Origin of the sequence: Photobacterium sp. GB-50 (genome assembly GCF_003026755.1) — a bacterium.
Taxonomy (GTDB): domain Bacteria; phylum Pseudomonadota; class Gammaproteobacteria; order Enterobacterales; family Vibrionaceae; genus Photobacterium.
Genome location: NZ_PYNX01000009.1, coordinates 1 through 57,671, shown reverse-complemented (window position 1 = coordinate 57,671; position 57,671 = coordinate 1). Strand labels below are relative to the sequence as shown.

General features: G+C 42.9%; 56 protein-coding genes. 41 read left to right on the top strand and 15 right to left on the bottom strand.

Annotation, left to right across the window (positions count from 1 at the left end; translation table 11 throughout):
- The first annotated feature begins 60 nt into the window (after nucleotides 1-60).
- Nucleotides 61-273 (top strand): 50S ribosomal protein L31, encoded by a 213-nt coding sequence (gene rpmE / locus C9J41_RS12915; protein WP_105061118.1) that lies wholly within the window; start codon nucleotides 61-63, stop codon nucleotides 271-273.
- A gap of 198 nt (nucleotides 274-471) precedes the next feature.
- Complete coding sequence (locus C9J41_RS12910; RefSeq protein ID WP_107247094.1) at nucleotides 472-1,719, top strand: malic enzyme-like NAD(P)-binding protein; 1,248 nt, start codon at nucleotides 472-474, stop codon at nucleotides 1,717-1,719.
- Between the two features lie 78 nt (nucleotides 1,720-1,797).
- Here C9J41_RS12910 and metJ read toward each other — a convergent pair whose 3' ends face one another.
- Nucleotides 1,798-2,115, bottom strand: coding sequence for a met regulon transcriptional regulator MetJ (gene metJ, locus C9J41_RS12905; RefSeq protein ID WP_005371859.1), 318 nt, complete (start codon nucleotides 2,113-2,115; stop codon nucleotides 1,798-1,800).
- 303 nt (nucleotides 2,116-2,418) lie between these two features.
- On the opposite strand from metJ, the gene C9J41_RS12900 reads away from it, so the two are divergent.
- Both C9J41_RS12900 and C9J41_RS12895 read left to right on the top strand, forming a co-directional pair.
- A complete protein-coding gene (locus C9J41_RS12900; RefSeq protein ID WP_107294671.1) occupies nucleotides 2,419-3,585 on the top strand; it encodes an O-succinylhomoserine (thiol)-lyase in 1,167 nt (388 codons plus the stop codon).
- Nucleotides 3,585-5,999 carry a bifunctional aspartate kinase/homoserine dehydrogenase II gene (locus C9J41_RS12895; protein ID WP_107207484.1) on the top strand — a complete coding sequence of 805 codons (2,415 nt, stop codon included), beginning with the start codon at nucleotides 3,585-3,587 and terminating at the stop codon, nucleotides 5,997-5,999. Before C9J41_RS12900 ends, C9J41_RS12895 begins: the two co-directional genes overlap by 1 nt.
- A gap of 137 nt (nucleotides 6,000-6,136) precedes the next feature.
- Here C9J41_RS12895 and C9J41_RS12890 read toward each other — a convergent pair whose 3' ends face one another.
- Entirely contained in the window at nucleotides 6,137-6,700 is a 564-nt protein-coding gene (locus C9J41_RS12890; protein ID WP_107207485.1) for a PadR family transcriptional regulator, read from the bottom strand.
- Between the two features lie 409 nt (nucleotides 6,701-7,109).
- Nucleotides 7,110-9,740 (bottom strand): phosphoenolpyruvate carboxylase, encoded by a 2,631-nt coding sequence (ppc, locus tag C9J41_RS12885; protein ID WP_107294670.1) that lies wholly within the window; start codon nucleotides 9,738-9,740, stop codon nucleotides 7,110-7,112.
- 625 nt (nucleotides 9,741-10,365) lie between these two features.
- On the opposite strand from ppc, the gene argC reads away from it, so the two are divergent.
- The 4 genes from argC (at nucleotide 10,366) to argH (ending at nucleotide 15,421) form a co-directional block, all read left to right on the top strand.
- A complete protein-coding gene (gene argC / locus C9J41_RS12880; protein WP_107260635.1) occupies nucleotides 10,366-11,379 on the top strand; it encodes an N-acetyl-gamma-glutamyl-phosphate reductase in 1,014 nt (337 codons plus the stop codon).
- A 10-nt stretch (nucleotides 11,380-11,389) separates the two neighbouring features.
- The gene (gene argB, locus C9J41_RS12875; RefSeq protein ID WP_107294669.1) at nucleotides 11,390-12,169 is read left to right on the top strand and encodes an acetylglutamate kinase; all 780 of its coding nucleotides are present in this window, start codon (nucleotides 11,390-11,392) and stop codon (nucleotides 12,167-12,169) included.
- Between the two features lie 73 nt (nucleotides 12,170-12,242).
- Complete coding sequence (locus C9J41_RS12870) at nucleotides 12,243-13,451, top strand: argininosuccinate synthase (RefSeq protein WP_045083862.1); 1,209 nt, start codon at nucleotides 12,243-12,245, stop codon at nucleotides 13,449-13,451.
- Between the two features lie 92 nt (nucleotides 13,452-13,543).
- On the top strand, nucleotides 13,544-15,421 hold the full coding sequence (argH, locus tag C9J41_RS12865) for an argininosuccinate lyase (RefSeq protein ID WP_107247102.1): 1,878 nt from the start codon (nucleotides 13,544-13,546) through the stop codon (nucleotides 15,419-15,421).
- Nucleotides 15,422-15,574: 153 nt separating this feature from the next.
- Here argH and C9J41_RS12860 read toward each other — a convergent pair whose 3' ends face one another.
- Complete coding sequence (locus tag C9J41_RS12860) at nucleotides 15,575-16,303, bottom strand: glutathione peroxidase (protein WP_107207490.1); 729 nt, start codon at nucleotides 16,301-16,303, stop codon at nucleotides 15,575-15,577.
- 155 nt (nucleotides 16,304-16,458) lie between these two features.
- Between C9J41_RS12860 and oxyR the strand changes: the two genes are divergently transcribed.
- Complete coding sequence (gene oxyR / locus C9J41_RS12855; RefSeq protein ID WP_005371846.1) at nucleotides 16,459-17,370, top strand: DNA-binding transcriptional regulator OxyR; 912 nt, start codon at nucleotides 16,459-16,461, stop codon at nucleotides 17,368-17,370.
- Between the two features lie 64 nt (nucleotides 17,371-17,434).
- Here the strand turns inward: oxyR and C9J41_RS12850 are convergent, their stop codons facing one another.
- Entirely contained in the window at nucleotides 17,435-20,083 is a 2,649-nt protein-coding gene (locus tag C9J41_RS12850; protein WP_107294668.1) for a penicillin-binding protein 1A, read from the bottom strand.
- Between the two features lie 148 nt (nucleotides 20,084-20,231).
- On the opposite strand from C9J41_RS12850, the gene pilM reads away from it, so the two are divergent.
- The 9 genes from pilM (at nucleotide 20,232) to dam (ending at nucleotide 29,322) form a co-directional block, all read left to right on the top strand.
- A complete protein-coding gene (gene pilM, locus C9J41_RS12845; RefSeq protein ID WP_107294667.1) occupies nucleotides 20,232-21,215 on the top strand; it encodes a type IV pilus biogenesis protein PilM in 984 nt (327 codons plus the stop codon).
- Nucleotides 21,212-21,817 carry a PilN domain-containing protein gene (locus C9J41_RS12840; RefSeq protein ID WP_107207493.1) on the top strand — a complete coding sequence of 202 codons (606 nt, stop codon included), beginning with the start codon at nucleotides 21,212-21,214 and terminating at the stop codon, nucleotides 21,815-21,817. The genes pilM and C9J41_RS12840 overlap by 4 nt, the downstream gene beginning before the upstream one ends.
- Nucleotide 21,818: 1 nt before the next feature.
- Nucleotides 21,819-22,433: a type 4a pilus biogenesis protein PilO gene (locus C9J41_RS12835; protein WP_107247105.1), complete on the top strand. Its 615-nt coding sequence runs from the start codon at nucleotides 21,819-21,821 to the stop codon at nucleotides 22,431-22,433.
- Between the two features lie 3 nt (nucleotides 22,434-22,436).
- Nucleotides 22,437-22,952, top strand: a complete 516-nt coding sequence (locus C9J41_RS12830; protein ID WP_107294666.1) for a pilus assembly protein PilP — start codon at nucleotides 22,437-22,439, stop codon at nucleotides 22,950-22,952.
- 13 nt (nucleotides 22,953-22,965) lie between these two features.
- Nucleotides 22,966-24,690 (top strand): type IV pilus secretin PilQ, encoded by a 1,725-nt coding sequence (locus tag C9J41_RS12825; RefSeq protein WP_233219089.1) that lies wholly within the window; start codon nucleotides 22,966-22,968, stop codon nucleotides 24,688-24,690.
- 386 nt (nucleotides 24,691-25,076) lie between these two features.
- Nucleotides 25,077-25,595: a shikimate kinase AroK gene (gene aroK / locus C9J41_RS12820; RefSeq protein WP_105061105.1), complete on the top strand. Its 519-nt coding sequence runs from the start codon at nucleotides 25,077-25,079 to the stop codon at nucleotides 25,593-25,595.
- 24 nt (nucleotides 25,596-25,619) lie between these two features.
- Complete coding sequence (aroB, locus tag C9J41_RS12815; RefSeq protein WP_005371828.1) at nucleotides 25,620-26,699, top strand: 3-dehydroquinate synthase; 1,080 nt, start codon at nucleotides 25,620-25,622, stop codon at nucleotides 26,697-26,699.
- Between the two features lie 13 nt (nucleotides 26,700-26,712).
- Nucleotides 26,713-28,350 (top strand): AAA family ATPase, encoded by a 1,638-nt coding sequence (locus tag C9J41_RS12810; RefSeq protein ID WP_107287702.1) that lies wholly within the window; start codon nucleotides 26,713-26,715, stop codon nucleotides 28,348-28,350.
- Between the two features lie 114 nt (nucleotides 28,351-28,464).
- A complete protein-coding gene (dam, locus tag C9J41_RS12805) occupies nucleotides 28,465-29,322 on the top strand; it encodes an adenine-specific DNA-methyltransferase (RefSeq protein WP_107207497.1) in 858 nt (285 codons plus the stop codon).
- On the opposite strand, the gene C9J41_RS12800 is transcribed toward dam, so the two are convergent.
- Entirely contained in the window at nucleotides 29,323-29,529 is a 207-nt protein-coding gene (locus tag C9J41_RS12800) for a DUF2970 domain-containing protein (protein ID WP_107260651.1), read from the bottom strand.
- Between the two features lie 178 nt (nucleotides 29,530-29,707).
- On the opposite strand from C9J41_RS12800, the gene rpe reads away from it, so the two are divergent.
- The 8 genes from rpe to C9J41_RS12760 all read left to right on the top strand — a co-directional run bounded on the left by rpe (nucleotide 29,708) and on the right by C9J41_RS12760 (nucleotide 37,872).
- On the top strand, nucleotides 29,708-30,382 hold the full coding sequence (gene rpe, locus C9J41_RS12795; protein ID WP_005371819.1) for a ribulose-phosphate 3-epimerase: 675 nt from the start codon (nucleotides 29,708-29,710) through the stop codon (nucleotides 30,380-30,382).
- Complete coding sequence (locus C9J41_RS12790; protein WP_369917542.1) at nucleotides 30,382-31,068, top strand: phosphoglycolate phosphatase; 687 nt, start codon at nucleotides 30,382-30,384, stop codon at nucleotides 31,066-31,068. The genes rpe and C9J41_RS12790 overlap by 1 nt, the downstream gene beginning before the upstream one ends.
- A 91-nt stretch (nucleotides 31,069-31,159) precedes the next feature.
- Nucleotides 31,160-32,182 carry a tryptophan--tRNA ligase gene (gene trpS, locus C9J41_RS12785; RefSeq protein ID WP_107247110.1) on the top strand — a complete coding sequence of 341 codons (1,023 nt, stop codon included), beginning with the start codon at nucleotides 31,160-31,162 and terminating at the stop codon, nucleotides 32,180-32,182.
- 113 nt (nucleotides 32,183-32,295) lie between these two features.
- Nucleotides 32,296-32,871: an aminodeoxychorismate/anthranilate synthase component II gene (locus C9J41_RS12780; protein ID WP_107207501.1), complete on the top strand. Its 576-nt coding sequence runs from the start codon at nucleotides 32,296-32,298 to the stop codon at nucleotides 32,869-32,871.
- A gap of 328 nt (nucleotides 32,872-33,199) precedes the next feature.
- Nucleotides 33,200-34,420: an aspartate aminotransferase family protein gene (locus C9J41_RS12775; protein ID WP_107294665.1), complete on the top strand. Its 1,221-nt coding sequence runs from the start codon at nucleotides 33,200-33,202 to the stop codon at nucleotides 34,418-34,420.
- A 115-nt stretch (nucleotides 34,421-34,535) separates the two neighbouring features.
- On the top strand, nucleotides 34,536-35,552 hold the full coding sequence (gene astA / locus C9J41_RS12770; protein WP_107207503.1) for an arginine N-succinyltransferase: 1,017 nt from the start codon (nucleotides 34,536-34,538) through the stop codon (nucleotides 35,550-35,552).
- A gap of 29 nt (nucleotides 35,553-35,581) precedes the next feature.
- Nucleotides 35,582-37,039 carry a succinylglutamate-semialdehyde dehydrogenase gene (gene astD / locus C9J41_RS12765; RefSeq protein WP_107292499.1) on the top strand — a complete coding sequence of 486 codons (1,458 nt, stop codon included), beginning with the start codon at nucleotides 35,582-35,584 and terminating at the stop codon, nucleotides 37,037-37,039.
- Between the two features lie 44 nt (nucleotides 37,040-37,083).
- A complete protein-coding gene (locus C9J41_RS12760) occupies nucleotides 37,084-37,872 on the top strand; it encodes a DUF1338 domain-containing protein (protein WP_107294664.1) in 789 nt (262 codons plus the stop codon).
- A 55-nt stretch (nucleotides 37,873-37,927) separates the two neighbouring features.
- Here the strand turns inward: C9J41_RS12760 and C9J41_RS12755 are convergent, their stop codons facing one another.
- Nucleotides 37,928-38,110 carry a hypothetical protein gene (locus tag C9J41_RS12755; RefSeq protein ID WP_008988108.1) on the bottom strand — a complete coding sequence of 61 codons (183 nt, stop codon included), beginning with the start codon at nucleotides 38,108-38,110 and terminating at the stop codon, nucleotides 37,928-37,930.
- A gap of 188 nt (nucleotides 38,111-38,298) precedes the next feature.
- Nucleotides 38,299-38,931, bottom strand: a complete 633-nt coding sequence (gene crp / locus C9J41_RS12750) for a cAMP-activated global transcriptional regulator CRP (protein ID WP_005371802.1) — start codon at nucleotides 38,929-38,931, stop codon at nucleotides 38,299-38,301.
- 379 nt (nucleotides 38,932-39,310) lie between these two features.
- On the opposite strand from crp, the gene C9J41_RS12745 reads away from it, so the two are divergent.
- Nucleotides 39,311-39,715, top strand: coding sequence for an OsmC family protein (locus tag C9J41_RS12745; RefSeq protein WP_107294663.1), 405 nt, complete (start codon nucleotides 39,311-39,313; stop codon nucleotides 39,713-39,715).
- Nucleotides 39,716-39,784: 69 nt separating this feature from the next.
- On the opposite strand, the gene C9J41_RS12740 is transcribed toward C9J41_RS12745, so the two are convergent.
- From C9J41_RS12740 to C9J41_RS12725, 4 genes are all read right to left on the bottom strand, one after another.
- The gene (locus C9J41_RS12740; RefSeq protein WP_005371800.1) at nucleotides 39,785-40,654 is read right to left on the bottom strand and encodes a phosphoribulokinase; all 870 of its coding nucleotides are present in this window, start codon (nucleotides 40,652-40,654) and stop codon (nucleotides 39,785-39,787) included.
- Nucleotides 40,655-40,835: 181 nt separating this feature from the next.
- Entirely contained in the window at nucleotides 40,836-41,051 is a 216-nt protein-coding gene (locus tag C9J41_RS12735) for a YheU family protein (protein WP_005371799.1), read from the bottom strand.
- A gap of 60 nt (nucleotides 41,052-41,111) precedes the next feature.
- A complete protein-coding gene (locus C9J41_RS12730; RefSeq protein WP_107290821.1) occupies nucleotides 41,112-42,083 on the bottom strand; it encodes a hydrolase in 972 nt (323 codons plus the stop codon).
- Nucleotides 42,084-42,095: 12 nt separating this feature from the next.
- Entirely contained in the window at nucleotides 42,096-43,499 is a 1,404-nt protein-coding gene (locus tag C9J41_RS12725; protein ID WP_107207508.1) for a PLP-dependent aminotransferase family protein, read from the bottom strand.
- 178 nt (nucleotides 43,500-43,677) lie between these two features.
- On the opposite strand from C9J41_RS12725, the gene C9J41_RS12720 reads away from it, so the two are divergent.
- Entirely contained in the window at nucleotides 43,678-44,277 is a 600-nt protein-coding gene (locus C9J41_RS12720; RefSeq protein WP_107294662.1) for a LysE family translocator, read from the top strand.
- 78 nt (nucleotides 44,278-44,355) lie between these two features.
- On the opposite strand, the gene C9J41_RS12715 is transcribed toward C9J41_RS12720, so the two are convergent.
- Complete coding sequence (locus C9J41_RS12715; RefSeq protein WP_107207510.1) at nucleotides 44,356-46,278, bottom strand: ABC transporter ATP-binding protein; 1,923 nt, start codon at nucleotides 46,276-46,278, stop codon at nucleotides 44,356-44,358.
- Between the two features lie 229 nt (nucleotides 46,279-46,507).
- Between C9J41_RS12715 and kefG the strand changes: the two genes are divergently transcribed.
- The 4 genes from kefG to slyD all read left to right on the top strand — a co-directional run bounded on the left by kefG (nucleotide 46,508) and on the right by slyD (nucleotide 49,784).
- Nucleotides 46,508-47,098 carry a glutathione-regulated potassium-efflux system ancillary protein KefG gene (gene kefG, locus C9J41_RS12710; protein ID WP_107207511.1) on the top strand — a complete coding sequence of 197 codons (591 nt, stop codon included), beginning with the start codon at nucleotides 46,508-46,510 and terminating at the stop codon, nucleotides 47,096-47,098.
- Nucleotides 47,088-48,893 carry a glutathione-regulated potassium-efflux system protein KefB gene (gene kefB, locus C9J41_RS12705; protein ID WP_107247120.1) on the top strand — a complete coding sequence of 602 codons (1,806 nt, stop codon included), beginning with the start codon at nucleotides 47,088-47,090 and terminating at the stop codon, nucleotides 48,891-48,893. Before kefG ends, kefB begins: the two co-directional genes overlap by 11 nt.
- 35 nt (nucleotides 48,894-48,928) lie before the next feature.
- Nucleotides 48,929-49,138 carry a YheV family putative zinc ribbon protein gene (locus C9J41_RS12700; RefSeq protein WP_107207513.1) on the top strand — a complete coding sequence of 70 codons (210 nt, stop codon included), beginning with the start codon at nucleotides 48,929-48,931 and terminating at the stop codon, nucleotides 49,136-49,138.
- An 82-nt stretch (nucleotides 49,139-49,220) separates the two neighbouring features.
- Nucleotides 49,221-49,784: a peptidylprolyl isomerase gene (slyD, locus tag C9J41_RS12695; RefSeq protein ID WP_107207514.1), complete on the top strand. Its 564-nt coding sequence runs from the start codon at nucleotides 49,221-49,223 to the stop codon at nucleotides 49,782-49,784.
- Between the two features lie 73 nt (nucleotides 49,785-49,857).
- Here slyD and C9J41_RS12690 read toward each other — a convergent pair whose 3' ends face one another.
- Complete coding sequence (locus C9J41_RS12690; RefSeq protein ID WP_005371779.1) at nucleotides 49,858-50,079, bottom strand: SlyX family protein; 222 nt, start codon at nucleotides 50,077-50,079, stop codon at nucleotides 49,858-49,860.
- Nucleotides 50,080-50,087: 8 nt separating this feature from the next.
- Nucleotides 50,088-51,065, bottom strand: coding sequence for a WD40 repeat domain-containing protein (locus tag C9J41_RS12685; RefSeq protein WP_107247122.1), 978 nt, complete (start codon nucleotides 51,063-51,065; stop codon nucleotides 50,088-50,090).
- Between the two features lie 191 nt (nucleotides 51,066-51,256).
- Here C9J41_RS12685 and fkpA point away from each other — a divergent pair, with 191 nt between their 5' ends.
- From fkpA to C9J41_RS12640, 9 genes are all read left to right on the top strand, one after another.
- A complete protein-coding gene (gene fkpA, locus C9J41_RS12680; protein WP_107207516.1) occupies nucleotides 51,257-52,111 on the top strand; it encodes an FKBP-type peptidyl-prolyl cis-trans isomerase in 855 nt (284 codons plus the stop codon).
- A gap of 184 nt (nucleotides 52,112-52,295) precedes the next feature.
- Nucleotides 52,296-53,018 carry a transcriptional regulator gene (locus C9J41_RS12675; protein ID WP_005371773.1) on the top strand — a complete coding sequence of 241 codons (723 nt, stop codon included), beginning with the start codon at nucleotides 52,296-52,298 and terminating at the stop codon, nucleotides 53,016-53,018.
- Nucleotides 53,015-53,407, top strand: coding sequence for a sulfurtransferase complex subunit TusD (tusD, locus tag C9J41_RS12670; RefSeq protein ID WP_107292503.1), 393 nt, complete (start codon nucleotides 53,015-53,017; stop codon nucleotides 53,405-53,407). The genes C9J41_RS12675 and tusD overlap by 4 nt, the downstream gene beginning before the upstream one ends.
- A gap of 10 nt (nucleotides 53,408-53,417) precedes the next feature.
- A complete protein-coding gene (gene tusC, locus C9J41_RS12665; protein WP_005371769.1) occupies nucleotides 53,418-53,774 on the top strand; it encodes a sulfurtransferase complex subunit TusC in 357 nt (118 codons plus the stop codon).
- A 7-nt stretch (nucleotides 53,775-53,781) separates the two neighbouring features.
- Nucleotides 53,782-54,075, top strand: a complete 294-nt coding sequence (tusB, locus tag C9J41_RS12660) for a sulfurtransferase complex subunit TusB (protein WP_107207518.1) — start codon at nucleotides 53,782-53,784, stop codon at nucleotides 54,073-54,075.
- Nucleotides 54,076-54,251: 176 nt separating this feature from the next.
- Nucleotides 54,252-54,626, top strand: coding sequence for a 30S ribosomal protein S12 (rpsL, locus tag C9J41_RS12655; RefSeq protein ID WP_004399892.1), 375 nt, complete (start codon nucleotides 54,252-54,254; stop codon nucleotides 54,624-54,626).
- Between the two features lie 95 nt (nucleotides 54,627-54,721).
- Nucleotides 54,722-55,192: a 30S ribosomal protein S7 gene (gene rpsG / locus C9J41_RS12650; protein ID WP_005371760.1), complete on the top strand. Its 471-nt coding sequence runs from the start codon at nucleotides 54,722-54,724 to the stop codon at nucleotides 55,190-55,192.
- 89 nt (nucleotides 55,193-55,281) lie between these two features.
- On the top strand, nucleotides 55,282-57,387 hold the full coding sequence (fusA, locus tag C9J41_RS12645) for an elongation factor G (protein ID WP_107207519.1): 2,106 nt from the start codon (nucleotides 55,282-55,284) through the stop codon (nucleotides 57,385-57,387).
- A 100-nt stretch (nucleotides 57,388-57,487) separates the two neighbouring features.
- Nucleotides 57,488-57,671 (top strand): GTP-binding protein (locus C9J41_RS12640; protein ID WP_233217677.1); only part of this gene is annotated, 184 nt, incomplete at its 3' end.

Below are 57,671 nucleotides of genomic sequence, written 5' to 3'. Positions count from 1 at the left end.
ACGTGTGGTGCCCGGCTTTGGATCGGGAGAGCGACACGGCCTTTATTTTGAGGTTATCCCATGAAACAAGGTATTCATCCTGAGTACAAAGCAGTAAACGCACGTTGTTCTTGTGGCAACACTTTCGTATTTAACTCTACTATGGGTAAAGACATCAACCTTGATGTATGCGACAAGTGCCACCCATTCTACACTGGTAAACAACGTCAAGTTAGCTCTGGCGGCCGTGTTGACAAATTCAACAAGCGTTTCGGTGCGCTTACTAGCAAGTAATTACTTGCCAGATGAATTTAGAAAAAAGGGATGCGAAAGCATCCTTTTTTTTATGTCTCAATAAAATATGTGAAGAATAACTGTTAGCTATCAGCTGGGAAATTAATACTTAATGGCATATGATTTAATAACAAATACGAATTACACATAGATGTAATTTGCCATTATAAATGTCAGCGTTGAGGCTCAAATATCACTATGACCGAAGATTTTCGTCAACAAGCTCTAGATTACCATTCCCTTCCTACTCCTGGAAAAATAGCCGTTGCACTGACAAAGCCAGCAAATACGGTTGAAGATCTTGCTTTAGCGTATAGCCCAGGTGTTGCTGAGCCCGTAAGGGAAATCGCTCAAGATCCTGATAACGTTTACAAATATACCGCAAAAGGGAATATAGTTGCGGTGATCACCAATGGCACCGCTATTTTAGGTCTTGGTAATTTAGGCCCGTTAGCTTCTAAGCCTGTTATGGAAGGGAAATCATTACTTTTTAAGCGCTTTGCAGGTATTGATTCGATTGATATTGAAGTCAAACATCGCACTATTGATGAGTTCGTTGATACTGTCGCAAATATTGCCGATACTTTTGGTGGTATTAATTTAGAAGATATTAAAGCGCCAGATTGTTTTGAGATCGAACAGCGCTTAATTGAGCGTTGTAATGTTCCGGTGTTTCACGATGATCAGCATGGTACGGCGATTGTCACAGCTGCAGGTATGATCAATGCCTTAGAGCTACAAGGTAAAGAAATTAGTGAAGCGGTGATTGTTTGTTTGGGAGCGGGAGCTGCTGCTGTTGCGTGTATGGAGCTCTTGATCAAATGTGGCGCGCAACGTGAAAAAATTTACATGCTCGATCGTAAAGGCGTTATTCATACTCGCCGTGATGATATAAATGAATATAAGCAGCTATTTGCTAACAATACCGATAAGCGCACATTAGAAGATGTGATTGCGGGAGCCGATATTTTCGTTGGTGTATCAGGCCCTGATTTATTACCACCTGAAGCGCTAGCACTAATGGCTGAAAACCCTATTGTATTTGCTTGCTCTAACCCTGATCCTGAAATAAAGCCTGAATTAGCTCATCAAGTTAGAGATGATTTAATTATGGGAACGGGACGATCTGATTATCCTAACCAAGTAAATAACGTTCTATGTTTCCCGTTTATTTTCCGCGGTGCATTGGATGTGCGTGCAAGTCAAATTAATGATGAAATGAAATTAGCAGCCGTTCATGCAATTAGAGAGTTAGCGAAAGAGCCAGTACCACAAAGTGTGCTTGAGGCTGCGGGTGTATCACAGCTTGAATTTGGCCGAGAATATATTATTCCAAAACCGATGGATCCACGTTTATTACCGCGTGTCGCAAAAGCAGTTGCACAAGCAGCCATTGATTCAGGTGTCGCGCGTATTGAGATGCCAATGGGATATATGGAAGTGTAATCGCGCTATTCTATTGATGACAAAAAAATAAAAACCAGCTGTTAGGCTGGTTTTTTTGTAGACATAGTACTGCAATAATTATTCATTAATGTCTTCGTAGCTAATGCCCATTGCGTCCATTAATGCTTTTGCTTCTGCAGGTAGATCGTCTGGGCGATCTTTACGAATGTCATCATCAGTGGGAAGCGGTTGACCTGTGTAGGCATGCAGAAAGGCTTCACAAAGTAATTCACTATTTGTTGCGTGGCGAAGGTTATTCACCTGACGACGAGTACGTTCATCAGTCAGAATCTTAAGCACCTTTAATGGAATCGAAACAGTAATTTTTTTTACTTGTTCGTTTTTCTTACCGTGTTCCGCGTAAGGGCTAATATATTCGCCATTCCACTTTGCCATGTTTTACCTTCTCAGCGATATTGGGTTAATAATGGTGGTAACAGGAATCAACATTTTCTGTTAGCAACGGGGATTGTAGGGCGGCGATATTACGTGAACATCGCGGTTTTGTCCCGTATTGAACAGAAAAATTACAGTAAGGTTGTTACCATTATTTTGTTATGGCTGAATTTTAGCGGGATTTACTGCCATAAGCAAAGACATATAGACGTCCAGATGTGTTGACGTCTTGTTTTGTAGTGGTTAAAGTTGTTATAAATTTATTATCTTGGGTTAAATCCTGCCCCGACAAGGAATGTTTGTATGAGTGATAAGCGACTGGCGACAATTGCAGTAAGAACCGGTATTGATGTTGACTCTCAATATAATGCTGTTGTTCCTCCTATTTATTTAACGTCGACCTATAGCTTTCCAGCTTTTGGCGAAGTACCGCAATATGATTATTCTCGTTCAGGTAACCCAACTAGAAATACGTTAGCTGACGCGCTTAGTGAGATGGAAGGCGGTGCAGGTGGTGTTGTTACCAGTTGTGGTACGGCTGCGATGAATTTATTAGTTACGGCATTATTAGGCCCTGATGATTTGATTGTTGCGCCGCATGATTGTTATGGCGGTACTCACCGATTATTTAATACTCGCGCCAATAAAGGTGACTTTAAGGTTGAGTTTGTTGACCAATCGGATCAAGAAGCACTTACAGCGGCTTTAGCGAAAAAACCTAAACTAATCTGGGTTGAAACGCCGTCTAACCCATTAGTGCGTGTGATTGATATTGCGGCGCTGTGTCAGCAAGCAAAAGCCGTGGGTTGTCTTGTTGCTGTAGATAACACTTTCTTATCGCCACTATTACAACAACCAATTGAATTAGGTGCCGACTTTGTTGTTCACTCAACAACCAAGTACCTCAATGGTCACTCGGATGTGGTTGGTGGGGTACTGATTTCAAAAGATGCCGAAATGGCAGAAAATATTGCTTGGTGGGCGAATTGCATTGGTGCAACTGGCGCACCATTTGATGCTTACCTAACTCTGCGAGGTCTACGTACATTATCACCGCGTATGAGAATGCATGAAGAGAATGGTACCGCGGTATTAAGTTACCTTCAGCAACAAGCGATGGTGGGTACTATTTATCATCCAAGCCTTCCATCCCATCCTGGTCATGAGATTGCCAAACGTCAGCAAAAAGGTTTTGGCTCTATGATGAGTTTTGAGTTTGCGGGTGATCAAGCCCAACTAGAAGTGTTTGTGAAAGAGTTAAAGCTGTTTTCACTGGCAGAATCATTAGGTGGTACTGAGAGCTTAATTGCGCATCCATCAAGTATGACTCACCGTGCAATGTCTGATGAAGCACAGGCAGAAGCGGGGATCACCACCTCATTATTACGTCTTTCGGTTGGTCTTGAAGACCCTAGTGATTTAATAGAAGATCTTGATCAAGCCTTTAAACTCGCGGCGGAGGCTCACTAATGACAAAAGCATTACGCCAATTACATAAATTTGGCGGTAGTAGCTTAGCTGATCCTGAGTGCTATCGCCGAGTAGCGGATATTCTGGCGGAGTATTCAAACAATGAAGATTTAATTGTTGTGTCAGCCGCGGGAAAGACAACAAACCAACTTATATTATGGTTAGCGCAATTAGAAAAAGATGGTCGTCAAGCCCATGAAACCTTGTTATCTGTCCGCAGTTATCAGCAACAATTAATTGAGTCTTTGCTTTATTCGCCGACAGCAGAACGTTTGATTGAATTACTACATGATGATTTATCAACCATTGCTCGTTATGGTGAAAGCCCTATTAGCCCTGCACTTCGAGGCACCATTCAAGGGTATGGTGAAGTATGGTCTGCGCGATTATTAGCGGCATTACTGTGCCAGCGTGACTTACCCGCCACAGATTTGGATTCTCGGTTATTTTTACGTGCCGAACATGCCGCACAGCCAGAAGTCGATAGCCGATCGTCGAAGCCATTATTACAACAGCAGTTTGCACAACATAGCCATCACCGCTTAGTGATCACAGGCTTTATGGCTCAAAATGAGCAAGGGGAAACTGTCTTACTTGGTCGTAATGGTTCAGATTACTCTGCGACAATCATTGGTGCATTAGCAGATGTTTCTCGAGTCACGATTTGGAGTGATGTGGCTGGAGTCTATAGTGCTGATCCACGTAAAGTTAGCGATGCCTGCCTATTACCGTTATTACGATTAGATGAAGCTAATGAGCTTGCTCGTCTTGCTGCCCCTGTTTTGCATAGCCGTACATTACAACCTGTGGCACAAAGTGCGATAGATTTAACATTGCGTTGTAGTCATCAACCTGAATCAGGCTCTACGCGAGTAGAGCGTGTTCTGGCATCGGGTCGAGGGGCAAAAATTGTCTCTTCGCTTGATGATGTGTGTTTGATTGAAGTTGATGTACCACGAGGTATGGATGTTCAACATGTACGCGAAGATGTTGAGCGTTTATTGTCGCGCCATCAATTAGCGCCTTTAGCGCAAAGCCTAGAGCAGAGTAAAGGCCGTATTATGCTGGCTTATACTCGAGAGGTGGTGAATGACGTATTAAATTTACTGCAAGATAGCGGAACACCTGCCGAATTACGGTTGCGAGAAGGCTTCTCAATGGTTGCTGCTGTGGGCGCTGGGGTGATCAATAACCCTATCCACTGTCATGGCTTTTATCAGCAGTTAAAAGGCTTACCGGTTGAGTTTATGACAGAAGCGGATTCGGGATTAAGTTTGGTTGCTGTATTGCGCCATGTCGAAACTGAAAGCTTGGTTAGTGATATTCACCAAGCGCTCTTTCAAGCTCAAAAACGAGTAGGGCTAGTACTTTGTGGTAAAGGCAATATTGGCACCCGTTGGCTTGAATTATTCGACCGAGAGAAATCAGCGTTAGAAAAACGTCATGGTTTAAGTTTTACTTTAATAGGGGTACTCGATAGTCGTCGTTGTTGGATGAACTTTACAGGTATCGATCCTTCGCTAGCACTGACACAATTTGAACAAGAAGCCATAGAGTATCAAGAGGGTGCGCTTTTCTCTCATCTTGCGAGTGCTGATTATGACGATGTGATTGTGCTTGATGTCACTGCAAGTTCCGAGCTGTCAAAGCGTTATGCAGAAATAGCAGAACACGGTTTGCACTTAATTTCAGCCAATAAAGTGGCGGGTTCCGCGAGCAGTAAAGATTATCATGCGGTGATTGATGCGTTTGCGAAAAGTAGCCGTCATTGGTTGTATAACGCGACGGTTGGTGCTGGGCTTCCGGTGAATCATACTGTCCGTGATTTACGAGAGAGTGGCGATCAGATCATCGCTGTTTCTGGTATTTTCTCAGGCACCTTGTCTTGGTTGTTCCAACAGTATGATGGCAGCGTGCCATTTTCTGAGTTAGTAGAACAAGCGTGGCAACAAGGACTCACTGAACCAGATCCTCGCCATGATTTAGATGGCAGTGATGTGATGCGTAAGCTCGTGATATTAGCCCGTGAATCAGGCCTAGAAATTGAGCCTGAACAGGTTAAAGTTGAAAGCTTAGTCCCAAGCGAACTGGCAGCATTATCTGTTGAGCAGTTTTTTGAACAAACTCAAGTGCTCGATGAGATTTTAGCCGAGCGATTAGAAAGTGCGCGTGAGGAAGACAAAGTGCTGCGTTATGTAGCTCGTTTAGATCGCCATGGCAACGCTTATGTTGGTGTTGAAGCCTTACCCCAAGAGCACGCGCTAGCTAATTTGCTTCCGTGCGATAATATCTTTGCCATTGAAAGCCATTGGTACCGTGATAATCCGTTAGTGATTCGAGGACCAGGAGCGGGGCGTGATGTAACTGCTGGTGCATTATTATCAGATATAAATCGTCTGGCCTGTTTACTGTAACGGTTTGATAAAATTTTAAAGCCCGCTTATTGTTAGCGGGCTTTTTATATTTAAAAGCAGCGTTGCGATTGGTTTGTGTCGTAAAAAATAAACCGCAGTAAACTGCGGTTTATTTATTTTATGAGAGAGATAAAGAACTACAGCGCAACAGGGCTGCCGTTACTGTCCATATCTTTTAGCTCAATAAGCACTTCTTCAGCCCAGTCAATCCAAGCTTGGCGGTTATGTAAACCACGACGAAGTGTTAAACGATCTAAGCGTTGTTGGCGGTCCATTGACTTATAATCGCTGAAATGAATTTTTTCTAGCTCTTTGTAATGGCCGATCAGTGTTTGAGATTCATCGATCAATGCAGCAAGTTGCTTTTGCATTGGCTCTGAATTGTGAACACCACAAACTAACAGCTTTGCTGAGAACTCATCGCGAGTTGTGGGATTACGTGCAGGTTCTTCAAACCAATTAAAGAGTGCTTGGCGACCGGCATCTGTAATGGCATAGACTTTACGATCAGGTTTACCCTCTTGAGGCTCAAGTCGACATGTTACTTGATCATTAGTCGCCATCTTATTCAGTTCACGATACACCTGTTGGTGACTCGCTTTCCAAAAATAGCCAATACTATGAGAAAACTCTTTAGTTATATCATAACCCGTTGCTTCTCTGTTGCTCAGCACGGTTAAAATTACGTGTGGTAGTGACATCTCTTCTATCCGTTAAATACGTCAAATAAAAATAACAACTGAACTAGATTACATACGCTTCGTAATGGCGTTTTTTATTTATAATCTTAATATCTTATAGTTCGGTTGAGACCGCATACAATATCATTAATTTGCTTAATATCGATACATCAAGATGAAATATCTGATGTACGGGCTTGCAAATTTATTATCTTGTGACCTTACTTCGATAGCGAAAAATCACTCGCACCATTAAAGGCTTAAACAATCTTATACATCATTGCTCATATCGAAGTTATAACTATCATAGCTCTGTTAAGAAACTTTATGCTGTATCAATATTGAGACAAAAAAGATTTTTCTTAACATATCGATAAATAACGGGAAAAAAAAGGGCCATCAAATGACCCTTATTAATTATTGCAATTTGCTATCCAGTATTTCGCATACCTGTTGCAATACCAGCAATAGTAACCATTAAGGCTTCTTCAAGTGCAGGAGGCAACTCTTCCTGCTGTCGAGTTCGATATAACAGTTCTGCTTGTAGCATATTAAGAGGCTCAACATAAATGTTGCGTAATCGAATTGATTCTGCGCCCCAAGGGTCTTGTTCCATTAAGTGATCGCTATTTTCAACCGTTAATACGGCCTTAATATCTTTACCTAATTGATCACGAAGCTTTTGACCTAATGGCCATAGAGATTCATCTGTTAGACGCTCGTCATAGTATTTAGCAATACCTATATTGGTTTTGGTGTAAACCATTTCAAGCATACCTAGACGTGTCGAGAAGAAAGGCCATTCTCGGCACATCTCTTCTAACAATTTCGTGTGGCCGTTGTTGATTGAATACTGAATAGCTTCACCAGCACCCAGCCATGCGGGTAGCAATAGGCGGTTTTGACTCCATGCAAAAATCCATGGGATCGCACGTAAGCTCTCTACACCACCTTGCGGGTTACGTTTCGCTGGACGAGAACCAAGAGGCAGTTTACCTAATTCAAGTTCAGGCGTCGCAGCACGGAAGTAAGGAACAAATTCAGGATCAACACGTACAACATTACGATAAGCTTCACAAGAGACTTCAGACAACACATCCATCAGTTCACGCCATTCTTGTTTAGGCGCTGGAGGCGGAAGTAGATTAGCTTCCAGTGTTGCACTCGCGTAAAGGCTTAAACTATTGATAGCGACTTCTGGTAAACCTAACTTAAAGCGGATCATTTCGCCCTGTTCGGTTACACGTAAGCCACCTTTTAAGCTGCGTGGTGGTTGGGATAACAGTGCAGCGTGAGCTGGTGCACCACCACGACCAATACTACCGCCACGGCCATGGAATAGGGTGATTTCAACACCAGCTTGTTCGCAAACATCAACCAGTTTTTCCATTGCGCTATATTGCGCCCAACCTGCCGACATTACACCCGCATCTTTAGCTGAATCTGAGTAGCCGATCATGACCATTTGGTGGTTTTGAATAAAGCCACGATACCAGTCAATATTCAGTAGTTGTTCAATCACATCTGCACCATTATTCAAATCATCAAGGGTTTCGAATAATGGACAGACATCCATTCTAAATGGACAGCCCGCTTCTTGCAGTAGTAAGTGAACAGCAAGTACATCAGAGGCCGTTCGCGCCATTGAAATGACGTATGAACCTAATGCTTCACGGGATTGATCAGCAATAGTTTTACAGGTTTCAATGACTTCTTTAACTTCTGCCGATGGCTCCCAATCACGAGGAAGGAGTGGGCGTTTTGATGATAGTTCACGAACAAGGAAAGCAATTTTATCTTGCTCGCTCCATTGGTCGTAATCACCCAGTCCAAGGTAACGAGTAAGCTCTGAAATTACATCTGAATGACGAGTACTTTCTTGACGAATATCTAAACGGACTAAGTGTACGCCAAAACATTTAACGCGACGTAATGTGTCAAGCAGTAGACCATCAGCAATGATAGCCATGCCACACTCATGCAATGATTGGTAACACGCATACAGTGGATCCCACAGCTCTGCAATATCTTCAATAATAATATCGGAGGCGGGTTTTTGACCATGAATCTTCGTATCAAGATTGTCACGAGTGTGAAGCAGCTTATTACGTAGTTGCTTTAGAATCGCGCGGTAAGGTTCATGCTCTTCGCCTGCAAGCTCACGCACCGTCTCGTTACACTGAGTCATGGATAATTCGTTGATTAACTCTTGAATATCATTGAGGTAAAGATCTGCCGCTTTCCAGCGTGATAAAGCGAGCACTTCACGTGTCACTTTCGAGGTAACAAATGGGTTACCATCTCGGTCTCCACCCATCCAAGAAGAGAAGGTGACAGGTGATGCGTCAAGAGGTAGGGCTTCGCCAAGATGTTGCTGTAATTTTTCATCAAATAGGCGAAGAAATTCTGGTACAGCTTGCCATAGTGAATTTTCAATAACGGCATAGCCCCATTTGGCTTCATCAATCGGGGTTGGGCGTTGCTGACGAATAACATCGGAGTGCCATGCTTGGGCAATAAGCTGTTCCAGGCGCTGTTCGATACGCGCGCGTTCAGAGGTTGATAGCTCGCTAAGTTCTAATTGAGATAAACATTTATTAATCTGTACCAATTTGTGAATCATGGTACGTCGGGCGATTTCTGTTGGGTGTGCTGTTAGCACCAAATCAATATTTAGTTCACGAACCGCTTCAATAGAATCAAGCTGATTGACGTCATTATCGGTCAGCTTATTAAATAGCTCATCGAGTGCATTAGGGCTGCATAGTGTGGTTTCACATTGACGAGAGATAGTATGGTATTGCTCTGCAATATTCGTGAGATTTAGGAATTGGCTAAAGGCGCGAGCAACTGGAAGTAATTGATCATCGGGTAAGTTCTGTAGCTCATCGATAAGCTTTGCACGATCTTCTTCACTACCAGAATGTGCTGATTTAGATAGTTTACGAATAGTTTCGACTTTATCTAACAGTTCGTCACCATGTGCCGTTTTAATGGTATTACCAAGCAGGTGGCCTAGCATACTTACGTTACTTTTTAACGTGCTGTATTTCTCATTCATATCGCATCCATCTCGTAATTTAGTTACATCCAATTTAAACTTCTAACAGACAATCTAGCCGTGATCTCACTTTGAGGTCAACTATCATTACATTTATAAGTGTTAAAACCACTCTACTTTGATTTTGGTCATAAATGCGATTGAAGTCTGTAATTTTGTTTCATTATTGCTCGTTTGCTAACAAATAACAGTTAGTAATAATATTGTCTCAAACTGATGTCAAATCGATGAATGATGAAAATGTTACAAAAAGATGAATAAAAAGTTTTAAAAAGGATGGCGAAAGTGAGGTTTTTAAGGCTTTTCTGTTGACAGTACGTTAATTAATCAGTAAACATATAAATGCAACGCAAACGAATAATTTATTGCTTTATTTAGCCGTAACCTGAGCAAGGAATGCCGGGTCTCCATTGTTAATTTAGGATGTTTTAACATGAACCAAGCGAAGCTTTTTACTCATACCTTCCGACGACGCTAAGTCATATTCGCTTGGTGCATATGCGCCCCTCATATTTGCTGTTTTCAGCACTCCTTGTTACACGTTACTGCTGCGAAAAATAAAGATTCAAGCCAGTTTTGCGCCTAAACGGTAACAACAATCATTAGACTAAAAATGGAATTTGTAATGTTAAAGACTTTAATTATCGGTGCAAGTGGCTATACCGGTGCAGAACTTGCGAAAATGGTGGTTAAGCATCCTCATTTAGAACTTGCGGGTTTATTTGTTTCTGAAAATAGCCTTGATGCGGGTAAACCGTTAAGTGATTTGCATGGTCAATTGAAAGGCATTGTTGATTTACCGTTACAACCGTTAATCAGTCCAAGTGATATTGCTAAAAATGCTGATGTTGTCTTACTTGCCACAGCCCACCAAGTCAGCCATGACCTTGCTGCTAGTTTCCTTAACGAAGGGTGTCAGGTTTTTGATTTATCCGGTGCGTTTCGTGTCAAAGGTGATGATTTCTATACCCAGTATTATGGTTTTGAACACCAGTACTCAAATTGGCTTGAACAAGCGGTTTATGGGTTAGCTGAATGGAATCATGATGCCATTGCTAAAGCTCAATTAATTGCCGTTCCGGGCTGTTATCCAACCGCATCACAATTAGCGCTTAAACCATTAATTGAAGCCGGTTTACTTGATACCGAGCAGTGGCCAGTGATCAATGCGGTCAGTGGGGTATCTGGTGCTGGTAGAAAAGCGACCATGACAAATAGCTTCTGTGAAGTAAGTCTCCAAGCTTACGGTTTATTTTCCCACCGTCATCAACCTGAAATCAGTACTCATCTAGGTCGCGACGTTATTTTTACCCCCCATCTTGGCAATTTTAAACGTGGCATTCTTGCAACGATTACAGCGAAGCTAGCACAAGGCGTTACGCTAGAGCAGGTAACGGAAGCATTGAACCTAGCATATGCATCTACAGCAGATAAACATGCGGTACGTCTTTTAGGAACACAAGCGGCACGTTTGCAAAATGTAGTGGGTACTTGTTTTTGTGATATTGGGTGGCACGTGGATGGTCAACATATCATTTTAACATCAGCGATTGATAACCTTTTAAAAGGGGCTTCTTCGCAAGCGATGCAGTGCATAAATATTCGAAATGGTTTCCCACAATTAACCGCTTTAGTGTAGGAGTTCGATGATGAGTCAGGTTCCATTGGTCATTAAATTAGGTGGTGCAGTACTTTCATGTACAGAAACCTTAGAAAAGTTATTTTCGGCGATTGATCATTATCAAGCTAATTCGCAGCGTCCATTAATGTTAGTGCACGGTGGCGGTTATTTGGTTGATGACTTAATGACAAAACTGCAACTACCGACAGTAAAAAAACAAGGTTTACGCGTAACGCCTAGTGATCAAATTGCTGTTATTGCTGGTGCATTAGCAGGAACTGCGAACAAATTACTTCAAGGACAGGCGATTAAGTCTGGCGTAAAAGCAGTCGGGCTCAGTCTGGCCGATGGGGGTTTATGCCAAGTGACGCAATTAGATCCTGAATTAGGTTCAGTGGGTAACGCTAAGCCGGGTAATGGCGCATTGATCACACAAATCATGGCTTCGGGTTATATGCCGATCATTAGCTCAATTGGTTTAGATGGGCAGGGCGAGCTGATGAATGTTAATGCCGACCAAGCCGCCGTTGCCGTTGCCGCCGCCGTTGATGGTGAATTGGTATTACTCTCTGATGTGAGTGGTGTATTAGATGGTGAAGGGCAGTTAATTGAAGCGTTAACAGAAGCTGAGGCTGAATCGTTAATTGAACAAGCGGTGATCACCGATGGCATGATTGTCAAAGTACGCGCCGCATTTGATGCTGCAAAAGCGCTAGGCCGTCCTATTGAAGTGGCGAGTTGGCGTTCCCCTGAAAAATTAACAGCACTATTTACTGGCGAGAGCATCGGTACCAAATTTACGTTGTAATTGAAATTAAGTTAACAATATTTAGCACATCGCCTAAACGGAATAACCGCAAGGCTGATAAGGAGAACAGCACATGAGCAAGATTAATAAAGTTGTATTAGCCTATTCTGGCGGTTTAGATACATCGGCTATCATTCCATGGTTGAAAGAAAACTATGACTGTGAAGTTGTCGCATTCGTGGCCGATGTGGGTCAAGGCGAAGAAGAGTTGGTCGGTATTGAAGAAAAAGCATTGGCTTCAGGAGCTTCATCTTGTTATATCGCCGATCTTAAAGAAGAGATGGTGAAAGATTATATCTATCCATCACTAAAAACTGGTGCGGTGTACGAAGGTAAATACCTACTGGGTACTTCAATGGCGCGTCCAATTATTGCTAAAGCACAAGTTGAATGTGCATTAGAAGTGGGTGCTGATGCGTTATGTCACGGTTGTACTGGTAAAGGTAACGATCAGGTACGTTTTGAAGGTGCATTTGCCGCACTAGCACCACAGCTTAAAGTGATTGCTCCTTGGCGTGAATGGGATCTACGTAGTCGTGAAGCACTGTTAGATTACCTTGCTGAGCGTGATATTCCATGTACCGCATCGCTTGAAAAAATTTACTCTCGTGATGCGAATGCTTGGCACGTATCAACAGAAGGTGGGGTGCTAGAAGATACGTGGAATGCACCAAACGATTTGTGTTGGGTTTGGACAAAAGATCCAGAGCAAGCACCAGATCAAGCTGAAACGGTAACACTTAAGATTGAACAAGGTGAAGTGGTTGCGGTTGATGGTGAAGCAATGACGCCATACAACGTGCTAACGTACCTCAATGAAAAAGGTATCGAGCATGGTGTTGGTCGTATCGATATCGTCGAAAACCGCTTAGTAGGTATGAAGTCTCGTGGTTGTTATGAAACACCAGGGGGCACAATTATGATGGAAGCGCTACGTGCGGTTGAGCAGCTCGTACTGGATAAAGAATCGTTCGATTTCCGTCAAACGCTAGGTCTTAAAGCGTCGCACCTTATTTATGATGGTCGTTGGTTTACGCCATTATGCCAGTCATTAATTGCAGCAGCTGATGAGCTAGCAAAAGATGTGAGTGGTGAAGTGGTTGTTAAACTGTACAAAGGTCAAGCAACCGTGATTCAGAAACGCTCAACTAACAGCTTATATTCGGAAGAGTTTGCGACCTTTGGTGAAGATGATGTTTATGATCACAGCCATGCTGGCGGTTTCATTCGTCTTTACTCACTAGCAAGTCGTATTCGTGCTTTAAATAGCCAAAAGAAATAACCAAAACAATCACGGGGCTCCCTACTTAAGCCCCGTTTGATCACGCCATAACAAGATAAGCAAGTCGATACGTAGAGCAAAGGAGAGGTACCATGGCATTATGGGGCGGACGTTTTAGTCAGGCAGCTGACACACGGTTTAAACAATTCAATGATTCACTGCGTTTTGACTATCGTCTAGCAGAACAAGATATTGTTGGCTCAATCGCATGGTCTAAAGCCCTACGTCAGGTCGATGTATTAACTGAGCAAGAGCAGCAAAAGCTTGAGTTAGCATTGAATGAACTAAAGCTCGCTGTGATGGAAGATCCGGAGCAAATTTTATGCTCAGATGCGGAAGATATTCATAGTTGGGTCGAGCAACAGCTGATTGCCAAAGTCGGTGATCTTGGTAAAAAGCTTCATACCGGACGTTCACGTAATGATCAGGTGGCGACAGATTTAAAATTATGGTGTCGTCAGCAAGGTCAGCAATTGCTATTAATGCTAGACCGCTTACAGCAGCAGTTAGTGACAGTCGCCCGTGCTCATCAAGCTACGGTTCTACCGGGCTACACTCACTTGCAACGTGCTCAGCCTGTGACATTTGCCCATTGGTGCTTAGCCTATGTTGAGATGTTTGAGCGTGATTATTCTCGTTTAACTGATGCGCTCGAACGTTTAGACACCTGTCCGTTAGGCTCTGGCGCATTGGCAGGTACAGCCTATCCGATTGATCGTGAAGTGCTGGCGCATAGCTTAGGCTTCCACCGTGCAACACGTAATAGCTTGGATTCAGTATCTGATCGCGATCATGTGATGGAGCTGCTTTCTACCGCTTCTATTTCTATGCTGCATCTATCACGTATGGCAGAAGATTTGATCTTCTACAACTCAGGTGAATCTAACTTTATTGAGCTGGCAGATACGGTGACATCAGGATCATCTTTGATGCCACAGAAGAAAAACCCAGATGCATTAGAGCTTATTCGTGGTAAATGTGGTCGTGTTTATGGCGCGATGACTGGCATGATGATGACAGTGAAGGCGTTACCGCTTGCGTATAACAAAGATATGCAAGAAGACAAAGAAGGCTTGTTTGATGCCCTCGATAGTTGGCATGACTGTATGGAAATGGCGGCGTTGTGTTTTGATGGCATCAAGGTTAACAAAGACCGTACTTTAGAAGCGGCTATGCAAGGTTACTCGAATGCGACAGAGCTTGCAGATTACTTAGTGGCGAAAGGCATTCCATTCCGTGAAGCACACCATATTGTTGGTGTTGCTGTAGTTGCTGCCATTGCTAAAGGTTGCGCACTAGAAGAGTTATCACTTGAGGAGATGAAGCAATTCTCTGAAGTAATTGATGACGATGTATATCCAATTCTGACTATTGAATCGTGTTTAGATAAGCGTTGTGCACTGGGTGGTGTGGCACCCAATCAAGTGGATTACGCCATTGGTCAGGCTGAAAAAAGGTTAGAGAAACGTTATTCGCCAAGTGTGAAAGTGCGTGGTGCTCGTTTAACGGATCTTGATGCGATTGAAGGTATGGTGGTGTACTGGGCGGGGCTGGGTGAGAACCTACCACGTAACCGAAACGAATTAGTCCGAGATATTGGCTCATTTGCGGTTGCGGAGCATCATGGTGTCGTCACAGGTTGTGCGTCGTTATATGTCTATGATTCAGGGCTTGCGGAAATTCGTTCGCTAGGTGTTGAAGCGGGTTGGCAGCAACAAGGGCAAGGTAAAGCAATTGTTGAGCACTTGCTTGAAAAAGCCGAACAAATGGCAATTAAGAAAGTCTTTGTACTAACACGTGTTCCTGAGTTCTTTATGAAACGTGGCTTTACCCCGACATCAAAATCATTACTGCCAGAAAAGGTAATGAAAGATTGCGATCGTTGTCCGCGTCAACATGCCTGTGATGAAGTCGCGCTTGAAGTGCGATTGGATCAAGAGCAGCGAATTCCGACGGTTAATGTTGCTTGACGATGACTATGCCAATTATCTAGATCAAAAAAAGCCCTCATCAGAGGGCTTTTTATTTGGAGAGTTGTTGCGGTTTTGTTTTGGCTCACCAATTAAACTGCAGGTTTTAATTGATGAACAATCTGGACCACAATCCAGACAATACTTGAAAACTTAGCCTAGGTAAGTTTCTAGCTCTTCGCTACCACCGATGTGTTTACCACCGATGAATACCTGAGGAACAGTACTACGACCCGTAATTGCACGTAAAGAAACGGTTGTCGCATCTTTGCCTAGAATAATTTCTTCATACTGTAGACCTTTGTCGATCAAGTTCTGTTTTGCTTTCACACAGAAAGGGCAACCAGGTTTAGAGAATACGGTAATTGATTCTTGTAGCTTTTGTTCTGGTGCGATGTACTTCAGCATAGTGTCTGCGTCAGACACTTTGAATGGGTCGCCTGGCTCTTCGTTTTCAACGAACATTTTTTCAACAACACCATTTTTAACTAGCATGCTGTAACGCCATGAACGCGCACCAAAACCTAGGTCATCTTTCTCAACAAGCATGCCCATGCCTTTCGTGAACTCACCATTACCATCGGGAATGAAAGTGATGTTTTCAGCGTGTTGATCGGCTTTCCATGCATTCATTACGAACGTATCGTTTACCGATACACATAGGATGTCATCCACACCATTCTCAGCAAATACTGGGGCTAACTCGTTGTAACGAGGTAAGTGGCTTGAAGAACATGTTGGTGTAAATGCGCCAGGTAGACTAAATACGACAACGGTCTTATTAGCGAATAAATCTTCAGTTGTTACGTCAACCCACTGATCACCTTTGCGTGTGTGGAAAGTAACTTGTGGTACAGCCTGACCTTCTTTAGATGCGAACATAATGTAATCCCTTAAAAATATAAATGAGTCTGATGTAATCGGAGTGCTTAATCACTTGCTCCGTTTACTGTAGTTATTATGTAACTTTACTCTTGATAGCTCCAATCGTTTACTGCTATGGTTTCAATAGTCAAATCCTATTATAAGACATGCTAATGAATATTCGTGATCTGGAATATCTTGTTGCTCTTTCTGAGCACAAACATTTTCGTAAAGCAGCCGAAGCCTGTTACGTCAGCCAGCCCACATTAAGTGGACAAATTAGAAAACTAGAAGATGAGCTAGGTGTTTCATTATTAGAAAGAACTAGCCGTCGAGTATTGTTCACTGACGCAGGTCTGAGTTTAGTCGCTCAAGCGCAGAAAGTGTTGCTTGAAGTCAAAATACTTACAGAACTTGCTAGTGTGCAAGGAGAAAGTATGTCGGGACCGCTGCATATTGGTTTTATTCCAACGGTTGGCCCGTACCTTCTACCGCAAATTATCCCAAGTTTGAAAGAAGCATTTCCTGAGTTAGAACTTTTTTTACATGAAGCGCAAACTCATCAATTGGTACAGCAGTTAGAAGAAGGCAAATTAGATTGCATTATTTTAGCTGCGGTAAAAGAAAGTGAACCGTTCATTGAGTTGCCGCTCTATGATGAGCCGATGATGTTAGCTGTGCCTGAAACACATAAATGGGCGAGTGAAAAAGATATTGATATGTCTTTGTTGCACGGCGAAAGTTTATTGATGCTAGAAGACGGACACTGTTTACGTAATCAAGCTCTTGGTTTTTGTTTTGCAGCAGGCGCGCGTGATGACGGTCGCTTTAAAGCCACCAGTTTAGAAACGTTACGTAACATGGTTGCAGCGGGCAGTGGCATTACGTTACTACCACAATTGGCAAGCCCGAAAGAGCATTGCCGTGATGGGGTGTGTTATATCGCAGCGAAACATCCTCAGCCAACGCGTTTGATCACATTAGCCTATCGTCCAGGCTCGCCACTTAAAGCGCGATATGAAAAGCTAGCTGAAGTGATCAAAGAAAAAATGCCAGAAGTTTTTGCCAAACATACTCAGCCATAATCTCTGTTTACTGAAATAAAAAAAGAGCGCTCAATGAGCGCTCTTTTTATATATGTAACAGCGTTTAGAACAACTCTTCAGCCGTTTCTGTATCAAATTTTTGCTCTGATACCGCTTGCTGTACAGAGCGTGTCGGCTCAGTACCTTTAATGAAATACTCATACATTGAGCTTGCATCATTACGGTTTGAAAGCTGACCTGTTGCACGGTCAATACGCACTTTTACAATATCACTTGGAATTTGCTTTTCTTGTTCAGGGGTATTTTTCAACGCCTGACGCATAAAGTTAATCCATGCAGGTTGTGCAGCATTACCACCGAACTCACCACCGATTGTTTGGTTCTTACCCAGGTTATTATTCCAGCTAGTGCGACCTAATTCACGGCGATGATCATCAAAGCCAACCCAAGTCGTTGCCACAATATTTGGGCCATAACCTGTGTACCATGCATCCTTCGCGTTATTGGTTGTACCTGTTTTACCACCAATATCATGACGTTTTAGTACTCTTGCACGCCAGCCTGTCCCATATAGATGCCCTGGCTCACCCCAAATGTTACTGTTGAGCATTTCACGTACAAGGAACGCATTTTGCTCGCTGATCACCTCTGGTGCGTAGCGAACGGGTGGCATAGATATTACTTTTTCAAGATCTGCTGGCGTTGGTTTTTCAGTTTCAGTCGGCGCTGTGGTAGTTACTGTTTTAGTTGCCGTAGTAGTTGCCGTAGTAGATGCTGTGGTATCTGTTGATTGATCGAATTTATGATCTTCAACAGCAGTTGCCATTGCCACTTGCATCTTCGCTTGTGGATTTTTAGCTTGGCATGCATCGTTACAAACAATGGCAGGATCAGCGTAGTAAATTAACTGGTCATCATTGTTATCAACCTTGTTAATTAAGAACGGTTCAACAGCATAACCACCATTAGCAAATACAGAGTAACCTTGTACAAGTTCCAGTGGCGTTAAACTACCAGCACCAAGCGCAATAGGCTCTGCGCGAGGTAAATCTGCACGTTTAAAACCAAAACGAGTAAGATAATCAATGGTGAAATCCAGCCCAGCAATACGTAGTGCACGAATTGCCATTACGTTAATTGAGCGAGCCAAGCCGATACGAGCACGGGTAGGACCACCGTATTTACCATCAGCATTCTTAGGACGCCATGCCGTACCTTGCCACTTATCCCACTTAGTAATTGGCGCATCATTAATGAGAGTTGCAAGGGTTAAGCCTTTCTCTATGGCTGCAGAGTAAATAAATGGCTTAATACCAGAGCCGACCTGACGAATAGATTGCGTTGCACGGTTGAACTTACTTCGGGTGTAGTTAAAACCACCGACCATTGCTAACACGGCACCATTTTCGGGTGACATTGCAACAAAAGACGTATTTGCTGCAGGAACTTGGCTAAGTAGCCATTGATTCGTCGTGACTGTAGCACCGCCTGTTTTATCACTCACAACATTTTGGTTATGTTGAACCCAAATTTGTTGACCTGCAGTAAGAATGTCGCTGGCTTTTTGGGGAGCGGGACCCTGACTTGAGTCAGAAAGGAATTTGCGAGCCCATTTCATACCATTCCAATCGATAGTGGCAATATCACCATTTTTAGTCACGATAGCTGCGGTTTTACCATCAACTTTCGTTACGACAGCAGGGATAAGTTTGCCATAGATAGGCTGATCTTGAAGTTTATTTACAATTTGATTGGCATTTAATGCCGGCTGTCCTGGCTTCCAAAGAACCGCTGTAGGACCACGGTAACCATGGCGTTGGTCATAACTTAGCAGGTTGTTTACTGCGGCTTGCTGGGCATCAAGCTGAAGTTTGCTATTGATGGTCGTATATACCTTCATGCCTTTTTCATACGCAGCCGGACCATAGCGATCCACCATCCATGCACGAGCACGCTCTGCAACATAAGGTGCGTAAAGTTGAATTTCTGCGCCATGATAGTGAGAGACTATAGGTTCAGCGCGCGCAGCATCCATTTGTGCTTTGGTGATGTAGCCCTCTTCAAGCATACGTCCTAAAACAACATTACGACGAGTTGTTGCTCGGTCAATGGAATAAATTGGGTTCATTGTGGATGGCGCTTTTGGCAGGCCCGCAATAACTGCAATTTCAGATAACGTTAGTTGATCAACGGTTTTACCGAAATAGACTTGCGCTGCTGCACCTACACCATAAGCGCGATAGCCGAGGTAAATTTTGTTTAAATAGAGATCAAGAATTTGATCTTTAGTCAGTAGCTTTTCAATATGAATAGCAATGAAAGCTTCTTTGATTTTACGCATGATTGTCTTCTGATTGGATAAGAAGAAATTTCGTGCGAGCTGTTGAGTAATAGTACTGGCCCCTTGACGAGCAGAGCCTGATGTCAAGACGACAAAAGCTGCACGGGCAATACCGATAGGATCGACGCCTGGGTGCTCATAAAAACGACTGTCTTCTGTCGCAATAAAAGCTTCCTGCATAAGAAGAGGAATTTGATCTAATTTAAGAGGTATACGTCGCTTTTCACCAAACTGTGAGATCAGTTTACCATCTTCGCTATACACCTGCATCGGTGTTTGCAGCTCGACATTTTTTAACGTTGCTACATCTGGAAGGTCAGGCTTTACATACAGGTAAAAGCCAAAAATAGTACCAACTCCAAGAATTATGCAAATTAATGCAAGTATTAGTAATCGCTTTATGAACTTCACTTGAGATTTCCCGTTACGCCATCGTGCTAATTGTCATTATCCATTATCTTTTAATTACTAGTATAAAGATAACAAAAAGAAAATTAATGCCGTTGATGGTGTTTATTCGAAATAGTTTGTTTTTTCGCCACATGGGAGCATAACACGGATGTTTCGGAACCCATTAAGTATTGGGGTAGATATTGGTAGCCATAGCATAAAAGCTGTGGCGCTACAGCAGAAAAAAGATCAGTTTGAATTGGCTGCATACGCTGAAGTTGAATTAACCAAATCGGTAATCAATGAACAGCATAATGTAAATGCGACAGCGCTGTTGTCAGCAATACGTCAATTAAAGAAACAACTGCCGTGGCAAGCCAAAAACGTTACTTTAGCCTTACCTGATAGTGCTGTTATCAGCAAAGTTGTTCAACTCGATACCAGTCTCAATGAAGATGAGGCTGAGTTTGCTATCGTCCAAGCATTGGGCGCTGCGTCCCCTTTTCCTGTCGAAGAGTTGTGGTTTGATTACTTCCCCATGGTGAGTGAACGTTTCTCAGAAGCTGCCACTACAGCACCATATCAAGTCTTTGCTTCTCGTAAAGAAACCATCGATAGCCGCGTTACTGTTTTAAAGAAAGTTGGCTTTAAACCAAAAGTCGTTGAATTACAGACCAACGCATTGTTATGGCTAACCGAATATTTAGCTGAGATAGGCAGCCAGTATACGCAGTGGGGACTGGTTGATGTCGGTAAATGCCACACAGAATTTTGCATGAAACCGGAAGGTAGCAATGCTTACCACCGTGAAATTCGCTTTGGTACTAGTCAATTTGAGGATTCACCATATCAACAAGAGGCTGAAGAAGAGAATACTGTTGAGCGTTTTACCGAGCAATTTGCTGAACAATTAAAACGCCAAATCCAGCTTTATAACTCAACACATCCTCGCTGTAGCATTAAAGGATTATGGCTTGCTGGTGGTTGTCAGTCCTTGATTTCAGATGCGCTATTAAAGCAGTTAGTGGGACTAGAGGTTGTTTGGATCAAACCGTTTGAACATTTTAGCCAGCCGAAGAAAGTGACATTACCGATTGATATGTCGAGTCAATATGCTGTCGCGACAGGATTAGCGTTACGGGGGATGGCATGATCGATAAATTAAACCTTCTGCCATGGCGTGAGGAACGTCGTAAGCAACATAAACAGCGTTTTATTGGGCTTATGGCTTCTGCGGTGTTGGTTGCGTTTTTAGCGAATTATGGGGTAGTTCAATACCTAGATTTGCAGCAACAACAGCAACAAGCCCGTAATGACCAATTTCAACAGGAAATTGATTTACTCGAAAAACGATTAGCCTTTCTACCTAAGTTAGAAGAGCAGCGTAAAGCGATTCAGCTGAGGCTAAACGTGATTGCTGATATTCAACAATCACGTAATCGCGCAACGCAGTTATTGAATCAATTACCGAATGTTGTACCTGGCGGTGTCTATCTTGAATCATTAAATTTGAACTCACAACGAGTCGGCATTAAAGGGGTGGGGGATTCTAACGGTCACTTAGCCGCATTACTGGGTGGGGCAGAGCAATCTAAATGGTTCATTAATGTTGATATGCATTCATTGGTGACAACCAAAGGTAGTCAGTCTGAACAGCTTTCTCAGTTCAATGCTTCTTTTGATTTAACTGTGCCTTCTTTTGCGCAACCAAAAGTAAATAAAGTCGCAAAAAAAGACATTAATAAGGGGAAGTGATATGGCTGATTGGCAAGAACTTGAATTAGATGAAATCACTGAATGGCCTTTGCTGCCTCAATGTATTGTGGCAACGGTCTTGGCTGTGGCGTTAAGCGCGTTTGGTTATTGGTATTGGGTTAGCCCTAAAAATGATCAGCTTGAACAAATGAAACAAAAAGAGCAGACCCTTAAGTCCCAGCTAGTCAGTCGAGCTTCACAAGTCGCTGCACTGCCTCGGGTTAAAGAGCAAGTTGCAGAATTAAACCGCCGTTACAATGAAATGATTGAGCAGTTGCCGGAAGAGCAAGAACTAGCGAGTTTGCTCGCGGGAATTAATGATATCGGTGTCAACAATGGTTTGGTGTTTCAATCAATCAAATGGGCACCCAGAGTTGAGCACGAGTTATATTACGAATTACCTATCAATATGCAGTTGACGGGGAATTACGAGCAAATTGGTAAGTTTGCGGAAGCTATTGCGCGCTTGCCTCGTATTGTGAACTTAAACAATGCTGAGCTAAGTCGCGTTAAGCCGTTAGGTCAGCCTGATGAAACCTTGTCTTTGAAAGTCTCTGCAACGACCTATCGTTTCAAGACACCAAGCCAAGAAAAGAACAATAGTGATGAGGGCTAAGCTATGAAAAAAGTAGTGTGGTTATTACCTATTGTTATTGGTTTAGTGGGGTGTCAGGCCAATGATGATTCTGTCGCAGAGTTTATCGCAACGACCCATAACGAAGCAAAAGCGCGAGTTAAGCCTTTGCCTGAGCCTTTTGTCTTTGAGGCTGAAAAGTTTGTAATGACCAGCAAACGAGTACCGTTTGTTAAACCAATTCCAGAGCAGTTGCTGGCCAAGAAAGAGACGGGCGAGTGTTGGCAACCACAACTTGATCGTCAACTCAGTAAACTTGAAAACTTTGCGTTAGCAAAACTCTCAATGAAAGGGGCAATTGGAAACAAAAAGCAACTTTGGGGACTAGTTTTTACACCTGAAGGCGACTTGATGAAAATTAAGCCCGGTCAATATATTGGTCTTAATCGCGGCAAGGTACTTACAGTTAGCGACAAAGTAATTGAAATCGAAGAAACATTACCAGATGGCAAAGGATGTTGGCTTAAACGACCGACTAAACTGGCGCTAGTTCAGCAGTAATCAAGGATAAGTTATGAAAGGGAATGTGTGGATGTTAAGCCGCCAGTATCTAGCAACACTTTGGCTGTTATGCTGTGGGGTATTAGCTTTTCCGAGTGTTGCTGCTATACCTGCAGCTGGAATGATTGATAATCAGATTCAAGCTATTGATTTTCGTCGTGATGGAAAAGGACGAGGGGTATTAACCGTTCGTTTAGATAAGCCGCAGTCGTTAGTTGATTTACGTCGTAATGGTAACAAACTGCAGTTAGATATTTTTGATACTGTACTTAAAGATGACATGATTTATACGCTTGATGTCGTTGATTTTGCAACGGTTGTTAATAGTATAGAAACTATGCGTGTATCGAACGGTGCGCGCTTAATTTTCACTATGAAAGGCAGTTACGATTATGATTACAATCTTCGTGGTAAGCGTCTTGAAGTGATCATTGAAAAGCGTGTGAAAAAAGCGGTAAAAGGCACCAGCTCTAACGCCAAGATCAATTACAAAGGCAAGCCGATTTCAATTAACTTCCAAGATATCCCTGTGCGTAATGTTCTGCAGCTAATTGCTGATTATAACGACTTTAACTTGGTTGTCTCGGATTCGGTTAGTGGTAATGTCACGCTACGTCTTGATGATGTACCTTGGCCGCAAGTGTTAGATATTATTCTGCAATCAAAAGACTTAGATAAGCGAGTGCGTGGTTCTGTGTTATTGGTTGCCCCTAAAGCGGAACTCACAGCAAGCGAACATCAGGTAATGGAAGCGAAGCGTAAGCAACAAGAGTTGTTGAGCCTGCGTTCTGATTTGATTCAAGTGAACTATGCGAAAGCAACGGACATTGCAGAGCTTTTAAGCGGCAGTACTGATGGTGTTGGGATGCTCTCTGAACGTGGTTCATTGCATGTTGATGAGCGTACCAATGCACTTATCATCAAAGATACCCCTGATAATATTCGTAGTATCAAAGATATTGTGTCATCACTTGATATTCCGGTTAAGCAGGTACAAATCGAAGCGCGTATTGTCACCATTAATGAAGGTGATATTGATGAGCTTGGTGTGCGTTGGGGGGTCTCGAAAGTGAATGGCGATACCACTGTTGGCGGTTCAATTGAAGGTAACTTAGCAAGCTCTGGCTTATTGGGTGAAGGTGCAAGCGTTGATGATTTTCTTAACGTTAATCTAGGTGCTGGCGCAGGTGCCGCTTCAATAGCGTTCCAGGTTGCAAAGTTAGGTAATATCTTACTTGATTTAGAGCTTTCGGCATTACAGACTGAAAATAAAGCAGAAATTATCTCTAGTCCTCGTTTGATGACCACTAATAAGAAGACGGCGTATATCGAGCAAGGTACAGAAATTCCGTATTTAGAAGCGTCATCCAGTGGTGCAACATCGGTATCGTTTAAAAAAGCAGTACTGAGCTTAATGGTTACACCACAAATTACACCGGATGATAAACTCGTGTTAGATCTTGAAGTGACTCAAGATAACAAGGGTGAAGATGTCCCTACCGGTACGGGCACTGCGATTTCTATTGATACTCAGCGTATTGGCACTCAAGTACTGGTAAATAATGGCGAGACAGTGGTTTTAGGCGGTATTTACCAACACAGTATGACCAACGTGACACGTAAAGTACCGTTATTGGGTGATATTCCAGTATTAGGTGCATTATTCCGTCATAAAATGGAACAAATGGGTAAGCGTGAATTACTTATCTTTGTGACACCTAAAATTGTTATTCAGTAGTCTTTACTGGTAATCAACAAACCTTAAAAATTTAGCTACACTGTTATAGCAGCGGATGGATCCTTATTAAATTAGTTCCATCCGTTGTTTTTTTGGACTATATAATTATTATTTTGCCATATTCATGCTCAGCAATAGCGGAATTACAAGGTTATTACGATTGACCTTAGACCGCTGCTGAGCCATTATGGCGACCTCTTTGGGTAGGACAGGCATAATAAAATACTGATTAGGAGTGACTAGCGCTTGCAATGTAGCTATCAGTCCTGAGATAATTTTCTGTCTTATCACGAATTATATGTGAGGAACTTGGCGCCTCGGGCTTATTAATTAAATAGAGCCTGCGGGTGGTGTCGTTTTATTAACCGCGCGTAAAATTGCTAAAAATGGCTGAAAAACGAAATATTTTCTTGGTCGGCCCAATGGGTGCCGGCAAAAGCACTATTGGTAGACACCTTGCACAGCAGCTGCATATGGAATTCTTTGACTCAGATACAGTTATTGAAGAACGTACAGGTGCTGATATTAGTTGGGTCTTTGATGTGGAAGGTGAGGACGGGTTCCGTGTTCGCGAAGAAGCCGTTATCGACGATCTAACACAAGAGCAAGGCATTGTTCTGGCAACAGGTGGTGGTTCTGTTAAAACTAAAGAGAACCGTAATCGCCTTTCTGCACGTGGTATCGTAGTTTATCTAGAGACGACTATCGAGAAGCAACTTGCTCGAACTCAACGCGATAAAAAGCGTCCTCTACTTCAAACTGATACGCCTCGTGAAGTGCTGGAAGCACTTGCAGAAGAGCGCAATCCATTATATGAAGAAGTCGCTGACTACGTTGTTCGCACTGATGATCAAAGTGCGAAGGTAGTGGCGAACCAAATCATCAAAATGCTAGAAGAGCGTTAATCAACAAAAAGAGAGAAGCTGACCATGGAACGGATCAATGTCAATTTAGATGACAGAAGCTACCCTATTTCAATTGGCGCCGAGTTGTTTTGCAACTCGGCGTTGTTTGCATCTGCGATTCCTGCGGGAAAGCGGGTGGTAGTGGTCAGTAACGAAACTGTTGCCCCGCTGTATGCACAGCAGGTAATGGAAACCATCAGTTCATTAGAGTGCCAAGTGGCATTACTTTCTCTCCCTGATGGTGAACAATACAAAACGTTAGAGACTTTTAATCAAATCATGACTTTCTTACTTGATGGTAATTATGGTCGTGATGTTGTGATTGTAGCGCTCGGTGGCGGTGTCATTGGTGATGTCGTGGGCTTTGCTGCTGCAAGTTATCAACGTGGCGTAGATTTTATTCAAGTACCTACAACATTACTTTCTCAAGTGGACTCATCTGTTGGCGGCAAAACCGCAGTGAATCATCCATTGGGTAAAAATATGATAGGCGCTTTTTATCAGCCCAAAGCGGTAGTGATTGATAATCACTGTTTACAAACCCTACCTGAACGTGAGTTTGCAGCGGGAATGGCTGAAGTGATCAAGTATGGCATTATTGCCGATCACGACTTTTTTGTCTGGTTAGAAGACAACATTGAACGCTTACAAGCACTCGATAACGATGCATTGTGTTATGCCATTGCACGTTGTTGTCAAATTAAGGCAGATGTTGTTGCGGCTGATGAAAAAGAATCAGGTGTACGAGCTTTACTTAATCTCGGTCATACATTTGGTCATGCGATTGAAGCAGAGATGGGCTATGGTAACTGGCTGCACGGCGAAGCGGTGTCGGCAGGCACAGTACTAGCGGCTAAAACTGCGGCAATACAAGGCCTTATTAGTGATGACGATGTAGTGCGAATTATTCGACTGCATGAGCGAGCAAAGCTACCGGTAATCGCACCTGAAACAATGGGCTTCGATGATTTTATTAAGCACATGATGCGCGATAAAAAGGTATTATCAGGCCAGCTACGATTGGTTCTACCGACATCCATTGGCAGTGCTGAAGTCGTGTCTAACGTGACACATGAAGTATTGCGGGATGTGATTAATCACTAAGTCGTGGTTATTCATGCGTAGCACACTAGAGGCAAAAAACTTGGATCTGGATAGCCAGATCCAGTTGCTCTCTCGAGTACAATTTATTACTCGATTTAGCTCTCATCTTATTTTATTGAATGGTACGCAGGGCTCAGGAAAAACATGGCTTGCACATCAATACCTCGAAAACTATGCCCAACATGCTGAACAAGCATTACTGACGTGCACAGATGATCAAACACTGCTGCAACAACGAACACTGCTACTGCAACAATTTCATTCAACCCCAATGTTTAACGAGCAAGATTCGTTAAGTCAAAGTGCTGAGCATTTACTGCCTGAAAAGATCAACTTCGTTATTATTATTGATAATGCACACTTTTTAGCGCCTGAATTACTTGCTGAATTATGGGCACTGGTTCGTCAAACAGAAATGCATTCTGGTTGGCAAATTAATGTATTGCTCTTTGCTGATCCTAATGCCATCACTCAGCCATTCGGCGATATTGTTCGTACAATAGGGCCGGCTTTACTTGAGTTAGAAATTAGTGAATTAAGCCCGCATGAAATTAGTCAGTTTAGCGAGATGTTACTCAATGATGAGCTGCTTGGAAGTCAGCACCGACGAGATATTAAGTCACGATTAGCGAGAGTTGAGCCTCGCCCTGGTGCATTACAACAATTACCACAACAGGACGTGACTGCGATGAGTCAAGGATCACGACGTTTACCCCCGGCGCAACTGTTAATAGGGTTGATTGCCATAGTGTGTATCAGCATTGTGGGGTGGTTTGGATTTAAGGCATTACAAGGCACAAAGACAACGAAAGTTACGTCTGGTGAGACTTTTCTTGCATCTAAGGCTGAGCCTATTGTGGCCGATACCATCGAGAGTACAGGTAGTGGTATTGTTATTGATGAAACGCCATTACCAACAGAGATCCATAGTGAAGGGCTGACGGTGGGACGTGCTGAAAATGAAGCGCAACGGGTAGTTGTACCATCACCACTGATTGATGCGATACTTGATGAGCAACGTGTTGGTGGTACAGGCGAAAGTGCTGCCAAAGAATTTACCCAAGAGGTGCTAGACGTACCTGCTCAAAGTGAGCCTGTTATATCTGATGGTGTAGCGACACAGACTCGTCAGCAAGCTACTACAGACAATGCAGTAACACTCAAAGATGAGACTGACGTAAAAGTCCAAAGCACGTCAGCGACTAGTATTAAGTCACATGATTCAAGCGCTTTACCTGCATCTGCTGTTAAGATGACAGAGCCCGAAGTAAAGCTCTCTGCAACGGCAATGACTGCAAAGCCAGATAGTAAACTGCGACTGCCGAAAAAGGAGGTAGTTGTTCAAACGCCGATTAAGCTTGCTAATACGGCCTCGATACTAGCGATAAATAAAAGGCATTATGCTATTCAATTGTCAGCTTCAATGAGTTGGAATGAAACCAAAGCCTTTATTGAAAAGAATAAGATCCAGTCTTCTGCTCGTATTTATAAAACACGTCGAGACGGCAAAATATGGTTTATTGTTATTTCGGGTGATTACACAACAGCGACTCGGGCACGCTCGGCAATAAAAGCCTTACCGAAGCAATTAAAAGCGTTAAGCCCGTGGCCTAAATCATATCGAAAAATTCAACAAGAAATAGAACGTTGAAAATAAAGCCATGAGGGCAGTTATTTACGTGAATTGGTATCGGTAGAGGGTAGAAATGAGGTACAATCCGCGACCTTTCGTGACAATATTGCTAGTGTTGGTGGGTTTAGCTTAATGAAAAAGCATCGTGCATTCCTAAAATGGGCTGGGGGTAAATACTCTCTCGTTGAGGATATTAAACGACATCTACCGCCTGCGCGTAAATTGGTTGAGCCTTTTGTTGGGGCGGGGTCGGTTTTTCTTAATACCGATTACGACCATTACTTATTGGCCGATATCAACCCTGATCTGATCAATCTTTATAACATCCTCAAGCATGAGCCTGAACGCTATATTGAAGATGCACGTAAACTTTTCACGCCTGAATACAATAATAAAGAAGCGTATTTGAAAATTCGTGAAGAATTTAATGCGAGTGATGATCCGTATTTACGCTCATTGTATTTCTTATACATGAACCGCCATGGTTTTAACGGCTTATGTCGTTATAACAAAAAAGGTGGCTTCAATGTGCCGTTCGGCTCGTATAAAAAACCTTATTTCCCTGAAGCTGAAATGTATTATTTCTCGGAAAAAGCAAAACGAGCTACGTTTGTCTGTGAAGGTTATCTCCAAACATTTTCACGCGCGAGAAAAGGGTGTGTGGTGTACTGCGATCCGCCTTATGCCCCATTATCTAGCACGGCTAACTTTACCTCTTATTCTGGTAATGGCTTTAGCTTAGATGATCAGGCCACCCTTGCTGACGTTGCAGAAAAAGCGGCAGCAGAGCGAGATATAGCGGTGTTGATTTCTAACCACGATACAGCACTAACGCGTCGTTTATACACAGGAGCAGATCTTTCTGTGGTTAAAGTAAAACGTACCATTAGCCGCAATGGTAGTGGGCGCAATAAGGTCGATGAGCTGTTAGCTTTATTCTCTGTTTCAAGCACAGAGCAGGCGCCCGCGTTTGCTTCTGAAGAAGAATAATTAGATCGCCGTTGCCCATTGCGCAACGGCAATGATTGCCATAATCATTGCGCCAATAACCACAATCCCCACAACAATAAATGACCATGGGCTTGATTGCTTAAAATCATGCTGCCGATTATTATCTGATTGAACGCCAAATAACGCCGCTAACACACTCACAATAACTTGTAATGGTGTGCTTTTCTTTGACTTAGCTATATTCATCTAGCCTCTTCTTCTTCCCCTTTTTACTGAGTGTAGTGGCTTGTCTCATCATTTTGATCAACTGAAGTAATAAATAAATCCATTGGGACAATATTTCACGGTTCGGGTAGAATTATGGCAATTTATTGAGCTTGGTTTTCCAAGTATCAGGTTTTGTGTATCGAAGAGAGGCAAGTACATGAAGGACTTCTTGATTGCTCCATCTATCTTATCGGCTGATTTTGCACGTTTGGGTGAAGACGTTGACAAGGTGTTAGCTGCGGGTGCAGACGTTATTCACTTTGATGTTATGGATAATCATTACGTGCCTAATTTAACGTTTGGTGCGCCTATCTGTAAGGCTCTTCGTGACTACGGTATTACCGCACCGATTGATGTGCATTTAATGGTAAAACCGGTGGATCGCATTATTCCTGATTTTGCTAAAGCTGGCGCAACGATGATCACGTTTCATGTTGAAGCGTCAGATCATGTTGACCGTACTTTACAACTGATCAAAGAGCATGGTTGTAAAGCGGGTGTGGTTTTTAATCCGGCAACGCCACTTCACCACCTTGATTACATTATGGATAAAGTCGATATGATTTTATTGATGTCAGTGAATCCTGGCTTTGGCGGTCAATCTTTTATTCCATCAACACTTGATAAACTACGTGAAGTTCGTAAACGTATTGATGCATCTGGCCGTGATATTCGTCTTGAAATTGATGGTGGCGTCAAAGTTGATAATATTCGAGAAATTGCAGCTGCTGGCGCAGATATGTTTGTCGCGGGCTCTGCCATTTTTAATGAACCTGATTATAAAGTCGCGATAGACAAAATGCGCGCAGAATTAGCTGAGGCTAAATGCTAATGGTATTTGAAAACATCAAGTTTATAGCGTTTGATTTAGATGGCACATTACTCGATAGCGTACCTGATTTAGCAGATGCTGCTGATAAAACGATGCGTCACCTTGGACGAGAAGGCGTGACCGTAGAGCAAGTTACCACTTGGATCGGTAATGGTGCTGATATTTTAATTGGTCGCGCATTAAGCCGAAGTGTTGATGTCGATCCAACGATTGATCCAGAGCTACAAAAAGAAGCTCGCCAATTATTTGATCACTACTACGAGCTTGGCGGTCATGTAAAAAGTGCATTGTATGCAGATGTAAAAGCGACACTCGCTGCATTTCATCAAGCGGGTATGTCAATGGCGATTGTAACCAATAAACCGTCGCAATTTGTCCCGCATTTACTTGAAGAGCATGGCATCAGCGAGTATTTTGTTGATGTGATTGGTGGTGATACTTTCCCACTGAAAAAACCAGATCCTTATGCACTGCATTGGTTAATGGAAAAACACAATATTGCCGCGTCTGAGATGTTAATGGTGGGTGATTCTCGCAATGATATCTTGGCAGCAAAGGCTGCAACATGTCATTCGTTGGGTTTAACCTACGGCTATAACTACGGTCAGCCTATTGCAGATAGTGCACCTGATGTTGTGTGCGATCACTTCAAGCAATTAGCAAATGTGGTTAAACTAGGCGACTAGTACGTTCCAGTGTACACTGGCTAACAAAGTAAAAAGCGGGAGTATGCCTCTCGCTTTTCTATGAATAAGAAACTAACAGGATTGTCTGATCATGAGTAAACCCATTGTATTAAGTGGCGTACAGCCTTCTGGTGAATTAAGTATTGGTAACTACCTAGGTGCGCTGCGTCAGTGGGAACAGATGCAAGACGATTACGATTGCCAATACTGTGTGGTTGATTTGCATGCCATCACAGTACGTCAAGATCCTAAAGCGCTGCATGAAGCAACATTAGATGCATTAGCGATTTGTTTAGCGGTGGGTGTTGATCCACAAAAGAGCACGTTATTTGTTCAGTCACATGTGCCGGAGCATGCTCAACTAGGCTGGTTATTAAACTGTTACACCCAAATGGGTGAGCTAAGTCGTATGACGCAGTTTAAAGACAAATCAGCGCGTCATGCGAATGATGTAAACGTGGGCTTATTCGGTTACCCAGTATTGATGGCAGCTGATATTTTATTATATGGCGCACATCAAGTACCTGTAGGTAGCGATCAGAAGCAGCACTTAGAGTTAGCTCGTGATATTGCTACACGTTTTAATAATTTGTATGGCACAGAAGAAAGTCCAATTTTCCAAATTCCTGAGCCGTACATTCCATCGGTTGGTGCGCGTGTCATGAGCCTACAAGACGCGACTAAGAAAATGTCGAAGTCTGATGATAACCGTAAGAACGTGATCACTTTGTTGGAAGATCCAAAATCGATTCTTAAGAAGGTTAACAAAGCACAAACTGATGCAGAAACACCACCACGCATTGCATTTGATACCGAGAACAAAGCAGGGATCTCAAACCTAATGGGTCTGTATTCAGGCGCAACAGGTAAGACGTATGCTGAAATTGAAGCACAATATGCAGGCGTTGAAATGTATGGCCCATTTAAGAAAGATGTTGGTGAAGCATTAGTTGCTATGCTTGAGCCAGTACAAGCAGAATACCATCGTATTCGTGCTGATCGTGCTTACCTTGATAGCGTAATGAAGCAAGGTGCTGAAAAAGCCTCTGCACGTGCGGCTGAAGTACTGAAAAAAGCATACCAAGCGGTAGGCTTTGTTGCTCGCCCTTACTAACGAGTAACGATAGATAGATTAAGCAGGGCATTTGCTCTGCTTTTTTTATGGTTTGCGTTTCTAGTGATGTGTTGCACAATAGGGCGCAGAATAGAAAAGGTCGCTGTAGATATATGCTGTTAATTATTGATAACTATGATTCATTTACTTATAACCTGTATCAATACTTTTGTGAGTTAGGCGCTGAGGTTAAGGTTGTCCGTAATGATGAGATTGATCTCGCAGGTATTGAGTCGCTAGCACCCACCCATTTAGTCATCTCTCCTGGACCTTGTACCCCAAATGAAGCGGGTATATCACTACAAGCCATTGAATACTTCGCAGGTAAATTGCCTATTTTAGGTGTGTGCTTAGGTCATCAATCGTTAGCACAAGCTTTTGGTGGGGATGTGGTACGAGCAAGGCAAGTGATGCATGGTAAAACCTCTCCGATCAAGCATAATAATACCAGTGTGTTTGAAGGGTTAAATAATCCATTAACAGTGACTCGTTATCATTCCTTAGTCGTTAAACAAGATACGCTGCCAGATTGCTTTAACATTACAGCATGGACTGAGCGTGAAGGGGAACTTGATGAAATTATGGGGATCGCTCATAAAACATTGCCGTTAGAAGGGGTGCAATTTCATCCCGAGAGTATTCTAACGGAGCAAGGGCACGCCTTATTAGCCAACTTTCTTAAGCGCTAGATTTCGAATTAAATCGCGATTTTTATTATATTCCTGTCTTAAAATCGCGATATCAACCACACATCTTCTATTTTTATATTTCCAACTCTCATTTGTTGAAATTGCAAAGCTATTCACTAGCATATTTCTCTGTGCTATTCATTTCCTGATAGGAAACACACCTTTTTGTCTTTGTTGGTTAATAAACTTGCCGAGATAACGCATAACTATGTCAGTTTTATTAAAAAAAGCATCGTTGCCAAAGAGCAAAAAAAATATTCTGCTATTGGCAAAGGTTAATAAAATGTAAATACTATGATTATAGCGTTATACACAGAAGGATAATGTGATGACTACAGAGCAAAGAGTAGAACGTAATTTATTTGATGAGGTAATGGTACCTTGTTATTCACCTATGGCTGAGATCCCAGTACGTGGCAGTGGTGCGCGAGTATGGGATCAACATGATCGTGAATATGTCGATTTTGCCGGTGGAATTGCGGTGAGTTGTCTGGGTCATTGCCATCCAATTATGGTTAATGCATTAAAAGATCAAGCCGATAAGTTATGGCATTTAAGTAATGTGTTAACTAATGAACCTGCATTGCGTTTAGCGAAAAAACTCACTGAGTTATGTTTTGCTGACAAAGTCTTTTTTGCTAACTCGGGAGCTGAAGCTAACGAAGCGGCACTGAAATTGGCTCGCCGTTATGCGGTCGATAAGTTTAGTGCTGAAAAAGATCAAATTATTGCCTTTCATCAAGGCTTTCACGGTCGTACTTTTTTCACCGTTACTGTTGGTGGGCAAGAAGCTTACTCAGATGGTTTTGGCCCTAAACCTCAAGCGGTAACGCATATTCCTTACAATGACTTATCAGCTTTAGCTGAGATTATGTCTGAGCGAACTTGTGCGGTGATGATGGAGCCATTGCAAGGTGAAGGTGGTTTGGTTAGCCCGAGCGTTGAGTTTGTTCAGGGCGTGCGTGAGTTATGTGATAAGCACCAAGCCCTATTGATATTTGATGAAGTCCAAACTGGCAATGGTCGTACCGGTGATTTTTATGCCTATCAAGGTTTAGGTGTAACACCTGATATTTTAACGACGGCTAAGTCACTGGGTGGTGGTTTCCCAATTGGCGCAATGCTTACTACAACAGCATTAGCAGAACATTTAAAAGTCGGTACTCATGGTTCAACGTATGGCGGTAATCCGTTAGCGTGCGCTGTCGCAGAAGCGGTAATTAATGAAGTGAGTAAACCCGATGTTCTAGCTGGCGTGAAAGAGCGTGAACAGTGGTTCCGTGAAGGGCTCACAGCGATTAATGCTAAATACCCAATTTTTGCTGAGATCCGCGGTAAAGGTTTATTGCTGGGAGCGTCTCTCACAGAAGAGTGGCAAGGTCGTGCACGTGACATTCTTGTTCAAGCTGGCAAAGAAGGCTTAATGATGCTAGTTGCTGGTACGAGTGTTGTGCGCTTTACGCCATCGCTAGTGATTGAAAAAGCCGATGTGGATAAAGGTATGGCTCGTCTAGAACGCGCTATCGCAACACTCTATAACGCCGAGTAATTCTACTTTGCATTGCTGCTGGCAGTTGAGGAACGACTGCCAGTTATCTTATAAGACTTATTGTTATCCATCTAGTTAGTGGCAATAGTCACTACCTGCATCAGGAGGGAAGTCGATGCTGGTTATTCGTCCTATCATCGCTGATGATTATTCTGCACTCATGCAGTGCGCTGAAGAATCAGGTCATGGTTTTACTTCATTACCTGTTAACGAAGAAATGCTTCGTAACCGCATTGCTCATTCAGAGCGCAGCTTTGCCAAACATGTCGTTCGCCCAGAGGATGAAGGCTACCTGATGGTCGCTGAAGATACAGATACCGGCGAGATAGCAGGCACCACAGCCATTGAAGCGGCGATTGGCTTAGAAGCCCCTTTTTATAACTATCATCTAAGTACTGTGGTTCATGCCTCGCGTCGATTAGGGGTCCACAATACCGTACAGTTACTGACATTAGGTAATCACTACACCGGAGATACCGAGCTTTGCACGTTATTTTTACGTACACCATGGCGTGAAGGTTTAAATGGTCGTCTATTGTCTAAAGCGCGCTTTTTAATGATGGCAGAGCATCGTCATCGTTTCGCTGATGTAGTATTTGCCGAAATGCGCGGTGTTTCCGATGCAGAAGGGAACTCACCTTTTTGGCAATGGTTAAAAGATAACTTTTTCTCGATTGATTTTATTCATGCTGACTATCTAACAGGGATCGGAGCAAAAGGCTTTATTGCGGACTTAATGCCTAAACTTCCGATATACGTCAATTTACTGAGCAAAGAAGCCCAAGCGGTCATAGGTCAAGTTCATGACAACACGCGTCCTGCATTACGTTTGCTAGAAAATGAAGGTTTTTCATGCCGTGGTTATGTCGATATTTTTGATGCAGGCCCGACGGTTGAATGTGATGTACGTAATGTTGAAACGGTTCGCCACTCAAAGCGTTATATCGTTGAAATTAACGATCATCAAAGTGAACAGCAGTGCCTAGTGGCGAATACATCATTTACTGATTTTCGTGCGGTTGCGAGCCCACTGGAAATCAATGATAAAGCGCAAACCGTGGTTATGACGCAAGAGGTCGCTGATACTCTCATGGTTAATACCGGTGAGCCTGTGCGCTTTATTGAGCTGTAAAACTACGAATATAAAGAGGGGAGAAAAGTATGAGTCAATGGATTGCGGGTCAATGGGTCGATGGTTTAGGTGATGAGATGGCATCGCTCAACCCCTTTACTGATGAAGTGATTTGGCAAGGCCGAGCCGCGACAAGTGAGCAAGTCTCGCAAGCGGTGAATGCCGCGCGTGAAGCGTTACTTCAATGGCGTCATACTTCCCTTGTTGAGCGCCAAACCATCGTGGAAAAATTTGCTGAGCTGGTGAAAGCCAATAGTGAAAATATTGCCATTACGATAGCAGAAGAAACGGGTAAACCGTTATGGGAGACGCGAACAGAAGCAGGAGCAATGGTGGGGAAAGTGGCGATTTCTTTACGTGCTTATCATGAACGGACAGGCCAACGCGAGAAAGATATCGCAGGTACCACAGCAGTTGTACGTCATCGACCATTAGGGGTGATGGCTGTATTTGGGCCTTATAATTTCCCCGGTCATTTACCCAATGGCCACATCGTACCTGCATTGCTTGCAGGTAATACGGTGGTATTCAAACCTTCTGAATTAACGCCTAAAACGGCTGAAGTTGTAATGAAACTCTGGCAACAAGCCGGATTACCTGATGGGGTTATTAATCTTGTGCAGGGAGCTCGCCCAACTGGAGAGGCACTTGCGGCTTCAAAAGATATTGATGGTTTATTATTTACGGGCAGTGCCAATACTGGGCATATTCTGCATCGCCAATTTGCAGGTCAACCGGGCAAGATGCTGGCATTAGAAATGGGGGGGAATAACCCGATGGTGATCTCCAATGCTTATGGTGATCTCAATGCTACCGTTTATACCATTTTACAATCTGCTTTTATCAGCGCAGGACAACGGTGTACTTGTGCTCGCCGACTATACTTACCCTTGGGTAGCGAAGGGGATGCGTTGTTGGCAGCTTTAGTGGAAGCAACCAAAGCGATTGTGGTCGATGGACCATTTGCCGAGCCTGCACCGTTTATGGGGCCTCAAATCTCCCGCCAAGCCGCAGACAATATTGTGCAAACTCAACGACAATTAGTATCGCTTGGTGGCGAAGTATTGGTAGAGGCAAAGCGCGGACAGGGAGCGGTGGTTACACCTGGGATCGTTGATGTTACGAATATCGAAAATTTACCCGATGAAGAATACTTTGGCCCATTATTGCAGGTAGTGCGTTATCAAGATCTTGCTCAAGCCGTGTGTCTTGCGAACGACACCCGTTATGGCTTATCAGCCGGGCTTGTATCAACCGATGATAGTGAATGGCAATATTTTATTGATCATATTCGCGCGGGGGTTGTAAATCGTAATCGCCAGTTAACGGGAGCGAGTGGAGATGCACCGTTTGGTGGCCCAGGAGCATCTGGTAATTTACGCCCAAGTGCTTACTACGCTGCTGATTATTGTGCTTACCCAATGGCATCAATGGAAGGTGAGGCAACATGCTTACCTGAGCAGTTATCTCCGGGTATTTCACTCTGAGACTAATAGGTTCACTGTATTACTTACAGTAAGGATTGTGCAGCATGGAACAATTATTTACCGCGTTATGGCAAGATTATACTCAGCGATTATGCCCTTCAGCGCTGAATATTCGGCAATTACTTACCGAAGATGCGCCACTTAGAAATGATCATATTGCGTTGCGTACTTTTGCACTACCGAAATGTGGTTTAGCAAGATTAGCGGCCCCTTTTATTGCGGTAGGTTATAAACCCAAAGGTCGATATCATTTCAAAGCGAAAAAGTTATATGCAGAGCACTTTGAACATCCCGATCCTGCTGCGCCTAAAGTATTTATTAGTGAACTGCAATTAGGATTATGTTCAACAGAGTTACAAACAGAAGTACGTCAGCTTGTCGATCAAGTTGATGATGCTTATTTTGCTGATCCTGCTTTTCTTTCTCAAGGTAAACCATGGCAATTAAGCCGTGATAGTTATCAGTTTTTAAATGCAGAAAGTGAATATGCAGGGTGGGTGGCAGCGCATGGTTTTGGTGCTAATCATTTTACTATTGATATTAATCAGCTTGAGCAATTTAATGAAATTTCTGAAGTGAACCATTTTCTCGAATCAAGTGGTTTTGACATTAATCAGGCGGGAGGTGCGGTAAAAGGCGATCCTACTGTGATGTTAGAGCAATCAGCAACCATGGCTGATAAAGTCATGGTCACGTTTTCTGATGGTGAGATGTTGGTCTCTGGCGGATTTTATGAGTTTGCTAAACGTTATTTACAGCCTGATGGTGAGATTTATACCGGATTTGTTGAAGCTTCGGCAGATAAGATCTTTGAAAGTACTTATAACTCTTGAACAGTGTAAACAAGGCAATAAAAAGCAGCCAATTGGCTGCTTTTTTTTAAATCTGTTAATTATCGAGGGGCGATCCCCAAATACCACTGTCTTCAACAGGACAGCGACGTAAACCTGTTTGCTGTTCTAAATAACAACGACGGTCACTAAAGCCTGTCATCTCAATAGTTGTAGGTTGAGGAGCGATAGCACCAGGTACAGTGGTGTAGCTATTCGGGGCAAAACGTTCAATATCCATATAAAAACCAAAAAAAGATGAACTCCATTCATTGCTTGAATTTAGCATTTAATTTGAGCAATACAAATTAATTAATGGCATTAATGACACACTTTTTAAAGGTATTTATGGGGGGATTATTAATCAATAAGAAATAAAAAAGCCGCAACAGTGTGCGGCTTTTTTCGTACGGTTAAAGACGTTAAAAATTAACGCGTACCGTAAACAACAATCGTCTTACCGTGAGCAGAGATAAGGTTCTGCTCTTCAAGCATTTTCAGAATACGACCCACTGTTTCACGAGAACAGCCAACAATTTGACCGATTTCTTGACGAGTGATCTTAATCTGCATGCCATCAGGGTGCGTCATTGCATCTGGTTGTTTTGCAAGATTTAGCAATGTCTGTGCGATACGACCTGTAACGTCTAAGAATGCCAAATCACCTACTTTCTGGCTTGTCACTTGTAGGCGACTTGCCATTTGAGCAGATAAGCGCATCAGAATATCAGGGTTAACCTGAATTAACTGACGGAATTTTTTGAATGAAATTTCTGCTACTTCACAAGGACTTTTCGCACGAACCCAAGCAGTACGCTCTTGATCTTCTTCGAATAAGCCAAGCTCACCAATAAAGTCACCTTGGTTTAGGTAAGAAAGGATCATCTCCTTACCTTCTTCATCCTTGATTAGTACAGCAACAGAACCCTTCACAATGTAGTACAACGTTTCTGCTTTCTCACCTGCGTGGATCAGCGTACTTTTCGATGGGTACTTGTGAATATGACAATGGGAAAGAAACCACTCTAAAGTTGGATCTGTTTGCGGTTTACCTGGAACCATATTACTAACTTCCTCTGCATTTGTTGCCCAACAGCATTGGTTTCTTTTCTAACTTTTATCACGAGAAAAAAAACTGCCTACTGATAGGGTATCCATTCAGCCGCTGGGCTGCAAGCTAACTTGAATAAGTTAGAGTGTATCCTTTTTCTGCGCCTTTTTCTTGATATTGATCTAGTAGATTCGTTCATTTCATATGGATAACTGTGCACAGGATCACAATGCGGCGAGATAATTTTAAGTGGTGCGATAAGTAATGATTATTACGACGATTTTTAGAGAGGAAAAAAGTTGTTATTAAGGCGGAGAATTAGGATTTACATTCATTATTTAATCAATAAGACTAGAGACAATTATTGGGCGTTTGAATAAGGATTAAGCGATGCAGTCCCGAGTAAAATGGGTAGAAGATATGACTTTTTTAGGTCAATCTAGCTCCGGTCATAGTGTAGTCATGGATGGTAATGGAGGGGATAAAGCTCCAAGTCCAATGGAATTGGTATTAATGGCGGCGGGAGGGTGTAGCTCAGTAGATGTTGTCAGTGGTTTACAATCCCAAGCGCAAAATATTGTGGGTTGTGAGGTTCTTATTTCAGCTGAGCGTCGAGAGCAAGCGCCACGTTTGTTTACCGCAGCCAATTTGCATTTTATTGTTTCAGGTTTTGATTTAAATGAAACCTTAGTGGCTAACACCATTGCTGATTCTTTAGAGAAATATTGCTCTGTATGCTTGATGATTGCTGAAAAGGTTAAGTTGACTCATTCGTATGAAATCATCACTGCTTAATAATGATTGAGATGAAAAAGGTTGGTGTTTGTGCCAACCTTTTTTCTATTTATTTTCGTTTGTGCAAACTTAACTGATTTTCCCTGTATTAATCAGTTTCTCGATAAGGGGGCGCATGATCAATTCCATTGCAAAACTCATTTTTCCACCAGGGACGACAAGCGTGTTATGACGTGACATAAATGAGCCTTGGATCATGGAAAGTAAATACGGAAAATCGACATTATTTAAACCGCGAAATCGGATCACAACAAAGCTTTCATCTAAGCTTGGGATCCCTTTGGCACTCACCGGGTTTGAGGTATCAACGGTTGGTACACGTTGAAAGTTGATATGTGTGCGTGAAAATTGCGGAGTTAAATAATTTAAGTAATCGTCCATGGAGCGAACGATTGACTCCATCACCGCTTCGCGAGAGTGCCCTCGATCTCTCGTGTCACGAACAATTTTTTGGATCCACTCCAAGTTAACAATGGGTACCATTCCAATAAGAAGATCAACATGCTGTGCGACATGGATCTCGCCATCGACAACCCCACCATGTAAGCCTTCATAAAAGAGTAAATCAGTGTTTTCTGCTAACTGTTGCCACGGAGTAAACGTTCCGGGCATTTGGTTGTAGGGTACGGCTTCGTCAAATGTGTGTAGATAACGGCGAAAGCGGCCAGTGCCATCTTCACCATATTGTTTGAAAAATTGCTCTAATTGGGCAAAGTCATTGGCTTCTGAGCCAAAATAGCTGATATGTCGACCTTGCTCTTTAGCTTTGCGGATCTCAGTGTCCATTTCAGGGCGGGTATAGCGATGGAAGCTATCGCCTTCTAGCCATGCCGCATTAATGTTCATCATATTGAACATCTTTCGGAATGCTTCAGAAGTCGTCGTGGTTCCTGCTCCTGATGAACCAGTAACTGCAATAATAGGATGTTTTGCAGACATGACTAACCTTGTCGTTGTTGATTATCGAAAGATAAATGAGAAAGCAGGCAATAATAAAATTACCTGATCGGGCAACAATGCTACTACAAGTTAACAGGGATGTCGGGATTGAAAAGTGAAACTGCTAGCGGAGGCAAGTTTTGAGTCGTAACTCTCTGGGCACGACTCACATTAATAAAACTTATTGCAACTGATTGCGTAATTTTATGTCGACAGATTCATGCAATTCAGAAAATACAATCACAGCATCACCGGATTTCAGTTGCTGCATCACGTAATTCACTTTGTTTTCTAAGCTCATTTCAACTTCACCGTAATCAGTGCCTTCACGTAGCACAAATTGTTCAATCAGGTTAGTCAGTGTTTCTGGGGCGATATCTTGCCAAGGAATGATCATTTTATGTCTCGTCGACTGCGTTACTGATACGCGCAGTATATGATAAAAATATCACTAGCCCTATTGAGGAGTGGTGAGTTTGGTTTTAAACCATGTTGGAACGCTGTGTTCGAGCCAAAACGTCGGTTTAAAAATAGAACCACTAACGAACCCAACATGGCCACCTTTTTCATATAAGTTGTAGTCGATATTACTCGGCAATGGTTGTGATGGGATCACCGATTCGGTCATGAACGGATCGTCTTTGGCATGGATAATCCGCAGTGGTGTACTGATCAAGTTGAGCTGTTGAAGGCCACTACAACGTTGATAATAATCGTCAGCATCAATAAAACCATGGAGAGGAGCGGTAATGTGCTGATCAAATTGCCATACCGTATTTATCGCAGCTAATTGCTGGTGGGTGATGGGCATTTTATCTTGATGAAGTGTTATTCGTTTTGCCATTGTGCGCTTCATCGAGTTGAGTAGATATTGCTGATAGATCTTAGAAAAACCTTGTTGAATACGTGCCGAGCATGAGGCTAAATTTAATGGGGGAGACACCGCTTGAGCGGCAACGAGATCACTGTCGTCACCATATTTTGCAAGATAGTTAATCAGCATATTACCGCCAAGGGATACTCCCACTGCGATAAAAGGCCGTAGGGGGAATTGCTCACGTAACCATGTAATGAAAAAGCGTGCATCACTGACTTCACCTGAGTGATAACCTCTAGGTTGACGGTTTAGCTCACCGCTGCAGCCTCTAAAATGCATCATAACCCCAAGCCAACCTTGTTGTTTTGCAGCATATAATAGTCCATTGGCATACGGACTATGGAAGCTGCCTTCTAAACCATGGAATAGGATCATTAATGGTTTGCTATCGTCTGTAGGAGCTTCTGTCCAAGCGAGATCAAGAAAGTCATCATCAGGCGTGGTCAGTCGTTGCGTCACAGGTGTGAATAGTGGCTGGCGACGAACAAATCGCGGTAATAAGGTTTGAATGTGTGGATTTTGTAACCCTGATGCTGGCGTAAATTGAGACATGAATATCCTCTGTTACAGCGAAAAATGGGATAAAGGGGGGTGGCGTAATAACTCGGCAATGGTTTTTAAGCCAAAGATCAATTGCTGTTGGTTTAGCGGTGAGCTAATGGCGAGCCGTACTGCTGGTTGAATATGATTACCTCTAGGAGTAAATAATTCTGCTGATTTAACTATGACTCCACGGGCTGTTGTTGCCGCCATAAAATCACTTAAGCGCCAGTCTTCTGGTAATTGCAGCCAAACATGAAAACTATAAGTCTGGGTTGTAATGGCAAACTCACCAAGGTATTGCTGTACCAATAATTGCCGTTGTTGTATTTCAGTACGAACGGTCGTTAATACCCGATCGGCATCACCTTGAACAATTAATTCACAAGCGATAGCAGAGAGCAGTGGGCTGATCATTAAGCTGTGGTTATAGAGTGCTGCACTTAGATGTTGCTGCCACTGTTTCGGCACTTGGATGTAACCTAAGCGAAGTCCTGGTGCGAGGCATTTTGATAACCCTCCGATGTGGATTACATGTTCAGGTGCTAGGTTGATTAAAGGCGGTGGCGGTGAGGGCGGCAGTAATCCGTTGACGTCATCTTCCGCAATTAACACATTATGCTCACGACACACGCTAATCACTTCTTCACGACGAGAGAGCGGCATTGTTACCGAAGTTGGGTTTTGCTGGGTTGGTGTTAAATATATTAGCCGTGGTTGGTAGAGTTCACAGGCCGATGCGAGACTGGCAGGGATCACCCCATCTTCATCCATCTCAACACTTTTTAGGGTAATACCATGTTGACGAGCAAGGGTTAGAAAGCCGGGGTAGCAAAAGTGTTCGACTAACACGGTATCACCAGCACGACAGAAAATACTCAGCAATAATTCCGCAGCATGTTGTGCGCCTGAGGTGAAATACATCTGCTCTGATGAAACATCAATGCCTTTTTGATTTAACCATTGGCAAACGATATGACGATGATTATCGATCCCTTGTGGTGGCTGATACAACATCATGTCATTTAATTGCGAGGGATTAGCACTAATTTTTGCCATCGCTTTGCTTATCATCTCACTGCGATCAAATCGCGGAGGAATGTTATAGCCGAAATTACATTCTTCAGTCTGTAACTCTTCTAATTGATAGATCCAGTGATGGTTTTTATTGTTATCACAGACATACGTCCCAGCCCCAATACGTGCTTCGACAAGATGACGTCGTTCCGCTTCTGCATAAGCACGTGTCACTGTACCGACGGTAACCTGTAATTGATCGGCAAGTGCGCGGTGTGTGGGGAGTTTCTCCCCAATTGCGATGTCACCTTGCTCGATAGCTCGTGCAATTCCATCTGCAATTTGACGATAAAGTGGTTCTTTAGTTTTAGCGATAAGTTGGATATTTAATAACTTTTTCTCGATTGTCATGGTGACAATAAATCCTTTGATCTTAATAACTTCCCTTGTTAGGTTAAATTGTGCGCACAAAACAACCGTATTGCCAGAGATTTTTTATGTTGTCGCGAAATAACTAAAATTGTATCGGTACAATTTCGTGGGAGATGATCTGGATAGTTTTATTTCTATCGTTTATTAAGGAAAGTGTGTGGAAGGATCAACAATCATCTCAGTTATTTTATTTGCCATATTAATGACAGGCACGCCGGGGCCTAACAATATGATGGTGACCGCCTCTGGAGCAAACTTTGGTTATTGGCGTAGTGTTCCGCATATTACGGGGATCAGTGTGGGTATGGCGAGCATGATCAGTTTACTGGCGGCAGGGCTCGGCATTATTTTTGAACGTTATCCTATGGTTCACGAGGTATTAAAAGTTGTTGGGTGTACGTACTTATTGTATTTAGCATGGAAAATAGCCACTGCTGGCAGCATGAGTAAAACAGAGCAAACAGTGAAGGCGAAACCGATGAGTGTATTCTCTGCTGCTCTGTTTCAATACGTTAATCCTAAAGCATGGATGATGTCAGCAACGGCAGTAAGCACCTTCGCCGTTAGCGGGGAGCACTATTGGTTATCGATATTAATGATTGTATCGGTATTTTTCGTGGTGGGTTTTGTTTGCGTTTCGCTATGGACTGCAACTGGAGTGGTGATACGTCATTGGCTAACATCAGAACGTCGCACGATTCGGTTTAATCAGACGATGGGAGCACTAACGGCAGCATGCGTGATGATGATTTGGTAGTGGTTGCCCTTTGTTCTAGATAACTAAAAATAACAACGCCAACGAAGTACTCGTTGGCGTTATAGGTGTTAGGCGATATTATTCGGCACTAAATTGAGATTCCATCTCTTCTAATTGCTCTTGTAACTCCATCCAAGCAACTTCTACATCTTCCAAATCCGATTTTGCATCGCCTTGCAGTTTTAATTGCTCATTCATACGGACTTTGTTCTCGGCCTCATAAATACTGCTATCGCTTAATGCGGTTTCAGCATCGGTGATGATGGCATTGAGCTTATCCATTTGCTTTTCAAGCTTGGTGATTTCTTTACGAATAGGGGCTGTTTGTTTACGGAACTCTGCCTCTAAACGTTTTTGCTCTTTACGCGATGCCGCGCTGTTATCTTTGTTGGTTTCAGGTTTTGTTGCTTGTTGATCACGGCGCTCATTACGCTGTTGCTCGGTAAGCCATTTGTGATAATCATTTAAATCACCATCAAACGGTACGACTTGGCGATCATGTACTAAATATAAGTCATCGGTTGTCGCACGTAGTAAGTAACGGTCGTGACTGACAATAACCATTGCACCTTCATAAGATTGCAGTGCCAACGTTAGTGCTTGGCGCATATCTAAATCAAGGTGGTTGGTTGGCTCATCGAGCAGTAATAGGTTAGGACGTTGCCATACAATCAGTGCTAGCACTAAGCGGGCTTTCTCACCGCCAGAAAACGGACCGACTTTTTCTAGTGCTTTATCACCAATAAAACCAAAACTACCTAAATAATCACGGAGTTGTTGCTCGGTTGCTTGTGGCGCAATACGTGCCATATGCTGAACTGGGGTATCATCAAGGTACAAGGTTTCTAATTGGTGCTGGGCAAAGTAACCAATTTTAACCCCTTGCGAATACGCCATATCACCGGCTTTCGCTGGTAAATCACCCGATAGCATTTTTATCAGAGTCGATTTACCGGCACCATTTCGACCAAGTAGGCCAATACGACTACCAGGAACAAGATTCAGGCGAATTTTTTCTAAAATCAGTAAGTCGTCATAACCTGCGGCAACTTGATCCATCATTAAGATTGGGTTCGGCAGAGCACTTGGCTCGCGGAATTCAAAACTGAATGGGTTATCAAACTGAGCCGGTAACACTTTTTCCATACGTTCGAGGGCTTTAATACGACTTTGCGCTTGGCGTGCTTTACTGGCCTTGTAACGGAAACGTTCAATGTATGACTGCATGTGCGTCATTTGCTTTTGTTGTTTCTGGTACATCGCTTGTTGTAGCACTAGTTTTTCGGCGCGTTGTACTTCAAACGATGAATAGTTACCGGTGTAACTGTGCATGGTTTGATTTTCAATATGGATAATGCGGTTAACCACAGGATCTAAGAAATCGCGGTCATGGGAAATTAACACCAAGGTACCACGGTAGCTTTGCAGCCATTTTTCCAGCCACATTACTGCATCTAAATCTAAGTGGTTAGTTGGCTCATCGAGTAGTAGCAGATCAGAGCGGCATAATAGCGCTTGAGCAAGGTTAAGGCGCATACGCCAACCACCCGAAAATTGAGTTAGGTTCCATTGCATCTGGTGCTGTGAAAAGCCGAGGCCGTCAAGTAATTCAGCCGCACGAGCATTGATACTATAGCCACCAATGGTGTCCATTTTACCGTGAAGCTCTGCGACTTTAGTACCATCATCAGCTTGTTCTGCGGCAAGGAGTTGGCGTTCAAGTTCACGGTATTCACGGTCGCCATCAATGACATACTCAATAGCTGCGCGCTCTAACGCTGGTGTCTCTTGAGCAACCCATGCCATTTCCCAGTTACTCGGAAATTGGCAGTTGCCAGCATCTAAGCTGAGTTCATTTTTCAGTAAAGCGAACAGGGTCGATTTACCACAACCGTTTTTACCGACAAGACCGACTTTGTCGCCCGGGTGGATCGTTGAAGTGGCGTTTTCAAGTAATACTTTGCCACCACGTAGAAGTTGGATATCTGAAAAGATAATCATCAATATTGCCGGGGTCTTGCCCGCTCCACTAAATAAACTGGACTTATGGGCAGAAGTCTAACTCAAACAGCGCAGAGTGGCTAACATCTCTCTATTGCTTTAGGTTACGTTTTGCTGAACAAATGATAAACAAAAGATCATGTTTGTTAACAATTAGGTATGATGGAATAATACTGAGCAAGTCCTTATTGTTGCACATGATGAATATGAACGATTGTCAAAGGATGTTATGACACGACAAAACTTACCATCAATTCTCATTATTTTTGCTCATCCTGATCCTGATGAGTCCGTTGCTAATCGCGCAATGTTGCAAGATATTGAGCTATTAGGTCACGTTACTGTGCATGATTTATATGCCACGTACCCCGATTTCTTTATCGATGTTGTCGCAGAGCATGAGCTGATCGCGAGTCACGACATCATTATTTTCCAGCATCCGCTCTATATGTATTCCTGCCCATCATTGTTGAAAGAGTGGTTTGATAGAGTGTTAAGCAAAGGCTTCGCTCACGGTGACGGTAATGAAACCGTGGGTAAATATTGGCGCTCGGTGATCACGACTGGCGGTGGAGCAGAAGCTTATAGTCCGGATGGTTATAACCGTTATGGTATTGATACCATTTTAAAGCCATTTGAAATTTGTGCTGATCTTTGCCAAATGCATTGGTTACCGCCACTTATCTTGCACTGGGCAAGACGCGTCACGCAGGATGAATTAAACCAACATGCACGCGCATACCAATCATGGTTAGCGAACCCTTTGATTATTGAGCCTCGAATTAGCTTAACGAAGAAGGAGACCAACAATGACCAATGATTTCCTTGTTCTAAGTGTGGTTTTTTTGGCCGCAGCTATTATTGCCGTCCCTTTGGCGCAAAAGCTTGGCTTAGGTTCAGTGTTAGGCTATTTGATTGCGGGTATTGCCATTGGCCCTTGGGGCTTAGGCTTGATCTCCGATGTTGATGCTATCCTCCATTTCTCTGAATTTGGCGTTGTGTTGTTACTGTTTCTGATTGGTTTAGAGCTTAATCCGAAAACACTGTGGCAAATGCGTAAACCCATTTTAGGGTTAGGTGGTGGGCAGGTGGTGATCACCAGTGGGGTTATTGCCGTAGTGGTTATGAGCCTTAATGGCTTTTTACCTTCGCTGACGTGGCGTGATTCAGCCGTGATTGGCATGGGGCTGGCGTTATCTTCAACAGCAATTGCACTACGTGTAATAGAAGAGCAGCAATTATCAGGAAGTGAAACGGGGCAATCGGGTTTTGCGGTACTGCTATTTCAAGATATAGCGGTGATCCCAATGCTTGCTTTACTCCCAGCTCTCGCTGGTGGTAAAGGGGGGAGTTGGAATGATGCATTCTGGATGTTAGGGGGTATCGCCGTACTCCTTGTCGGTGGACATTTTTTACTTCGTCCACTGTTTCGTTATGTGGTGATGAGTGGTGTTCGTGAACTGTTTAATGTTGCGGCATTACTGTTAGTGCTTGGTATTGCATTGATTATGCAGGCGCTTGGATTATCCATGGCGTTAGGGGCATTCTTAGCGGGGGTGCTATTAGCTGAGAGCGAATATCGCCATGAATTAGAAATTGCGATAGAGCCGTTTAAAGGGTTATTACTGGGGCTGTTTTTTATCTCAGTGGGTATGGCGGTAAATATTGGGTTACTGTGGCAATATCCATTACAGATTTTAGCCGCGGTATTAGCATTAATCGCAGTAAAAGGCATCGTGCTCTATCTTTTAGCCCGGATATTTGGCGTAAGAGAAAAGTCACGTAGTCAGATGGCGGCGATTTTAAGTCAGGGTGGTGAGTTTGCGTTTGTCTTGTTTACTGCCGCTCGTGCTGAAGGTTTACTCGATGCGCAATTATTAGCTTTCTTGCTGGTGGTTGTAAGTATATCAATGATGACAACGCCGCTCGTATTAACGCTTCAAAATCGCTGGTTTGTGCGAAGCTTCAAAGCGAGTGAGCAACCTGAGCCAGAGTCGGATATTGTTGATCGTGCCCCCCGTGTCATCATTACAGGTTTTGGACGCTTTGGACAAGTTATAGGACGATTACTGTTTGCTAATAAAATTAAAGTAACCGTACTTGAGCGCGATCCGAGCCAAATCCAATTTTTACGCAAGTTCGGTTATAAAGTTTTTTACGGTGATGCTACTCAGTTAGATTTGCTCCGCGCAGCAGGGGCAGATAATGCGGAAGCAATTATTATCTGTACTGATGCACCGACAGAAGTCATGGAAGTGGTGGCTATGTGTCAGCAACATTTCCCGCACTTAAAAATATTAGCGCGGGCGAGAAGTCGTGTTGAAGCGCATCAATTACTAGGTCAAGGCGTTGAATGTTTCTCACGTGAAACTTTTGCTGGTGCTCTTGATTTAGGTCGCCAAGCCCTCATATCTTTAGGTATGCATCCGTATAAAGCGAAACGTGCTGAGGCACATTTTCGTAAAATAGATACACAAGCCTTACGGGACCTATTGCCGCAGCATAGTGAAGACGTCAATTTAGCATCAAGGCAAAAAGAAGCCCGTAAAGAGTTAGAAGAAATTTTCGATCGTGAAATGCGAGGTGAGGAAGAGCGCCATCATGGTTGGGATTAAGCTAGCGCTTGTGTGATGATCAAGGAAAGAGCAGGATGATAAAAAAACGATTTATCGCAGGGGCTGCATGCCCTAGTTGTCAAACCATCGATACTTTACGCTGGTGGCAACAAGATGATGTTGAATATGTCGAGTGTGTGGCTTGTGATCATGCAGATACACGGGTGCCACAATCGGTACAAGAAAGTGAACAACTTTCGTCAACGACCAAACAACAAGTGATAGGTGTTTTCAAACCTGACTAATACGGAATTAGCATCATTGCCATATTATCCTGTATGATGTCGAGCAAAACTTATCACCCCAAGCTCAAATTTTGGAGTAAACATGAAAGTCGCTAAAGACACAGTAGTAAGCTTAGCTTACCAAGTGAAAACTGAAGATGGTGTAGTTGTAGATCAATCAACAGTTGAAGCTCCACTTGATTACCTTCACGGTCATAACAATCTAATTCCTGGCCTTGAAGCAGCGCTTGAAGGTCATGTAGCTGGCGACAAGTTCGAAGTAACTGTTGCTCCTGCTGACGCTTACGGCGAGCACATGGACGAAATGGTTCAACGTGTTCCTGCAAACGTATTCCAAGGTGTTGATGAAATTACTGTTGGTATGCGTTTCCTAGCAGATACTGATCAAGGTCCAATCCCTGTTGAAGTAACTGAAGTTGATGGCGATCACGTAGTTGTTGATGGTAACCACATGCTTGCTGGTCAAACGCTAGGTTTTGATGTTGAAGTTGTTGCAGTACGCGCAGCGACTGAAGAAGAAATTGCACACGGTCACCTACATCAAGGTGGTGGTTGTTGTGGCGGCGAAGGCGGTTGTGGCGATCACGGTAACAGTGACGAAGGTTGCTGCGGTGGCGAAGAGAAAGGCGGTTGCTGCTCTCACTAATATCATTTGATGATATCAATAAAAAAGGAAGCTTAGGCTTCCTTTTTTGTTTTCATTTTTTAGTCAAACACGATTAATAGTGTGGCGGCGGAGTTTCTTCCGACTCGCTAGCCATATTTGGTGCTTGCATGCCTTTTACCTTACCCACTAAAAATCTCATCTGAACTTCCATGCGGTCAATCATGAACTGTTGTTTGGTAAGGGCATCATTAAGATCATCAATAGTTTGCTCTTGAAAGGCTTGTTTCATTTCAAGTTCATCAATACGGTGTTGTAATTGTTCAATCTCAGTCATGGTCGTTTTCAATCGGTTGACCAGGCTTGGGCAAATCCAGATGATGATCCAGAGATGACGTTACCTGTTGGGCTAATAGCGACATCATACACCACTGCTGTAGCGGGTCGAGTGTCTTGCTGACGTTCCGCCTTCCAACTACCGATATTTTTCCCATCCGATGTTTGCCATAACTCCACTCGGCGTGAGGGAGTGCCAGTTGCTACCATTGAACCATCATCAGAAAAACGCGCACTCGAAAGGGTTTGTTGGCGAAGGGTAATGTCTAGCTCTGATACTTTCTTGCCGTTGGTTAAATCCCAAATAAAGACGTCATTGGTGCCATCGGCAGTCAGGGCAAATTTTCCATCTCGTTGTAGTGCGACTCGAGTAATGCGACTTTTATGAGGGAAACCATACAAGATTTGTCCTGTTCGGGTATCCCATAAATAGCCATTATGATCATTGCCGCCGGATAGCGCGTAACGGCCATTAGGAGAGAGAGCGACACTATTAACTTTCTCTTGATGAGCTAAAAACTCAAGTCGTCTTCCTGTGCTAATATTGATAAATAAGGCCTTACCATTACTTAGCGCTAATAAGATGTCGTCGCCATTATTGGCAATAGCGACATCTCTAATGGTAGTGTCATCAATCGACCATAAACCTTGTGCTTGGGACCAGCCAAGATCCCAAATAGCAAAATTTTGTGCTGTGGCCGTGATAGCAAAACGTTTATTGTCAGAAATATGGCTACTTATCACCGTACTGTGATGTTGATCTTGAGAACCAAAATCAGCTAACTTTTTGTTTTGATGTAAGTCCCATAGCACGATACCTTGTTCGATTGCAGCAACTATTGCAAAACGACCATCTCGGCTAAGGCTAAAACTGGTTGCACCTTGTGGGGCTAATTGCCAGCGTTGGACTTCTGAGCCAGAAAAGAAACAACCACTCAAGGTCAAAGTGGATAAAAATAAACAAAATGAAAAAAAAGTTTTATACATTAAGCTCTTGTTCCGCTTGCATAGGGTAACTAGTAGAGTAAATTAGTCTGATTAAATAACTGAACTGACATGCTTTTTACAGTTACTTAATCAAATGCTAGTAGTATATTGTTATAACTTTATTTTCATACTCATTCTAAAAAGTACAGTTAAAAAATGAGGCATTGCCTCACTGACTGATGGAGAAATACATGAAACCTGTTCTAAAGATGTCTGTATTGGCAGCAACAATTTTCCTCGCTGTTGGTTGTCAGGATGATAATAAAGCAGACACCAATAAGCCTGCTGAACCTGCGAAAGTAGAGCAGGTTGCTGCTAAGACTCCAGCTGCTGATGCTAAAGTTGAATTTAAAACTGAAAATCAAAAAGCAGCTTATGCAATTGGTGCATCACTGGCGCAATACCTATCAGCCAACCTTGATCAGCAAAAAGAGCTAGGTCTAGACCTAAATCGTCAAGACGTACTTCAAGGTGTTGAAGATGTATTTGCGGGTAAGAGTCGTTTAACGCAAGAGCAAACCCAACAAGCGCTTCAAGAACTTGACCAGCGCGTAGCTAAAATTGTTGAAGAAAAAGCAAAAGCTGAAGCTGAGAAAAACATAAAAGCTGGTGAAGAGTTCCGTACTAAGTTCTCGAAAGAAGCGGGTGTTGTAACAACTAAAACCGGCCTAATGTACAAGATTGAGAAAGAAGGTACAGGTCCAAAACCAACAGCAACCGATACAGTTGAAGTAAATTACAAAGGCATGCTAACTGACGGTACCGTATTTGACAGTTCTTACCAGCGTAATCAACCTGCCACTTTCCCTTTAAATCAAGTAATCCCTGGTTGGACTGAAGGCGTTCAGCTAATGCCTGTAGGTTCAAAGTTTGAGTTTGTTATTCCACCACAACTTGCTTACGGCGCTCAAGCAAACCCAAGCATTCCAGCTAATTCAACATTGGTTTTCCAAGTTGAGCTACTAAGTATTAAAGGTGATAAAACTGCAAAACCTGCAGCGGCACCAGCTGAAAAACCAGCAGCTACAGAGACAAAAACACAATAGTTGAGCAATATTTACCAATAAATATGCTGATAAATATCAAGACCCGACTTATGTCGGGTCTTTTCTTTTTAATTATCTGATAAACTTACTAGCAATATTTTAAATTTTATTGATTCTATTTAATACATAAGTTGAATGTATAAGTCGTATTAATAGTATTGATTGCAACATGGAAGATTGAAAAGTGGTTTCAACTGATAACTTTGGTTCAGAGGTGATGGTCGACAGTGATATCGTCGATAGCCGAATCTTCTCTGAGCATGATTATATTATTCTTCGCTCTTATGAAGCCGTTGTTGATGGTTTAGCAGCGTTAATTGGTCCCTTTTGTGAAATCGTGCTCCATTCATTAGCCGATCTCAACACCTCTGCGATTAAGATTGCTAACGGAGAAAATACCGGCCGTAAAGTTGGCTCGCCAATCACTGATCTTGCATTACGCATGCTACGCGATATTGAAGGTTCTGAGCGCAATTTTTCTCGTGCTTATTTCACCCGTGCTAAAGGTGGTGACTTAATGAAGTCAATCACGATTGCCATTCGTAACGGTGAAAATAATATCATTGGCCTGCTGTGTATAAACGTTAATTTAGATGCCCCTTTCTCTCAAATTCTGCAGTCGTTTATGCCTACTGATGAAGCTAAGCAAGCGGCATCAACCGTTAACTTTGCCAGCGATGTTGATGAGCTCGTTGATCAAACGGTAGAACGTACTATCGAAGAAATTAATGCAGATAAAAACGTATCAAATAATGCCAAAAACCGTCAAATCGTGATGGAGTTGTTTGATAAAGGCATTTTCGATATTAAAGATGCGATTAATCGTGTTGCAGATCGTTTAAATATCTCCAAACACACTGTGTATCTGTATATTCGCCAGCGAAAAACCGAGGATGGTGAGAAGTGAGTTTAACTTACGCTATCGTGGTCAATGGTCCTGCATACGGAAACCAAACCTCACGTTCAGCTTATCAATTTGCAAGTGCATTAATTGAAGAAGGACACGTATTACAACGCGTGTTTTTTTATCAAGATGGCGTGTTAAATGGCTCTGCATTAACGGCACCAGCATCCGATGAATTTGATCTTGTGGCGGCATGGCAAGCATTAGCTAAAACGCATAATGTTGAATTGCAAACCTGTGTGGCTGCCGCATTGCGTCGCGGTATTGTCAGTGAACAAGAAGCAGAGCAAAACCAATTATCTGCTGTCAATCTTGCAGATGGCTTTGAACAGGTAGGGCTTGGTGGTCTTGCTGAAGTCTTGTTAACGGCAGATCGCGTCATACAATTTTAGTGGTATAGATATGAATTCACTGGGTTTTATCTTTAGAACTTCACCACATGGCAACAATAGTGGGCGAGAAGGGCTAGATGCTGTATTGGCAAGTTCGGCTTATACTGAAGAGTTGTCACTGTATTTTATTGATGATGGTGTATTTCAGTTATTAAAACAGCAGCAGCCACAAGCAATTTTAAGTCGAGATTATATTGCAACATTTAAAATGCTTGAACTTTATGATGTTGAAAATATTTATGTGAATGCAGAATCACTCCGTGCGCGCGGACTAACAACAGATGATTTGATCATCGATGTGATTGTTTGTGAACAAGCACAATTAATAGAAAAAATGCATCAATGTCGACAACTTCTTACATTTTGAGGTCGTAATGCTTCATACCGTTACTCGCTCACCCTATCAAAGCCAATCTTTGGCCCAATGTTTAGCATATGTTGCCGCTGGTGATGAAATATTGCTGTTAGAAGATGCTGTGATCGCCAGTTTGGCAAAAAATAATTATTTAAATGTAATAAAAAATATTGGCGTAAAAATTTATTTACTTGAGGCTGATCTCATTGCACGTGGATTACAAGGTAAATGTGATGAGAATCTTAATGTTATTGATTATAAAGGCTTTGTTTCGTTAACCGTTAAGCATGAGCAGCATATGAAATGGGCGTGAATAAGTATGATATTAGCCTTAAAAGTGATAAAAAACGGATTGTTTAAGAAATGATCACTTGATTGATCGTTGGTTAGATCTTGACACCCTAGGGTGCGATGCCTAAAATTTCGCGTCCTCCTGTTGTTGGGAGGCAGATTTTTCACCTTACGAAAGTAATATTCAGGAGCTATTTAATGGCAACTATTAACCAGTTGGTACGTAAGCCACGTGCTAAGCAAGTTGTAAAAAGCAACGTGCCAGCACTAGAAGCGTGCCCACAAAAACGTGGTGTATGTACTCGTGTTTACACTACTACACCTAAAAAACCGAACTCAGCATTACGTAAAGTATGTCGTGTTCGTCTAACAAACGGTTTCGAAGTAACATCATACATCGGCGGTGAAGGTCACAACCTTCAGGAGCACTCAGTTGTTCTTATCCGCGGTGGTCGTGTTAAAGACTTACCGGGTGTTCGTTACCACACTGTTCGTGGTGCACTTGACTGTGCAGGCGTTAATGACCGTAAACAAGGTCGTTCTAAGTACGGTGTGAAGCGTCCTAAGTCTTAATGGATTCCGTTAAGTAAGGCCAAACACTAAAATTATTTAATTTTGAAGAAACTGAAAAGTTTTGGATAACCTGAAGAAGACAACGGAGATAATCCATGCCACGTCGTCGCGTAATCGGTCAGCGTAAGATCCTTCCAGATCCTAAATTCAAATCAGAATTGCTGGCAAAATTCGTTAACATCCTTATGGTTGACGGTAAAAAATCTACTGCAGAAAAAATTGTTTACTCTGCACTAGAAACTATGGCTGAGCGTTCTGGTGAAGAACACCTAGCTGTATTTGAAAAAGCTCTTGAAAATGTACGTCCAGCGGTAGAAGTTAAGTCTCGCCGTGTGGGTGGTTCAACTTACCAGGTGCCTGTAGAAGTACGTCCAGTACGTCGTAATGCACTAGCTATGCGTTGGTTAGTTGAAGCTGCGCGTAAGCGTGGTGAAAAATCTATGGCTCAGCGTCTAGCAGGCGAAATGCTTGATGCGGCTGACAACAAAGGTTCTGCTGTTAAGAAACGTGAAGACGTTCACCGTATGGCAGATGCGAACAAAGCGTTCGCACATTACCGCTGGTAATATAGCTGGTAATACCGCTTGGGCACGGCAGGTTTTCCTGCTGTGCCTAAACCATATTCTAAGGTTCACCTTAGTAAGAGGATACAACCGTGGCACGCAAAACGCCTATCGAGCGCTACCGTAATATTGGTATCTGTGCTCACGTTGACGCCGGTAAAACAACAACGACCGAGCGCATCCTGTTTTATACAGGCCTATCTCACAAGATTGGTGAAGTACACGACGGCGCTGCTACTATGGATTGGATGGAGCAGGAGCAAGAACGTGGCATCACGATCACCTCTGCTGCAACAACCACCTTTTGGCGCGGTATGGACAAGCAGTTCGACGAGCACCGAATCAACATCATTGATACTCCAGGACACGTAGACTTCACCATTGAAGTTGAACGTTCACTACGTGTATTAGATGGTGCTGTTGTTGTGTTCTGTGGTTCTTCAGGTGTAGAGCCTCAGTCAGAGACTGTATGGCGTCAAGCTGATAGATACGAAGTACCACGCATGGTTTTCGTTAACAAGATGGACCGTACTGGTGCCGATTTCCTTCGCGTTATCGAGCAAATTAAAACCCGTCTTGGCGCAAACCCAGTACCTATTCAACTGAATATTGGTGCTGAAGATGAATTTAAAGGTGTAATTGACCTGATCAAAATGAAGGCCATTAACTGGTCAGAAGTTGATCAAGGGACTAGTTTTACCTATGAAGACATTCCTGCTGAGTTATTAGAAGAAGCAGAAGAATGGCGCATGAATTTAGTTGAGTCTGCCGCTGAAGCGAATGACGAACTAATGGATAAATACCTTGAAGAAGGCGAACTGACTGAAGCTGAAATTAAAGCTGGTCTTCGTCAACGTACACTCAACAACGAAATCGTACTCGCGACTTGTGGTTCTGCATTCAAGAACAAAGGTGTTCAGGCAGTACTTGATGCAGTTGTTGATTTCCTTCCTTCACCAACAGAAGTAAAAGCAATTACTGGTGAAGATGAAAACGGTAACCCTGTTGAACGTCACTCAGATGACAATGAACCTTTTGCTGCTCTTGCGTTCAAAATTGCAACAGACCCGTTTGTAGGTACGTTAACATTCATGCGTGTTTATTCTGGTGTTGTAAATTCAGGTGATACTGTCTTTAACAGCATTAAAGATAAACGTGAACGTTTAGGTCGCATTGTTCAAATGCATGCGAATAAGCGTGAAGAGGTCAAAGAAGTGCGTGCTGGCGATATCGCTGCAGCTATTGGCCTTAAATTTGCGACAACAGGTGACACCCTATGTGATCAAAATCATAAAGTGATTCTTGAGCGCATGGACTTCCCTGAACCAGTAATTCAGATCGTTGTTGAGCCTCGTTCAACAGCCGATCAGGATAAGATGGCAATCGCGCTAGAAAAATTAGCGATGGAAGATCCATCTTTCCGAGTAGAAATTGATAATGAATCTGGCCAGACATTAATTTCTGGTATGGGTGAACTTCACCTTGATATCATTGTTGATCGAATGAAACGTGAATTTAGCGTTGACTGTAATGTGGGTAACCCACAAGTTGCTTACCGTGAAAGTATTCGTGGTACAACGGAAGTCGAAGGTAAATTCATTCGCCAAGCTGGTGAAACGGGTGGGCGTAACCAATATGGTCACGTTTGCTTACGATTAGAACCAACTGAGCCTGGTGAAGGTTTCGTATTCGTAGATGAAATCGTGAATGGTAGCGTGCCGAAAGAGTATATCACGGCTGCTGCGATTGGTATCGAAGAACAAATGAAGAGTGGTGTGCTTGCTGGCTACCCAATGGTTGATGTTAAAGCAACGCTGTTCGACGGTTCATTCCACGAAACTGATTCTAACGATATTGCATTTAAAATCGCAGGTTCAATGGCATTAAGACAAGGTGCGCTACAAGCAAACCCTGTATTGCTTGAGCCTATGATGAAAGTTGAAATTACCACGCCTGAGGATTGGATGGGTGATGTTGTTGGCGATCTTAACCGTCGTCGCGGCATGATCGAAGGTATGGACGAAGGCAATGCGGGTATTAAAATTATTCGTGCACAAGTTCCATTATCGGCAATGTTTGGCTATGCAACTGATTTGCGTTCAGCAACACAAGGCCGTGCGTCTTATTCTATGGAGTTTAGCGAGTACGCTGAAATGCCAAAGAATGTTACTGACAAAATTATTGCAGAACGTAACTAATTTCATTATTGCGTCGATGGCTATTGACGCATAAAATACAAACTTCAGAGCCGTCCCCGACCTAGTAGGGGGCGTATCTTAACTAGGAAGGAACACAATTGTGTCTAAAGAAAAATTTGAACGCGTAAAACCGCACGTAAACGTTGGTACTATCGGTCACGTTGACCACGGTAAAACAACTCTAACTGCTGCTATCTGTACTACACTTTCAAAAGTGTACGGTGGTGCTGCTCGTGACTTCGCATCAATCGATAACGCTCCAGAAGAGCGTGAGCGCGGTATCA

Bases quoted from the DNA above. Each gene is read 5' to 3' on its own strand.
- rpmE (WP_105061118.1), top strand. From the start codon at position 61: ATGAAACAAGGTATTCATCCTGAGTACAAAGCAGTAAACGCACGTTGT.
- C9J41_RS12910 (WP_107247094.1), top strand. From the start codon at position 472: ATGACCGAAGATTTTCGTCAACAAGCTCTAGATTACCATTCCCTTCCT.
- metJ (WP_005371859.1), bottom strand. From the start codon at position 2,115: ATGGCAAAGTGGAATGGCGAATATATTAGCCCTTACGCGGAACACGGT.
- C9J41_RS12900 (WP_107294671.1), top strand. From the start codon at position 2,419: ATGAGTGATAAGCGACTGGCGACAATTGCAGTAAGAACCGGTATTGAT.
- C9J41_RS12895 (WP_107207484.1), top strand. From the start codon at position 3,585: ATGACAAAAGCATTACGCCAATTACATAAATTTGGCGGTAGTAGCTTA.
- C9J41_RS12890 (WP_107207485.1), bottom strand. From the start codon at position 6,700: ATGTCACTACCACACGTAATTTTAACCGTGCTGAGCAACAGAGAAGCA.
- ppc (WP_107294670.1), bottom strand. From the start codon at position 9,740: ATGAATGAGAAATACAGCACGTTAAAAAGTAACGTAAGTATGCTAGGC.
- argC (WP_107260635.1), top strand. From the start codon at position 10,366: ATGTTAAAGACTTTAATTATCGGTGCAAGTGGCTATACCGGTGCAGAA.
- argB (WP_107294669.1), top strand. From the start codon at position 11,390: ATGAGTCAGGTTCCATTGGTCATTAAATTAGGTGGTGCAGTACTTTCA.
- C9J41_RS12870 (WP_045083862.1), top strand. From the start codon at position 12,243: ATGAGCAAGATTAATAAAGTTGTATTAGCCTATTCTGGCGGTTTAGAT.
- argH (WP_107247102.1), top strand. From the start codon at position 13,544: ATGGCATTATGGGGCGGACGTTTTAGTCAGGCAGCTGACACACGGTTT.
- C9J41_RS12860 (WP_107207490.1), bottom strand. From the start codon at position 16,303: ATGTTCGCATCTAAAGAAGGTCAGGCTGTACCACAAGTTACTTTCCAC.
- oxyR (WP_005371846.1), top strand. From the start codon at position 16,459: ATGAATATTCGTGATCTGGAATATCTTGTTGCTCTTTCTGAGCACAAA.
- pilM (WP_107294667.1), top strand. From the start codon at position 20,232: ATGTTTCGGAACCCATTAAGTATTGGGGTAGATATTGGTAGCCATAGC.
- C9J41_RS12840 (WP_107207493.1), top strand. From the start codon at position 21,212: ATGATCGATAAATTAAACCTTCTGCCATGGCGTGAGGAACGTCGTAAG.
- C9J41_RS12835 (WP_107247105.1), top strand. From the start codon at position 21,819: ATGGCTGATTGGCAAGAACTTGAATTAGATGAAATCACTGAATGGCCT.
- C9J41_RS12830 (WP_107294666.1), top strand. From the start codon at position 22,437: ATGAAAAAAGTAGTGTGGTTATTACCTATTGTTATTGGTTTAGTGGGG.
- C9J41_RS12825 (WP_233219089.1), top strand. From the start codon at position 22,966: ATGAAAGGGAATGTGTGGATGTTAAGCCGCCAGTATCTAGCAACACTT.
- aroK (WP_105061105.1), top strand. From the start codon at position 25,077: ATGGCTGAAAAACGAAATATTTTCTTGGTCGGCCCAATGGGTGCCGGC.
- aroB (WP_005371828.1), top strand. From the start codon at position 25,620: ATGGAACGGATCAATGTCAATTTAGATGACAGAAGCTACCCTATTTCA.
- C9J41_RS12810 (WP_107287702.1), top strand. From the start codon at position 26,713: ATGCGTAGCACACTAGAGGCAAAAAACTTGGATCTGGATAGCCAGATC.
- dam (WP_107207497.1), top strand. From the start codon at position 28,465: ATGAAAAAGCATCGTGCATTCCTAAAATGGGCTGGGGGTAAATACTCT.
- C9J41_RS12800 (WP_107260651.1), bottom strand. From the start codon at position 29,529: ATGAATATAGCTAAGTCAAAGAAAAGCACACCATTACAAGTTATTGTG.
- rpe (WP_005371819.1), top strand. From the start codon at position 29,708: ATGAAGGACTTCTTGATTGCTCCATCTATCTTATCGGCTGATTTTGCA.
- C9J41_RS12790 (WP_369917542.1), top strand. From the start codon at position 30,382: ATGGTATTTGAAAACATCAAGTTTATAGCGTTTGATTTAGATGGCACA.
- trpS (WP_107247110.1), top strand. From the start codon at position 31,160: ATGAGTAAACCCATTGTATTAAGTGGCGTACAGCCTTCTGGTGAATTA.
- C9J41_RS12780 (WP_107207501.1), top strand. From the start codon at position 32,296: ATGCTGTTAATTATTGATAACTATGATTCATTTACTTATAACCTGTAT.
- C9J41_RS12775 (WP_107294665.1), top strand. From the start codon at position 33,200: ATGACTACAGAGCAAAGAGTAGAACGTAATTTATTTGATGAGGTAATG.
- astA (WP_107207503.1), top strand. From the start codon at position 34,536: ATGCTGGTTATTCGTCCTATCATCGCTGATGATTATTCTGCACTCATG.
- astD (WP_107292499.1), top strand. From the start codon at position 35,582: ATGAGTCAATGGATTGCGGGTCAATGGGTCGATGGTTTAGGTGATGAG.
- C9J41_RS12760 (WP_107294664.1), top strand. From the start codon at position 37,084: ATGGAACAATTATTTACCGCGTTATGGCAAGATTATACTCAGCGATTA.
- C9J41_RS12755 (WP_008988108.1), bottom strand. From the start codon at position 38,110: ATGGATATTGAACGTTTTGCCCCGAATAGCTACACCACTGTACCTGGT.
- crp (WP_005371802.1), bottom strand. From the start codon at position 38,931: ATGGTTCCAGGTAAACCGCAAACAGATCCAACTTTAGAGTGGTTTCTT.
- C9J41_RS12745 (WP_107294663.1), top strand. From the start codon at position 39,311: ATGCAGTCCCGAGTAAAATGGGTAGAAGATATGACTTTTTTAGGTCAA.
- C9J41_RS12740 (WP_005371800.1), bottom strand. From the start codon at position 40,654: ATGTCTGCAAAACATCCTATTATTGCAGTTACTGGTTCATCAGGAGCA.
- C9J41_RS12735 (WP_005371799.1), bottom strand. From the start codon at position 41,051: ATGATCATTCCTTGGCAAGATATCGCCCCAGAAACACTGACTAACCTG.
- C9J41_RS12730 (WP_107290821.1), bottom strand. From the start codon at position 42,083: ATGTCTCAATTTACGCCAGCATCAGGGTTACAAAATCCACACATTCAA.
- C9J41_RS12725 (WP_107207508.1), bottom strand. From the start codon at position 43,499: ATGACAATCGAGAAAAAGTTATTAAATATCCAACTTATCGCTAAAACT.
- C9J41_RS12715 (WP_107207510.1), bottom strand. From the start codon at position 46,278: ATGATTATCTTTTCAGATATCCAACTTCTACGTGGTGGCAAAGTATTA.
- kefG (WP_107207511.1), top strand. From the start codon at position 46,508: ATGACACGACAAAACTTACCATCAATTCTCATTATTTTTGCTCATCCT.
- kefB (WP_107247120.1), top strand. From the start codon at position 47,088: ATGACCAATGATTTCCTTGTTCTAAGTGTGGTTTTTTTGGCCGCAGCT.
- C9J41_RS12700 (WP_107207513.1), top strand. From the start codon at position 48,929: ATGATAAAAAAACGATTTATCGCAGGGGCTGCATGCCCTAGTTGTCAA.
- slyD (WP_107207514.1), top strand. From the start codon at position 49,221: ATGAAAGTCGCTAAAGACACAGTAGTAAGCTTAGCTTACCAAGTGAAA.
- C9J41_RS12690 (WP_005371779.1), bottom strand. From the start codon at position 50,079: ATGACTGAGATTGAACAATTACAACACCGTATTGATGAACTTGAAATG.
- C9J41_RS12685 (WP_107247122.1), bottom strand. From the start codon at position 51,065: ATGTATAAAACTTTTTTTTCATTTTGTTTATTTTTATCCACTTTGACC.
- fkpA (WP_107207516.1), top strand. From the start codon at position 51,257: ATGAAACCTGTTCTAAAGATGTCTGTATTGGCAGCAACAATTTTCCTC.
- tusC (WP_005371769.1), top strand. From the start codon at position 53,418: ATGAATTCACTGGGTTTTATCTTTAGAACTTCACCACATGGCAACAAT.
- tusB (WP_107207518.1), top strand. From the start codon at position 53,782: ATGCTTCATACCGTTACTCGCTCACCCTATCAAAGCCAATCTTTGGCC.
- rpsL (WP_004399892.1), top strand. From the start codon at position 54,252: ATGGCAACTATTAACCAGTTGGTACGTAAGCCACGTGCTAAGCAAGTT.
- rpsG (WP_005371760.1), top strand. From the start codon at position 54,722: ATGCCACGTCGTCGCGTAATCGGTCAGCGTAAGATCCTTCCAGATCCT.